Raw genomic sequence first — 57,671 nt, forward strand, 5'->3', positions numbered from 1 at the left:
CCTCAGGAATGGGATCTGATCCCGGATGAGCTGATTCCGGCGCTGGAAGCAGAAGATGAGCTATACCGCTTGGGCGGACTACGTTGCCTCTATTTCCCTGCGTTGCCGGATCACTGTTTCGTGAACGGTGAACAACTGCAGATCCCGGAAGGTGGCCAGGAGTTGGCTCATCTGATGTGTAACAGCACCACGCTGACACTCAATGAGTTGCAACCGTATATTGATAACCCGGTACTGGTTGACTGGATCTGTTACTGGTTTAACCAGGGTTACTGGTATCTGGCTTCCGATGCCGAGGAGTAATACCACGCTCCCCGTCGGCATCTGAAAACCGCCACCATACATATTTTCTTTGAACAAATTCTAATTCAGTAAATAACGAACAGCGGTGCGCATATTGGATGCGCGCCCTTTTACACCGCCTAAACAATCGCAGGCAAGAAATTCACTACCTGCCGCATCAATTCTGACTTCGCCTACCCGGCATGGCCAGCCATTCACATCCTGCTGACGAATCATCCATTGCTGTCCGACGCGCTCCTCCGCAAATACTCCCGGATACACTTCATGACCCACATAAAATCCATTAACAAAAACACTCATAGTGCGCTCCTGTTGATTGATGCTTGCTTCATGCACTGCTGTATATATGAACAAAACAGCGTATGGAAATAATCTACTGTATTTATATACAGTATAGCAAGTTTATTTTCTCAACTTTGTATTTAGTTGTGAGTGCACCAAACAAAAGCAATTCATGTATCTCATGGTCAACCCGCGCATGCTTTTGTTTTAATTTGTTCGGATAAAAACCAGTTTTGCAGGATAAAAGCACAAAAAAGGACGACCGCCTTATGATGTGTGCTTGTTATTCCCCTCGCATCTGCGATTTTATGGTGCACCAGTGATCCAAAAAGATCGGGTGAATACATCTCTTCAGACTTCACGCTAAAACACTAACTAACTGATTTTATTTAAATAAATAATAAAAATAATGAGTTGGCATGTCCTTTGTAATACGTATGTGTCGTGATAAAGATCACATAACAATACAGAGGAACTATCATGCAAAAGGACAATGCAGCACCGGGATTGAAACGGACACTCGGTAAATTTCATCTATGGGGTATCGCAGTTGGTCTGGTTATCTCCGGTGAATACTTTGGCTGGAGTTATGGCTGGGCTCAGGCCGGCACATTAGGATTTATGGTTACCGCACTGCTGATCGCTGCGATGTATACCGCGTTCATTTTCAGTTTCACCGAATTAACCACCTCCATTCCTCATGCAGGCGGCCCGTTTGCCTATGCTTATCGCGCCTTTGGTCCGGTCGGTGGTTATATCGCCGGTTTTGCAACGCTGGTCGAATTCGTGTTTGCACCGCCAGCCATTGCCATGGCGATTGGCGCCTACCTGAATGTACAGTTTCCGGCTCTGGATCCTAAACTGATCGCCGTCGGTGCTTATCTGGTATTCATGGCACTGAATATGGTGGGTGTCAGTATCGCAGCCACTTTCGAGTTATGTGTCACCATTCTGGCTATTGTTGAATTGCTGGTGTTTATGGGCGTTGTGTCGCCGGGTTTCTCAATCACCAACTTCGTTGCCAATGGCTGGGCCGGCAGCAATGAATTCTCGGCCACTGCTGTTTCCGGTATCTTCGCTGCGATTCCGTTCGCGATCTGGTTCTTCCTGGCGATTGAAGGTGCCGCAATGGCAGCCGAAGAAGCCAAAGATCCCAAGAAAACCATACCGGTTGCCTTTATTGCCGGCATTCTGACCTTGGTTATTCTGGCTATCGGCGTGATGATTTTTGCTGGTGGCGCTGGTGACTGGAGCAAACTGGCTAATATCAACGACCCTCTGCCTCAGGCGATGAAAATGATTGTGGGTGATTCCAGTGGCTGGTTACATATGCTGGTATGGCTGGGTCTGTTTGGTCTGATTGCCTCCTTCCACGGCATCATCATGGGTTATTCCCGTCAGATCTTTGCACTTGCCCGTGCCGGCTTCCTGCCTAAATCACTGTCAGCTGTTAATAGCCGTTTCCAGACACCGCACCGGGCTATTCTGGCGGGTGGTATCGTGGGTATCGCTGCCATTTTCTCGGACAATCTGATCGTTATCGGTGGCCTGCCACTAACCGCAAATATCGTGACCATGTCTGTGTTCGGCGCTATCGTGATGTACATTATCTCGATGGCAGCCCTGTTTAAACTGCGTCGTACTGAGCCAAATCTGGAACGTCCGTTTTCCGCCCCACTCTATCCATTTGCGCCTGCCCTGGCACTTGGCCTGGCAGGGTTGTGCCTCGTTGCCATGATTTATTACAACACACTGTTGTCCTTGATCTTTGCAGGTCTGTTTGTTGCCGGTTTCATTTATTTCAAAGCCACTCACAGCAATGAAGAGATGCAGGAAGGTAATGAATTGCTACAAGCGCAGGGTTAGAGGAATCAGTATGTACCGTACGACCATAGGTCAGCGCACTTATCAGTTCCCTGATTTGAAAAGCCTGATGGCCAAAGCCAGCCCTGCCCGTTCGGGGGATTATCTGGCGGGGGTGGCGGCAGCTACTGCTGAAGAGCGCATGGCGGCAAAGATCTGTCTGGCAGATCTGCCTTTGAAAACATTTTTAAATAACGTTCTTATCCCCTATGAAGAAGATGAGATTACCCGTCTGATTGTTGATGAGCATGATGTGCAGGCATTCTCGCTGATCAACCACCTGACTGTCGGCGATTTCCGCGACTGGTTACTCAGTGAACAGGCCGACACCATTACGTTGTCCCGCCTGGCTCCTGGGCTGACACCGGAAATGGTTGCTGCAGTCAGTAAATTAATGCGCAATCAGGATTTGATCCTGGTTGCGAAGAAATGTCAGGTCATCACAAAATTCAGAAATACCATCGGATTACCGGGTCGCTTGAGTGTGCGTCTGCAACCCAATCATCCGACGGATGCCTTACCAGGTATTGCGGCAGCCATGCTGGATGGTTTGTTATATGGCAGTGGTGATGCTGTGGTGGGAATTAATCCGGCAACGGACAGTCTGCCGGGGCTGGCGAAACTGAACCACATGCTGGATGAAGTCATTCACCGGTTTGAAATTCCGACGCAGTCCTGTGTGCTGACACATGTCACGAATACCATTGAACTGATTAACCGGGGCGTTCCTGTCGACCTGGTTTTCCAGTCTATCGCCGGAACAGAAAAGGCCAATGCCGGTTTCGGTGTGAATTTGGCCATTCTGGCCGAAGCCGAAGCCGCAGCGCAGAGTCTGCAACGTGGCACGATTGGCAATAATGTCATGTATTTTGAAACTGGCCAGGGCAGCTGTCTTTCAGCAAATGCGCACGCCGGTATAGATCAACAGACCTGTGAGGCCCGAGCCTATGCCGTCGCCCGCAAATTCAAACCGTTGCTAACCAATACGGTAGTGGGCTTTATCGGGCCCGAATATCTCTATGATGGTAAACAAATCATTCGCGCCGGACTGGAAGATCACTTCTGTGGAAAATTACTGGGGGTTCCTCTTGGCTGTGACGTCTGCTACACCAACCATGCCGAGGCCGATCAGGATGACATGGACACATTACTGACCCTGCTGGCCGCAGCCGGGCTCACGTTCCTGATCGGTGTTCCGGGTGCCGATGACATCATGCTGAACTATCAGAGCACCTCCTTTCATGATGCGCTCTATATCCGGGAATTACTGGGCCTTAAACGTGCTCCGGAATTTGACGAATGGCTGGAAAAAATGCGGCTGATCGACACGCAGGGCCATCTGCTGGATCCATCGAAACAACATCCGTTACTGACACAATTACCTTGTTTGGGGAGTGCAGCATGAGCCACACTTTAATTCATCAGAACCCATGGGATGAACTGCGTCAGTTCACCGCCGCCCGCATCGCACTTGGGCGTACCGGAAACAGCTTGCCGACAAAAGAACTGCTGAAATTTGGTCTTGCGCATGCTCAGGCCCGGGATGCCGTCCATCTGCCATTCGCCGCAGAAACATTAGCCGAAGAATTACATCAGCAGGGATTCACCACGCTACAGGCACACAGTGCCGCACCTGATCGGGAAACCTACCTGCGCCGCCCCGACCTGGGACGTCAGCTGGCAACAGAATCCCGTGAATGGTTGCAGCACCAGGCTGAACCGGTTGATTTAATCATTGTGGTTGGTGATGGTCTGTCATCGACGGCCATCCATCGCAATACGGTTCCTTTTTTACTGGAATTACGACCCCGACTGGAAGCGCTGGGCATTAAAACAGGTCCTGTTGTTTTAACCCGGCAAGCCCGTGTGGCGGTGGGTGACGATATTGGCGAACACTTAAAAGCAAAGGCCGTCGCGGTTCTGATCGGTGAACGGCCAGGCCTCTCCTCCCCGGACAGCCTCGGGATTTATCTGACCTGGTCGCCTAAAGTCGGTTTACTGGACTCGGAACGGAATTGTATTTCGAACATCAGACCGGAAGGTCTCAATTACCCGGAAGCGGCCCATAAACTCAGCTGGCTGCTGAATGAAGCGTTTCGTCGCCATATCAGCGGCATAAATCTGAAAGATGAGAGCGATGACGCACCGGATATTCTCTTGCAACAAAAAACATCAACTACACTGAATATAGTGTCCTAATTCGTCCACCCTTCCTGTTGTTTGTTGTGAATCCTCGTTGTCCGATGTTTTTTTAAGGAGCCCAAGGCTCCTTTCTTTTTGTTATTTCAGATCAAAATGACCGTTTTTGGCATATTTTTTTGATATGCATCATAATATATTGACGATACCGCAAATAATGATGTAATTTTACTACATCTTTTAGGTGGAGACGTACCTATGAAAATCGCATTATTCAGTGCCAAAGCATACGACCGTGATTATTTTGAACAGGCTAACCAGCAGTTCGATTATGAACTGGACTATTTCGACGTCAGGTTAGATCAAAAAACGTCCCGGCTGGCACATGGTTATCCTGTTGTCTGTGCTTTCGTTAACGATGATCTGTCACGCCCGGTTCTGACGGATCTGGTCAACAACGGCACCCGTCTGTTAGCAATGCGTTGCGCCGGTTACAACAACGTCGATCTGGCCGCAGCCAAAGAGCTGGGACTGACTGTAGTCCGCGTTCCTGCCTACTCGCCAGAAGCCGTTGCGGAACATAGTGTGGGCCTGATGATGACGCTGAACCGCCGCATCCATAAAGCTTATCAGCGCACCCGCGACGCCAACTTCGCACTGGATGGTCTGGTTGGTTTCAATATGTTTGGCAAAACAGCCGGCATTATCGGTACGGGTAAAATCGGTATCGCAACCTTAAGAATTCTAAAAGGTTTTGGTATGCGTTTATTAGTAAACGATCCATTCCAGAATCAGGCAGCCGTTGAACTGGGCGCCGAGTATGTGGATCTGGACACCTTGTTCCGTGAGTCCGATGTCATCAGCCTGCACTGCCCGCTCTTTAAAGAAAACTATCATCTGCTGAATGCCGAATCTTTCGCAAAAATGAAAAAAGGCGTGATGATTATCAACACCAGTCGCGGCGCCTTGCTGAATGCACAGGATGCTATTGAAGCACTGAAACAAGGCAAGATTGGTGCACTCGGTCTGGACGTTTATGAAGAAGAAAGCGAATTGTTCTTTGAGGATAAATCGAACGAAGTCATCACCGATGACACCTTCCGCCGGTTATCCGCATGCCATAACGTCCTGTTTACCGGACATCAGGCATTCCTGACACGCGAAGCACTGTTATCTATTGCCGGTACAACACTGAATAATGCCAAAGCCTCTGCGGCAAACGAAAAAAGCGGCAACGAAGTGGAGTAATTTTACAACATTTTAACATTTGCCATAGGGAAGCATTTGCTTCCCTTTTGTTTTGGCCGAGTCTGTATATTTACTACATAAAAACTTCTTTGATCTAACTCTCAAATTCACTTGCACATGACGGATCAGCCCTCTAGAATCGCGCGGATTTTTACATAAATCTAACGTTCATCAGGACGATGAACCCTTTGTGTGAGTTATTAACCGGAGAACTTCTCGTGAGCGAAAAATTGGCAAATCCAGCACCATTAGGTCTGATGGGTTTTGGTATGACCACTGTGCTGCTGAACATCCATAATGCAGGCTTCTTCCCTATCAGCGCTATGATTCTGGCAATGGGTCTGGCATATGGCGGTATGGCGCAAGTGATTGCTGGTATCCTGGAATACAAAAAAGGTAATACTTTTGGTGTGACAGCATTTACCTCTTACGGTTTCTTCTGGATCAGCCTGGTATTCCTGATCCTGATGCCAAAATGGGGCTGGGCTGACGCGGCTGACGAGTTCGCAATGGGCTGCTACCTGCTGATGTGGGGTATTTTCACCCTGTTCATGTTCTTCGGTACGCTGAAAGCACCGAAAGCACTGCAAGTGGTTTTCGGTTCACTGGTCATCCTGTTCTTCCTGCTGGCTGCCAAAGACTTTACTGGTAGCGCAGCGTTAGGTACTTTCGCTGGCTTTGAAGGTATCTTCTGTGGCGCTTCCGCTATCTACCTGGCGATGGCTGAAGTGCTGAATGAAAAATTCGGCCGCACTGTTCTGCCTATCGGCGAAGCTCAGGCTCATTAAGATCGAATCAAAAACGTCGCCACCTCGCGGTGTTTTTAACATCTCAGGTAAATAAAAAGCCGGCTGAAAATGCCGGCTTTTTTGTTACTGTAACGGATTAATGCAGTTTCAAGCGTGGACGCAAAATACGGTTCAGCTGACCAACCAGCATGATCAAGCCGGTTTTTACATAACCATATAGCGCGACCTGATGCATACGATACAGCGAAATATACATCATGCGGGCAATGCGACCTTCAATCATCATTGAGCCACGCATCAGGTTACCCATCAGACTACCTACGGTAGAGAAGTTACTCAGAGAAACCAGAGAACCGTAATCAACGTACTGATAAGGTTTCAGCTCGCTACCACTCATCTGGGCCAGAATATTCTTCATGCACTGAGTAGCCATCTGGTGCGCCGATTGGGCCCGTGGCGGAACCAGTTTACCGTCTTCCATCGCACAAGCGGCACAATCGCCGATTGCATAAATACGGTCGTCCAGTGTTGTCTGCAGCGTACCTTTCACAACCAGCTGGTTAGCACGGTTCGTTTCCAGACCACCGATTTCTTTCATGAAATCAGGCGCTTTAACACCAGCAGCCCATACCATCAGGTCCGCTTCGATCAGCTCGCCATCTTTCGTCATCAGGCCTTTGTCAGTGGCTTCACTAACAAAAGTTGCAGTGCGGATATCAACACCCAGCTCGCTCAGCTCATGGTGAGCTGCAGCCGAAATACGTTCCGGCAGTGCAGGCAGAATACGTGGACCCGCTTCAACAACAGTGACATTCAGGCTGCGACGGGACAGATTTTTATAACCATATGCTGTCAGCTCTTCTACTGCATTATACAGTTCAGCTGAAAGTTCGATCCCGGTAGCACCAGCGCCAACGATGGCAATTTTAATATTACCTTCCTGAGGAATATCGGTGTTGCTGGTAGTACGTGAACCCGCAAAACGCAGGAATTTGTCCATCAGGATATTATGGAAGCGGAACGCCTGATCCGGACTATCCAGGAAGATACAGTTGTCACGAACCCCCGGTGTATTGAAATCGTTTGATACCGAGCCCAGCGCGATAACCAGATAATCGTATTCAATCTCACGCTCACCCAGAACCTCTTCATTTTTTTCACCATGGATAGGTGCTAAAACGATACGTTTCTCTTCGCGTTTGATATTGGTTAATGTGCCCAGCTGGAATTCAAATGCATTGTGACGAGCCTGAGATTGATAGCTCAGCGCATCAACCCCCGCATCCAGCGAACCGGCAGCAACTTCGTGCAGTAAAGGTTTCCATAAATGAGTCCGGTTACGATCAACCAGCGTGATCTGTGCTTTGCCCTTTCTACCTAACTTGCGCCCCAGACGTGTGGCCAATTCCAGACCACCTGCTCCACCACCAACAATGACAATTTTGGTCATACCAGAAACACCTTTTTTCATAACTTATGTTAAGGATGCGTTAAACGTCCTCAAAAATCACTTGCTTAAGTCCGCATCTTTGAATGCTTTGATTCGTTGCAAGTGAGCTGACAGATCCTTGAATTTATGGGTTTGTTTCTCATCCCATATTATGTCGTAATAATCTTTCAATGCATCTGCAATACATCTATTATCCATGACTTCATCGTTAACAGAAAGAATACAAATACACTTTCCTGCATTTTTTTTACGGAATTCAGTTACACATTTCAATGCGATATCCGCATACTCTTCCGGTCGTTCGATCCGGCCCTGCATGTTTTCTTCAGGGAACAGGTTGGGATTAATCAACACTTGCCGGATTCCGCATAAAAAACCAATGCGTTCACTCCAGTATCCCCCCAGACCCACACCACAAATCAGCGGCGCCGGATCATCCGATGTCGTGATATGACGATGAACTTCTTTCAATAAATCACTCATATCCTGACGAGGATGGATAGTGCTGTAACTCACCAGACGGACATCGGGATCGATGAAGCGGAGTTGCATTATTTTCTCAAAATTACCAGGGCTGGTAGCGTCAAAACCGTGCAGGTAAATAATCATGATGGATCCCTCAATCAACAACCTTGTCTCAGATCCACCATAGCAGGTCTTGAGCGCTGCAGTCAGTTTCAAGCCTCGAAAGGCTGCTTAAGATCAAAATATGACGTTAATTAACAAACTCTTCGGTGAAAATACGAACCCGGTTCTGAGTATTTTTCCAGCGAGAAGAAGAAGTCAGACGGGACCAGTCACCACTGTTCGTGCTTAGCAGTGAGTCCGCACGGCTTGCTGGTGGATTTTTCAGACCATCAAGAATCGCCACTGCACCGGCTCTGTTATTGCAGGCCAGCAACATATCACAACCGGCATTCAGCGCAGCCAGTGCCCGTTCAGGATAACCACCGGCTACTGCAGCCCCTTCCATCGTTAAATCATCACTAAAAATGACGCCGTTAAAACCATATTTTCCCCGTAATATCTCCTGTAACCAGAAACGGGAAAATCCAGCCGGCTGATCATCCAGCTCGGTGTAAATAACATGAGCAGGCATAATCGCATCCAGCTTGCCGGATGGGATCAGGCATTTGAACGGTTGCAGATCGCTGGCTTCAATTTCTTCCCATGAACGGTTATCACGGGGGCTTTCAAGGTGAGAATCGGCTCTGACGCTGCCATGTCCTGGAAAATGTTTACCTGTCGCCTTCATTCCGGCCTGATGCATACCGTCAATAAAAGCGGATGCCAGCTGGATTACCTGGTCCGGGTCACTGCTGAAACTGCGATCGCCAATGACATTGCTACCCCGTTCCAGATCCAGCACCGGCGCAAAACTTAAATCAATATCATGCGCTAATAATTCGGCAGCCATAAGCCAGCCGCACTCCGTTGCCAGATCAGCCGCCTGATTACCGGCTTTATGCAGTAGCCCCATCGGCGGAATTCGAGAAAAGCCATCCCGAAAACGCTGAACCCGGCCACCTTCATGATCCACGCCGATCAGTAACGGTTTCGCCGCAGCCTGCCGGATTGATTTTACCAATGCGGATAATTGTGATCGGTCATGGTAATTGCGGGCAAATAAAATCACGCCGCCGACGGTCGGATGTTTCAGTATCTCACGTTCTTCAGCGTCCAGTTCACAACCCTGAACATCTAACATCAAAGGACCCATTGCATTCCCGCTTACTAATTAAGAAATGATTTATTGTGACTATTCTATATATACGCGGACAGGAAGTGTTACCATTTGCTGCATCAGAATGATTTACATCTAATGATGTTTTCTTTAGTTTTCATGTGCGTAATGATTATTGAATTTATACAGGGAGAGTAAGCCATGGCTACACTGGATGAGATCCGCCAGTCCATTAATGAGATTGACACCCAGTTGCTCACTCTTTTTGCTAAGCGCCGCGCTATCAGCATTGAAGTAGCAAAAAACAAATTATTGAGCCAGCGTCCAATCCGCGACCAGCACAGAGAGCAGGAACTCCTCGCCTATCTGAGCCAGGTTGGTCGTCCAATGGGGCTTTCTGCCCATTTTATTCAGCGAATTTTTCAGCTGATTATTGAAGATTCGGTATTAACGCAGCAGGATTTTATTCAGCAACAAATAAATCCTGAAGTTCCGAAAAGTAATAATAGTGTGGCTTATTTAGGTCCGTTAGGTTCCTATTCCAGCCTCGCTGCCCGTAAATTCCTGGGACGTGAAGTTTCAGATATCAAGGAAGTAGGCTGCAGCAGTTTTAACCAGGTTTTCCAGGAAGTAGAAAGCGGCAACTGCCGTTATGGTGTCCTGCCAATCGAAAACATGACTTCCGGTTCAATTAATGAAGTATATGACCTGATGCAGCAGACCAGTTTATCGATTGTTGCGGAATTGACCTACCCTATCGATCACTGCCTGCTAACCGCTGTTGAAACAGATATTAACGATATTGAAGTTATTTACGGGCACCCTCAACCCATAACACAATCATCGCATTATCTTGAAAAGCATCCCCATATCCGGAAAGTATTTTGTGACTCCTCTTCAGCTGCAATGCTGAAAGTAAAAGAGTTGGCATCACCCAATGCGGCCGCTATCGGTAGTGCGGAAGGTGGCGAAATTTACGGTTTAATCAAATTAGCCAGCGGATTAGCCAACCAGCCTGATAACTGCACCAGATTCTGGGTTGTAGCCCGGGAGCCGGTTCAGGTTTCCCCATTAGTGCCTGCAAAGACCACCTTTATTATGTCGACAACCCAAAAAACCGGTTCTTTAGTCGAGGCACTGCTGATTCTGCGTAATCACAATATCAATATGACTAAACTGGAATCCCGTCCTATACCGGGAAATCCATGGGAAGAAATGTTCTATGTCGATGTGGCTGCCAATCTTGAGAATGAGGAAATGCAGGCAGCGATCAATGAACTGAAATCTGCTATCCGATATATCAAGATTCTCGGTTGTTATCCTAGCGAAGATGTACATCCTGTCACCAGCCCAACGGCTGAATAATAAAAAAGCCCGGAAATATTCCGGGCTTTTTGTTTTCGTTCGGATACTTTAAATCAAGCCATTTTTGAAAGATATTGGACTGCAGCCTGATAAGGTAAGAGTTTATTGTTCATCATTTTGCAAATTGCCGACTGTCTGAGATTCTTTTCTTCATCCAGCTGAATAGCATGACTGATTACAATACAAAGTGATGCATTGCTACCCGGAGATATCACCATCACATCCCCGTAGGTGTAATCTGTTACAACAGAAAAAACCTCTCCCAGTTCCGGTTCTTCGGACACCATATCAACGTCCTGATAGTACCAGCTATGACTGATCAACGGCTTTGTATATCTTACAGCAGCAATCGCATTCAAAACGATCTGCACTTTTTCCGGGTCTGTAAAAGGAAATTCCCCCAGACACTCCAGGAAATGATAATAGAGTGAAGAATCATCCAGCGAAAAAGCTTCGGCGAATGCAGTTTTTTGTGCCAGCTGTTTTGGGGGGATAGCAACAGCAAACTGCATGTCATCTGTCAAATCCAACAAAAGAGTTTGACGCTGCTCATCATATAACCAGCGCCAATTTTCATCAGGAAGTAATATCATCCGGCTGCTCTCTTTTTCCCATTTTTTTTATTTATAAAGCAAACCGGAACGATTTTCAAACTGACAATGATAATTTGTGTAAATATCAGATGTTATTTACGATATTTTTTACCAAATCAGGGCCGTGATAAATAAAACCTGAATAAATCTGCACCAGCTTAGCACCCGCCTGCATTTTTTCTCGCGCAGCAATCGCCGAATCAATACCACCTACTCCAATAATCGGGATTTGCCCTTTCAGGTGCTCATGGAGAGCCCGAATGATTTCAGTGCTCTTGTTCTGTAACGGACGGCCACTCAAACCACCAGTTTCAGCGGCATGCGGCATGTCATGGATCAGTTCACGATCCAGGGTTGTATTCGTCGCAATTACCCCATCAATACCGTAGCGTAATAATGAATCAGCAACCTGTTTCAATTCTTCCGGAGATAAATCCGGCGCAATTTTCACTGCCAGAGGAACATATTTATTATGCTTCGCAGCCAGCTCTTTCTGACGTTCTTTCAGCGCTTTCAATAAATCATCCAATGCTTCGCCGTATTGTAACTGACGCAGGTTAGGCGTATTAGGTGATGAAATATTAACCGCAATATATCCGGCATAGGCATAAACCTTATCCATGCAGATCAGATAATCGTCTTTGCCATTTTCAATCGGCGTATCTTTGTTCTTGCCGATATTAATACCAAGAATTCCTTTGTAATGGCTCTTTTTGACATTCTCGATCAGATTGTCTACGCCTTTATTATTGAACCCCATCCGGTTAATGATTCCCTGCGCCGGGATAACTCGGAAGATCCGGGGCTTATCATTTCCCGGTTGTGGACGCGGAGTAACCGTGCCAACTTCAATAAAACCAAAGCCCATAGCACCAAATGCATCAATGGCATCACCGTCTTTGTCTAAACCGGCAGCCAGACCGACCGGGTTATCAAATTTAAGCCCCATAACCTCAACCGGACGAGAAGGCAGCTTGTTGCGAAAGAACAGCTCAAAAGGCGTTCCACCCATCCATGCCAACTGATGAATACTCAATTCATGAGCAACTTCAGGATCTAGTTTAAACAGGAAATGACGGGCTAACGGATAATAAAACATCAAGGTCCTCTCTCGAATGCGGTGGTGTTCAGACAAATTTTTTCCGCGCTATTTTAGCCCGAAAAGCAAACCGGCGCACCCTTATGCATTCCCGATACACTGGAATAAATAGAAGAAATCAGAACAAACGTGTTAACAGGCGTGATTATTCACGCCTGTGTTATTTTCTTGTTACTGAGCCAATGCCTTAGACACTTTTTCAAACAAATCGCGGGATAAATCCGGGCGGGCCGATAAACGTTTCAGCTCTTGTTTCATCAAAGATTGACGGGTCGGATCAAACCGTTTGAATTGAAGTAAAGGTGTAATTAAACGTGATGCTACCTGAGGGTTACTATGATTTAGTTCGTCCAGCATTTCCCGCAGGAAGGTATATCCGGAACCATCAATGGCATGGAAACGGTATGGATTCGCTGCACTGAATGTTCCAATCAAGGCCCGCAAGCGGTTCGGATTCTGCATACTGAATGAAGGATGCTTCAGCAGTGATTTCACCACATCCAGACAATCAGCCGCCGGCGATGTGGCTTGTAAACGGAACCAGTTATCCATGACCAGTCCATCATGTTGCCATTTAGCTTCAAAAGCGTGCATCATCTCCTGCAGAACAGGTAATTGTCCTTGTTTTGCGGCTTGCATGGCAGCCAGAACGTCGGTCATGTTATCTGCAGAATGGAAATGTGCAGAGACAATCTGCTGATCCGCCTCATTACCATTTAATGCAATATACGCCAGGCAAACGGAAACCAGATCCCGTTTAGCAATATCCGTCTGTGTCAGCTGATATTGTATGGTCTTGTTTTGCTGATATACCTCAACAAAAACATCATGCAGCTGAGTCGCAATTGACTGCTCAATAAAACATCTGACCTCATGAATAGCATCAACATCTATTTCGTCAAATAACTCAGCCATACTGGTTTCAGACGGAATTCGCATCATCTCTGCGATCAGCGATTTGTCCAAAGTCTGATCACGCAGGATCTCGGCAAAGACATCAACTAATGCTGCCGGCAGCTCTGGTTTCTGCAGGTTACGTACGCGCTCCACATTCATGCGGATATATTTATTCAATAATGTCTGAGCAGCATCCCAGCGGGTGAACGCACTTCTGGAGTGTTGCATTAACACCAGAAGATCCTGATCAGCGTAGTCAAATTCCAGTTTCACCGGCGCTGAAAAATCCTGCAGTAACGCCACCACCGGTTTTTCTGTCATGCCGTTAAATTCAATTGATTGCTGATCCTGACAGATATTAATCACCTGATCATATTGATCACCAAGATAACCACCCTTCTGATCATACAAAGCAAGACTCAGTGGGATATGCAGAACAGACTTCTCTTTTTGATCAGCTGTTGGTGGGGTATGTTGCTTAACGTGCAGAATATATTTCTGGTTAGCAGCATCAAATTCATCTGTAACATTCAGTACGGGCGTACCTGATTGTGCATACCACTGCCGGAACCGGGTCAGATCAATACCCGACGCATCCTGCATTGCCTGCACAAAATCATCACAGGTGACGGCCTGCCCATCATGACGGGAAACATACAACCGCATCCCTGCCTGGAATCGTTCTTCACCCAGAATGGTATGTAACATCCGGATCACTTCCGATCCCTTCTCATACACTGTCAGGGTATAAAAGTTATTCATTTCCATGACGACATCCGGACGAATCGGATGTGACATCGGACCAGCATCTTCCGCAAATTGAGGACCGCGAATAATTTTGACATTCCGGATGCGGTTAATCGCTCTGGAACCCAAATCAGAGGAAAACTCCTGATCCCGAAATACCGTCAATCCCTCTTTCAGACTAAGCTGAAACCAGTCGCGACAAGTAATCCGGTTACCTGTCCAATTATGGAAGTATTCATGACCGATCACTCTTTCAATATCAAAGTAGTCGGTGTCAGTTGCAGATTCAGAGTTTGCGAGAACAAATTTGGCATTAAAAATATTCAGCCCTTTGTTTTCCATCGCGCCCATGTTGAAAAAATCAACCGCCACGATCATGTAAATATCCAGGTCGTATTCAAGTCCGAACCGTTGTTCATCCCAGGCCATGGATTTTTTCAGGCTGCTCATCGCATGATAACTACGGTTCAGGTTTCCCTTATCGACAAACAGTTCTAACTGTACAGTACGGCCGCTCTTCGTGGTGAACGTGTCTTTCAGGACATCAAAATCACCCGCGACCAGCGCAAAAAGGTAACAAGGTTTCGGGAAAGGATCGCGCCACTGAACCCAATGGGTTCCATCCGTATTATCACCTGCCGCTATACGGTTACCATTCGAAAGTAAAATGGGATAAGCCGCTTTATCCGCTGTTATTCTGGTAGTAAACCGTGCCAATACATCCGGACGATCCAGATAATAAGTAATTCGTCTGAAGCCTTCCGCTTCACATTGTGTGCAGAATGCATTTCCTGATTTATACAACCCTTCCAGCGCGCTATTGGCAGCCGGATTAATTTGGGTTTCAATCTTAAGCTCAAAGGAATCAGGAACATTATCGATGCATAACTGATTATTTTCGATTCGGTAGCTGACCGCGTTTTTATCCACTAAAACAGAAATCAGAGTTAACTCTTCGCCATCAAGAACTAGGGAATTCTTATGATCACCCTGCCGTTTGACCAGACTCGTCGCAGTAACCTGAGTACAGGTTTCATTCAGTGATATATCAAGATCAATCTGTTCAATCACAAAATCGGGTGTTTTATAAGCTAAACGATATTTTTCTTTCGCTATGCCAGTCATAGCGCACCTCCGGCAGAAATCGATTTCATGTCATGAAATCATTATTTACTTCAATAGCAAAGCAATTCCTCTTCACTTTTTTAATTTCAGCCAGCATACTGAAGACGGCAGGAAGCATGTTTTATATACATATGTAGGTGTGTAACCGGTGTTTACTATAATTTGTTAAACATCCTTCTTAGTCATAAGCGGAGCAACTCGATTGATTAGTGTATTTCTGGTGGATGATCATGAGCTGGTACGCACAGGTATTCGCCGCATACTGGAAGATGTTCGTGGTCTTCGGGTAGTCGGAGAAGCTGTAAGTGGCGAACAGGCAGTCCAGTGGTTCAGAGAAAACCAGGCCGATGTCATCCTCATGGATATGAACATGCCTGGTATCGGTGGACTGGAAGCAACAAAAAAAATACTTCGTTTTAAACCTGATATCAAAATCATAGTATTAACTGTTCATACTGAAACACCGTTCCCGTTGAAAGTAATGCAGGCCGGTGCTGCAGGCTATCTGACCAAATGTTCTGCACCGGACGAAATGATCCACGCTATTCGTGCAGTTAATTCAGGTCAGCGCTACATCTCCCCTGAGATTGCTCAGCAAATCGCATTGAGCCAGGTTTGTACTCCGGTAACGGATAATCCCTTTAAAGCGTTGTCTGATCGTGAAATGCAAATCACCATGATGATCACCAAGGGTGATAAAGTTCAAGATATTGCAGAAAGCCTTAATCTAAGTCCGAAAACAGTCAACAGCTACCGGTACCGTCTTTTTGAGAAATTGAATATCAACGGTGATGTTGAGTTGACAAGAATGGCTATCCGTTACGGTATTTTGGACGCAGAAACGTTATAGAGCATCCAAAGGATCGGCATTGAACGCGACGACTTCATCCGGATTTGATTATCAGCGATTTCTCAAGGTAGTAACTGAACAGCCCGGCGTTTATCGAATGACCGATAGCGCAGGCTGTATCATTTATGTCGGGAAAGCCAAGAATCTTAAGAAGCGATTATCCTCCTATTTCCGGACTAATGTTGATAGTGCAAAAACCCGTGCACTGGTCAGCAATATTGCTGATATTCAAGTCACTGTCACCCTGACGGAAACAGAAGCGCTAATACTTGAACATAATCTGATCAAGCAACACCGACCTAAATACAATATTTTATTGCGCGATGATAAATCCTATCCCTATATATTTTTATCATCACATCAGCACCCCCGCCTCAGCCTGCATCGCGGTGTCAGAAAGCAGAAAGGCGAATATTTCGGGCCCTACCCCAGTGGTTATGCGGTTAAAGAAAGCCTGCATGTCATACAAAAGATCTTTCCGATACGCCAATGCGAAGACTCGGTTTATGCCAACCGTTCCCGCCCTTGTCTGCTTTATCAACTGAAGCGTTGCAGCGGGCCGTGTGTTACCGGATTAATCAGTGATGAGCAGTATATGGAGCAGGTTAATCTGGTTCGGATGTTTTTACAGGGGAAAAACCAGCAGGTTATTGCTCTGCTGGTTAGCAAAATGGAAAAAGCCAGCAGTGCGTTACGTTTCGAAGAAGCGGCCAGCCTGCGGGATCAGATCCAGAATCTGCGTAAAATTCAGGAACAGCAATCTGTCAGCGGCAATATATTTGATGATCTGGATATTATAGGTACAGCCATCAAAAATGGTATTGCCAGTGTGCATGTACTTTTTATACGGCAAGGAAAGGTGCTTGGCAGCAGAAATTATTTCCCATCACTACCTGCAGATAGTGATGTTTCTGAGTTGCTATATGCATTCATTCAACAATTTTATCTTTCTGACGTATCCGGACGGCAACTGCCAAAAGAGATCATCCTTGATCATAAAATGGAGGACGAAGATGATCTTTCTGAAATGCTCAGTCAGATTGCCGGACTTAAAATAAGGATTACCAGCAGGACGCGCAGCGAGCGCGCCCGCTATTGTCAACTAGCCACAACCAACGCTGAAGCCGCACTGAATAGTAAACTTGCACATAAAACAACGATTGAGCAACGATTCCGGCAGTTACAGGAAATACTCCGATTCAGCACCCCCATCAAACGAATGGAATGCTTTGATATCTCGCATACCCAGGGTGAAGCCACGGTTGCGTCTTGTGTCGTATTCGACCGGGAAGGCCCCAGAACCAGTGAATATCGCCTGTATAATATTGAGGATATCACTCCGGGGGATGACTATGCCGCAATGAAACAGGCGTTATTCCGCAGGTTTAATAAACAGCAAGATGCGGAGAAAATTCCCGATATCTTGTTTATTGATGGTGGTTTAGGGCAACTAAAACAGGCTGAATCAGTACTATCCGGCTTGTCTCATCAACTGCAGAAACAGCCATTTCTTATCGGTATCGCTAAAGGTGAATCCAGAAAGCCAGGATTAGAAACCCTGATTTTCGGAAATACCCATGAAGAAACTCATTTGCCAGCCGATATGCCAGCTCTGCACCTGATACAGCATATCCGCGATGAGTCACATCGCTTCGCCATTACCGGGCATCGACACCGCAGAAATAAAAAGCGGACCGAAAGTCTTCTGGAAACAGTCCCGGGTATCGGTGCCAAGCGTCGGCAGGCTTTATTAAAATATTTGGGAGGTATACAGGAAATAATTCGTGCTACGCCCGACGAATTAGCAAAAGTTCCGGGTATAAGCCCTGCCTTAGCACAGGTCATTTATGATACCTTACATTAAAAATCGTCTGGATCGTTGATCATGCTGAATATTCCTAATCTTTTGACACTGTTTCGTCTCGCTCTGATTCCTGTTTTTGTTGTGGTTTTCTACTTCCCTGTTGCGTGGAGTTACTTTGCAGCCGCAATTTTCTTTGTGCTGGCAGCCATTACCGACTGGTTCGATGGCTATTTGGCCAGACGTTTGAATCAAAGCACAGCCTTCGGCGCCTTCCTTGATCCGGTTGCGGATAAAGTGATGGTCGCTACAGCGCTTGTTCTTATTGTTGAACATTACAGCTCCGTATTTATCACTATTCCTGCTGTTATTATGATTGGTCGTGAAATTCTGATCTCGGCACTACGGGAATGGATGGCCGAACTGGGAAAACGGGCATCGGTTGCCGTTGGTCTGGCTGGTAAATGGAAAACCACTATACAGATGGTTTCTCTGACTGGGTTGATCTGGCAATACAACATCTGGATGATCTGGTTGTCTTATGCTTTGCTGTATGTTGCTGTTATTTTGACCTTTTATTCAATGATGCAGTATCTTAAAGCAGCAAAACCTGAGTTACTTAATACAACCAAATAAGGTTTTGCATAAAAAAGCGTCGAACGAACGCATGAATATGAAATGATGTTGACTCTGCGTCAGATATATATAGAATTCAACAACATTGAAAGCGGGAATAGCTCAGTTGGTAGAGCATAACCTTGCCAAGGTTAGGGTCGCGAGTTCGAGTCTCGTTTCCCGCTCCAAAATAAGGCGCGTTAACAAAGCGGTTATGTAGCGGATTGCAAATCCGTCTAGCCCGGTTCGACTCCGGGACGCGCCTCCAAATATGTGCCGCCGTGGTGAAATTGGTAGACACAAGGGATTTAAAATCCCTCGCTGGTTACAGCGTGCCGGTTCGACTCCGGCCGGCGGCACCATCACACTGAAGTCAATCTGACTCTTTTGCACCCTTATTCCACACAACCAATTTCTTGATATTTTTTTATTTTTCGTGTCATTCCTCACCTTTTGTGCCCGTTATAACCCTCTAGTGTAGTGCTTTAGTTTTTTTCAATTAGTCGCCCCTTGTTCTCTAAGCAATATATGACTTATACCTAAAAATGACATATGACGGCTTGAGACACGGACTAAATCAGCACTAATTAAAGTCATTTTTAGTTCTTATTTAAAAAATAATCATCTCTTTGATTGACTATTTTATTTATCATTTATAAATTATAAATGTAACCCAATTATTTCTATAAGGTCATTTCCATGTCTGATTTTCTGAGAGTGTTTTTAAATGTTCGCAGTCTGCGAGCTGTTACCCGCGAATTGACTTTGGAACAGCTAAATGAAGGTTTTGAAAAGTTAGCAGCGATTGTTGAAGAACGTCGTGAATCTGAAGAAAGTATGCGTAAACAACAGGAAGAACGTACTCGTAAAATTTCAGAGTATAAAGAATTACTGCGCGCTGAAGGTATCGACATTGCTGAATTACTGCAAGGTCAACCAGAAGCTGAAAAAACCAGTAAACGCGCTCCTCGTCCTGCTAAATATCGTTATACTGATGCTGATGGTCAGGAACAAACCTGGACTGGTCAGGGCCGTCAGCCTGTACCAATTCGTGAAGCCATCGCACAAGGTAAATCACTGGATGATTTCCTGATCGAAAGACAATAATAATTGTGGCCGCACATAATTCCATAACCAGTTATGTGCGGCATGTCTTTCTCCGCTCCAATATTATTTTCTTCCTGCTCGCTTCCCTTTTTCTGTTTATACTGCAATTCATTCAGACATTTATCACAAACCTGGCTTTTGAGCGGACGCTGATCGAACACCAGGAGTACTGGCGATTAGTAACAGGTGGACTGGTGCATGCCAATACGCCCCACCTAATACTCAATCTCATCGGCTTGTTTTTACTGTTAACTCTATACGAGAACCAGATAGCATTGCGGGTATGGTCTGTAATAAGCCTATTACAGGTGTTTTGCGTCAATCTGGCAATATATCTGATGTTACCCTCAACAGAATTCTATCTGGGCTTCTCAGGCGCGTTACATGGGTTATACAGCTGGTATTCAGTCACCGAATGGCGGCGGAGACATTCCTGGTTTCCTGTATGTGTGCTTTTGATTCTATTTATTAAACTTGGTGTAGACGCCATATCTGCAAACAGCATCAGTACCCAGATAATAGGCATGAACGTTCACTGGCAGTCTCATTGGATTGGATCGATAACAGGTATAGTTCTGGCTTTGCTCTATAAAAGAAAAGCCGCATAAATGCGGCTCTTAGGCTTTATCTGTTAATCTCAAACTAAAGACTGGTTTATTGCACGTAAAACATCGCGTGGAGATGCTGCCTGTGTCACAGGACGACCAATAACCAGATAATCCGCACCCGCTCTAATGGCATCTACCGGGGTCATCACACGGCTCTGGTCATCGACTTTAGCAGACACATCCAACCGGATACCCGGGGTAATCAATTTAAAATCACTGCCCAGTTTTGATTTCAGTACAGAGGCTTCCTGCGCTGAACAAACCACACCATCCAGACCAGCTTGCTGTGTCAATGTGGCCAGACGTAATACCTGTTCGAAAGGTGGGATATCAAGCCCTATATCAGCCAGGTCGCTCTGTTCCATACTGGTTAACACAGTAACAGCGATCAGCATTGGTGCTTTATCGCCATAAGGTAATAACGCACTACGAGCGGCTTCCATCATTTTCCGGCCACCTGATGCATGAACGTTCACCATCCAAACGCCCATCTCAGCACTCGCTTTAACAGCTTTAGCCACTGTTGTCGGGATATCGTGAAATTTCAAATCCAGAAATACATCGAATCCTTTCTTGACCAGCAATTCAACAAACTGTGGACCATAATAAGTGAACATCTCTTTGCCGATTTTTAAGCGACAATCTGAAGGCGTAACCTGATCAACAAAAGATAAAGCTTCTTCTTTTTTTGCAAAATCAAGCGCAACGATAACTTTAGGTTCTGTCATATTTCCTGCCGATATTAATTAGTCACCATCCAGACCTTGGATCGGTGAAATACTTCCCCACTGCTTACATGATGGACAATGCCAAAATATGACCTTGCTGGAAAAACCACAATGTGCACAACGGTAGATTGGCTTAATAGCCATTTGCTTCTCAACTAACGAGCGTAATAAAGCAATGCTCTCTGTCGCTTTATCATCATGCATAGCCTCTAATTGATACGTCATTAAGCGATGAAATCCCTTCATTGTCGGATTCCTTTTGATATGACGTAATATAAATGCTTCTGCATCACGAATGCCCTGCCGAGCCTGAATGGTCTCAGCTAATGCAAGCGCAACAGTAGTATTCTGTGTTTTCTCAAGCCATCGGATTAATATCGATGTAAAACTATTCTCATCCATATGAGGCTTGCATTGTAGTAATAGCTTCCATGCCTCACTGGCAAATGCCGGAGATAAATCAGGAATTTGATCAATATGTTTAATCGCCAGCTCGTACTGTTGGTGTTTTATATATAGTTGAGACAGCAACATCTGAGCCCGAACACATTGAGGATCTGCCTTTAATGCTCTTTTTAATCTGGAAGCTATTATTTTGAAATCTGCCAGGGAGAAATCAATTTCTGCCAGTTGGCAGTAATAATGCGCAACAATTCTGTGATGATTTTTACTGGATAGCTTTTCCGCTATATCAATAGCTTTCTGCCATTCATTCAGTTGCTCATAAATTTGCAGCAACATCTTTCTGGCATCATCCGCCAATTCATCATCATCTAATAATTTAATAAGCACACTTTCTGCTCTATCTAACAAGCCAGCAGCAACAAAATCTCGAGCTAATTCAAGCATCGAGAGATTTTGTTGTTCTGTAGAATCAAGACAGCGGGCAACCAGATTCTGATGAATTCGAATAGCGCGATCGACCTCACCTCTCTGACGGAATAAATTCCCCAGCGCGAGATGAGTATCAATGGTGTCTGTATCAACCTGTAATAAATCTATAAATAGATCTACAGCTTTGTCTGGCTGTTCAGAGAGCAGGAAGTTAATACCTGCAGCGTAACTTCTTGAACGCTGAGAGGTTTTACGATCTTCATCAATACGGACACTTCGTCTTCCCATGTACCAGCCATAAGCCACTGCCACTGGCAAAAGCAGGAAGAGTAACTCCAGCATTAATTCTATTATTCCTTAACTGGTGTATTGATCTGAGAAGATAGCCGAGCGATATGATTCTGTAATTTGCGTAATTTTAATCTGGTGACAATATAGCTGAATCCCAGCGCACATAACGCAACTAGGAATCCTGAAAAGAAAGCACCGACAAGCAGAGCCGCAAGACTGAAATCATCTTGAGCAATCAGAAAATTAATATGAATTTGTTGACCGTTAACCGAACCCAAAGTCACCAAGAACATGGCTAACGACAAAACAGCCATGAAATACAATATGGATTTCAAAAATTTCATGTCAACACCAAACAGAGTTGAATTACAAAGAGTTTACGCGTTCTCTTAACTCTTTGCCGGGTTTGAAATGGGGGACGCTCTTGGCCAGAAGTTCCACTTTCTCCCCTGTTTTAGGGTTGCGACCAACTCTTGGCGCTCTGTAGTGAAGGGAAAAACTACCAAAACCGCGAATTTCGATACGGTTTCCGCTTTCAAGGGTGCCAGCCATGCACTCGAGGATTTCCCGAACTGCAGCCTCAACATCCTTAGCGGCAAGATGTTGCTGACTAGAAGAAAGACGTTCAATGAGATCAGATTTCGTCATAAGTATTCTCCCCAGCATGAGATCAAATTAAATGGAGCGGCTTTCACCGCTCCATTTTAAGAGCGATTATTCGCCTTTAGCAGCTTTGAAAGCTTCAGCCATTGCATTACCGAAACCAGCTTCTTCTTGCTGATTCAGAGAATCCATAGCTGTTTTTTCTTCAGCTTCGTCTTTAGCACGAACTGACAGGCTCACTGTACGGTTTTTACGGTCAACGCCCATGAATTTGGCTTCAACTTCATCACCAACAGACAGAACCAGAGATGCGTCTTCTACACGATCACGCGATGCATCAGCAGCACGGATGTAGCCTTCAACACCTTCTTCCAGCTCAATGGTAGCGCCTTTGCTGTCAACGGCAGTTACCTTACCTTTAACGATAGCACCTTTTTTGTTATCTGACAGGTACTTGTTGAACGGATCTTCTTCGATCTGTTTAACACCCAGAGAGATACGCTCACGCTCTGGATCTACCTGCAGCACAACTGCTTCGATTTCGTCGCCTTTCTTGAACTCACGAACAGCGTCTTCGCCAGTTACGTTCCAGGAGATGTCAGACAGGTGAACCAGACCATCGATACCACCGTCCAGACCAATGAAGATACCGAAATCAGTGATAGATTTGATCTTACCGCTTACGCGATCGCCTTTCGCATGAGTTTCTGCGAATTGCTGCCATGGGTTAGCTTTGCACTGCTTCAGACCCAGGGAGATACGGCGACGTTCTTCGTCGATGTCCAGAACCATAACTTCAACAGTGTCACCCACGTTAACAACTTTAGATGGGTGAATGTTTTTGTTAGTCCAGTCCATTTCAGAAACGTGAACCAGACCTTCAACGCCTTCTTCGATTTCTACGAAGCAGCCGTAATCAGTCAGGTTAGTCACACGACCAGTCAGACGTGCACCTTCTGGGTAACGTTTAGCGATAGCTACCCACGGATCTTCGCCAAGCTGTTTCAGGCCCAGAGACACACGAGTGCGCTCACGGTCGAATTTCAGAACTTTAACGGTGATTTCATCACCAACGTTCACGATTTCGGATGGGTGTTTAACACGTTTCCATGCCATGTCAGTGATGTGCAGCAGACCGTCAACACCACCCAGATCTACGAATGCACCGTAGTCAGTCAGGTTCTTAACGATACCTTTAACTTCATGGCCTTCTTGCAGAGTAGACAGCAGGCTGTCACGCTCAGAAGAGTTTTCAGTTTCGATAACAGCACGACGAGAAACAACAACGTTGTTGCGTTTCTGATCCAGCTTGATAACTTTGAACTCAAGCTCTTTGCCTTCCAGGTGAGCAGTGTCACGTACTGGACGCACGTCAACCAGAGAGCCTGGCAGGAATGCACGGATACCGTTCAGTTCTACGGTGAAACCGCCTTTCACTTTGCCATTGATCAGACCAACAACAGTAGCCTGTTCTTCGTATGCTTTTTCCAGCTGCAACCATGCTTCGTGACGTTTAGCTTTCTCACGAGACAGCAGAGTCTCACCGAAACCGTCTTCTACAGAGTCCAGAGCTACGTCAACTACGTCACCCAGTGCAATTTCCAGCTCGCCCAGTGCATTTTTGAACTGTTCAGCAGGGATTGCAGATTCTGATTTCAGACCAGCGTCAACCAGTACGATGCCGTTTTCGATGGCAACTACAGTACCTTTAACGATGGCACCAGGACGGGTTTCCAGTTGTTTCAGAGACTCTTCAAAGAGTTGAGCAAAAGATTCAGTCATGTTTAAAAACACTTAAAAGTTAATAACGTCCACAGGGCAATCCGGCCGCTATGGGGTTGTGGTTATTTAGCCATCCCTATCCTTGGTCTGACCGATTCAGGCTGATTACTCAGCCCGAATAATCCGTTGATTTACAAGCGCCAACACCTGATTGAAAACGGCATCAATTGACATGCTGGTTGAATCTATAACGATAGCATCATCCGCAGGTTTTAACGGCGCAACAGGGCGGTTCCGATCCCGGAAATCACGTTCCTGAATTTCTTGTAAAAGATTATCAAAATTAACATTTATTCCTTTTTGCTGCAACTGCAATTGTCTGCGCTTTGCTCGCTCTTCGGCGCTTGCATCAAGGAATATTTTCAGTGACGCGGAAGGAAAAACGACCGTTCCCATATCCCTGCCGTCTGCAATTAATCCTGGTGATTGGGCAAAATTCTGTTGCCGGACCAGTAACGCGGCTCTGACTTCAGGATAAGCGGCCACTTTACTGGCAAGATTACCTGTTTGTTCAGTTCTGATTTCGTCAGTCACATTAACGCCATCAAGCACAATCAGAACCTGATTATTCTCAATCGGGAAAGAAACATTCAAGTTGCTGGCGAGTTCCGTCAACCGTGCGATATCATCAAGTTCAACACTTTGTTTCATTGCGGCAACGGCCAGTACCCGGTAAATGGCACCGGAATCAAGCAGGTGCCAGCCCAGCCGGGTAGCCAACAACATGCACAGAGTACCTTTTCCTGCGCCACCCGGACCATCAATGGTTACAACCGGGAAAAGAATATGATTAGTCATTGTTATTATCCTGAATTTAAAGAATTAGAAGCCAATAAAGATCAGAGTTTCCAGACAACGATATGCTCTTCCCACTCCCCCCGGTTGCGCTCATGAACAACCTTGCCTTTTACTGACTTGCCATACCGGTACATCTTTCTTTTATCCCCTGTCAGCAGAGGGTGCCAAAATGGTAATGGTTTTTTTTCTGCTACCCGCCGGTATGCGCAGGTAGATGGTAACCATGGCAATGTTCTGGCGAGATGCGCATCCAGCTTAATGCAATCTGGTTCAAACTTATGGCGATTCAGGTAGTTAGAGCAACTACAACTTTCCAGATCAAGTAGATTACAGGCGACATTGGTATAGACCAGCTCATCTGTGTCTTCGTCTATCAGTTTTGTCAGGCAACAATGTCCGCAACCGTCACAAAGCATCTCCCACTCTTCATCTGTCAGCTCTTCGAGCTCTTTATGTTCCCAGTAGCGGCTTTTGATCAGTTCTTCTTTATTCATGAACATCTTCCCGGGATAAGGAGGCAAGATGTTGTACCAGCAAATTATCTTCTTCCTGCTTAATCCATAACCAATAGCGGTTGGTTGTTAATTCCTGCAGAAGTTTTTCTTTGGAGACCCCGGCGATTTTGCCCAGCTTATCTTCCGGCAATACCATCGTCAGTTCCGGTTTGCCGAAAATCTTCAACAATTCATCAGGAATGACTGAAAAATCATCTTTTTTAGCCAAAAAAAGATAGGTATTGGGTCGCTTTCTACTCCGATAAACAGCACAGATCATGATTCTGATTAATTTCCCTGGGGTTTGTTGCTATGAATTGTCCGGAAATATAACATGTGATGCCATTAATACTCATTGTATTGTTGTATGGAGTGGACGAATGTCCGAACGCAGTTACGAGTTGAAAGGAAGTGTTTTTACAATGACCGTATTGCATCTTGAGGATGCAGTACCTGCACAGATCCAACAGCTTCTTGAACAAAAAGCAAGCCAGGCTCCAAAATTCTTTGATTCTGCGCCTCTGGTTATCAATGTTGAACTGCTTGATGAAGTACCTGATTTTTCTCAAATCATGTCTGCGATTCTGAGCGCTAATTTTATTCCTGTCGGTGTGACCGGCGTTAAAAGTAACGAAATGCGCGAAGCGGCAAAGCAGGCCGGACTGGCAATCCTGACTGCAGGAAAGGAAACAAGTTCTGATTCTGTTGCTTTACACACCCCGAAAGAAACCATTTATAAGACACCATCAGAATTAAGAGAAGAACAGCAGGCATCACGGAGCAATATAGCAAGCGAAGCCGAAAGTTTAGTTCCGACCCGGGTTGTGCAAGGTAATGTGCGCTCTGGACAGCAAATTTACTCTCCTGGCCCTGTCGTTATTCTGGGTTCTGTGAGTAACGGCGCTGAAATTATTTCCAATGATAGTATTCATGTATATGGTACGTTAAGAGGCCGAGCGCTTGCCGGAGCAAGAGGCAATCAAGATGCACAGATTTTCTGTGGCCACCTTGAAGCCGAATTAATTTCAATAGCAGGACACTATCTGCTGAGTGATAGCCTCCCCGAACAACATATTGGCCGGGAAGTCCAGATCCGTCTGGAAAATGAAAAGATTATTTTTGACAAATTAACTAGCTAACGGTTTACAAGGGTAATATTCATGGCACGAATTATTGTCGTTACATCCGGTAAGGGTGGTGTTGGTAAGACCACAAGTAGTGCTGCTATCAGTACCGGTCTGGCACAACGGGGAAAGAAAACCGTTGTCATTGATTTCGATATCGGACTACGAAATCTGGACCTGATCATGGGCTGTGAACGCCGGGTCGTTTATGACTTTGTCAATGTCATAAATGGCGAAGCCACACTGAATCAGGCTCTGATAAAAGACAAACGCGTCGAAAACCTTTTTATTCTTCCTGCGTCACAGACTCGTGATAAAGACGCCTTAACCAAAGAAGGTGTTGAGAAGATCATTAATAAACTGCAGGAGATGGATTTTGACTATATTATCTGTGATTCTCCTGCCGGTATTGAAACCGGTGCATTAATGGCTTTGTATTTTGCTGATGAAGCAATTGTAACCACTAACCCGGAAGTTTCTTCTGTTCGCGATTCTGACCGTATTCTTGGAATTCTGGCATCAAAATCACGTCGGGCAGAGCAAAGCCTTGAACCTGTAAAAGAACATCTGTTACTGACTCGCTATGCTCCTGGACGAGTAAACAGAGGCGATATGCTGAGCGTAGAAGATGTTCAGGAAATACTGGCAATTCCATTAGTGGGCGTGATTCCTGAATCACAGGCTGTTTTACGTGCATCAAACTCAGGTGAGCCGGTAATATTGGATCAGAACTCAGATGCCGGCCAGGCATATCTTGATACTGTTGCCCGTTTACTGGGAGAGAAACGTGATTTTCGTTTCTTGCAGGAAGAGAAAAAAGGCTTTTTTAACCGCCTGTTCGGAGGATAACACCTGATGTCATTGCTTGATTTTTTTCTGAAATCCAGAAAAGAGAACACGGCGAAACTGGCTAAAGAACGGTTGCAGATTATTGTTGCGCATGAAAGAACCAGCCGCAGTGGTCCTGACTATTTACCCCAGTTAAAACAGGATATTCTGGACGTGATCAGAAAATATGTGCAGATTGATCCTGAACAGGTATCTGTGCAACTGGACAAAAAAGGCGAGCAACTTTCTGTTCTTGAGCTGAATATTATGCTGTCCGATGAAAAACAGCAGAATGCTGAAAACAGCGAAGAAACAAAAAGCTAAAAAACTTTCAGTAGCGTACTACCCCGATATTGGTTTTTATCAATTATCGGGGTGGTACATTCCTTGTTATTACAAGGCCAGTAACGAATTCCGCCAACCTGACATTAGCTTGGGTTTTTCTGCATCAGTGTTCTTCCCTTCGTACAACCAAAGCAGATATTGGTTGATTAACTTTCTCGAACCCAATAATTCAGCAGGCAAATGATTAGCTTTTGCCGCAGTATCAACCCGTTGCTTTATTTGCTTAAAATCATGTTTGTAGTGTGGGAAATCGATCATGCGTTTCAGTCTTTCCGGCTGTGATTCTGCAGGACAGCTCATTCCCTTCTGAATACATTCCAGAATTGCAGTCGCATAACGATTTTTTTGTTGTGGCGCAATTTCGGTTTGCCCAAGTTCCCGCGGAGTTTGGGGCCGTTTCCGGCTTAACTCAATCAGAACTTCTTCCCTCAGAACAAAGTTTTGCGGTCTATCTTCCGAGATTGCCGTCTGGTAACGCCATTTAGCCAGTTCACGCAATACCGCGAGCTCTGACGGATATAATTGCCAGGCGCCGCTGATTTCACGAAATAAATCATCAGAGATGATCGTCTGTTGTTTGGCATCCAGTAATGAAACCATCTCTTCATTAAACCATGCTGTTTTTCCTGTTCTGTCAAGATCCTGACTCAGATGTTCATATAAGGATTCAAGGTAAGAAACATCTTTGGCCGCATAAAACTTTTGCGCGTCCGTCAGTGGTCTGGCCAGCCAGTCCGTCAAGGTTTGATCCTTGGCTACGGGAACAGAACAGACCTGTTCGACCAGGCCCGCATACCCTAAGGATGCGCCATAACCAAGAAATGCCGCTGCGACTTGTGTATCGAATATTCTGCCAGGCAATTTTTTCGTACAAACCTGCAAGACATCCAGGTCTTCTTTGCATGAATGAAAAACAAAAAGTTTGTTATCAGAAAAAATTGCATCCCATAACAACTGGGTTGAGCTAATAGCCAAGGGGTCGATAAGATAATCAACAGAATTAATATGGATCTGCAATAACCCTAGTTTAGGAAAATACGTTGAAACACGAATAAATTCGGTATCCAGCAGCAAGATTGGGGTGGAACTGATTTCAGCCAGCAATGGCTGTAATAAAATATCTGAATCTATATAGCTATATGACATGTTAGTCCGACTATCCGGTTATGCAGGATTATCAATATCGATAAAATGCACTTCCAGTTCACTGAATTGTTGCTGTAACCACTCCCCTAATGCCTTAATGCCATAACGCTCGGTGGCGTGATGACCTGCGGCATAGAAAACCACATCGTTTTCCCGGGCAGTATGGATCGTATGCTCTGAAACTTCGCCACTGATATATGCATCAACACCATAGTCTATGGCTTGCTGAATATAGTTTTGCGCACCGCCGCTACACCAGGCTATATGACTAAGCTTATTTTCCGGATGATGGCTGATTAATGGTTCTCTTTTCAAAGCAGAGGTGATATAGCCTGTCATCTGCAATGCAGACATTGACTCCGGCAAATATCCATGGAAAACAAGACATTGAGGATCTTCAGGGTTGATTGGTTCTATACCAATTAAACCTAATTTTTCTCCTAATTTCGCGTTATTACCCAAGTGGATATGTGCATCGAGCGGAAGATGATACGCCAGAAGGTTAATTTCATTTCTGATTAAACTACGGATCCGCTGCCCTTTCATACCTCTTATTGCCTGGGGTTCACCTGGCCAGAAGTAACCGTGATGAACCAGTAACGCATCCGCCTGAAGCCGGATAGCTTCATCAACTAATGCCTGAGATGCCGTTACCCCGGTAATAATTTTTTTGATTTCCCTTTTTCCCTCGACCTGCAACCCATTAGGCGCATAGTCTTTGAATAGAGAAACTGCCAGTAAACTATTGAGGTATGATTCCAGATCCGTATTTTTCATATTCGGCTTACTCAATTGATCGATGAATATGAAATAATTCTGGCTGACGTGCCGCCAACGCGGTTAATGCCACTCAGCATTGATTGTAATTTATCCTTTGACACGTCAGGACCAACGACAACACGAGTTAACTGCCCGGAACGCTGGGCTGACGCGCTATAACCTGCGCTACGTAATTTTGCGGCCAACGCTTTGGCATTCTCCGCATTAGAGAAAACACCAACCTGAATCATCCAGGAACCACCCGCAGCCGGTTTTGATGCAGGCTTATAAGTTGTTGTCGCTGATACCGATGAACCTGATTTCAGAGCCGCTCTTTCAGCTTCAACCTGTGCCGGTGTTTTTATTGTGATACCACTTTCATCACGTCTTACAGTGGTTTGTACGTCAGTAACTGGTTTTTCTGTCATTGTGACAGTATCCGATTTTGACAAGGCCAACTGCTCAGCTTTTCTTTTTGCTTCCAGGGCAGCAGCTTTAGCTTTGGCAGCTGCGAGCAGTTCTTGTTTCCGGAGTTCTTCTTGTTCGCGCGCCTTCTTCCTGGCAACGTCGGTCATGCTATCTTGCGGTTCATTATTAACAGCAACCACTTCTTTATCACTTACTGCACCGTTTTCCGTGATAGTCACCGGAGCAGCAACTTCTTCAATTTGCCAGTTTTCCTTATTGGCAACAACCGCAGATGATGCAGCCGAAACGGGTGCATTATTAGCAGCAACAGAGACGGTGTCGGATACAACAACAGGATTACCACTGACGGTTCCTGATGATGCTGGAGTAGCGGTTGCGACACTTGAACTGGTAGTTGTATTTTGAGTGCCTGTTGCAACACCCGCTAACGATTGTTCTGGCCGTAAAGGAATGCTGCCAGTTGGCGCTGAAATATCATTTTTCTTGCCCATTAATAAATCAGGAAGAAAAACAACTCCTAAAGACACTAATATAACGGTACCGATCAACCGGTTCTGAAATTGCGTAGCCAAGATAGTTAACCTCTGAATTATCTCTGCTTAAATTTAATGTTGTACCGTGCCGGCCAGGACATCCGCAACAGTGAAAAACGAACCAAACACAATAATGAGATCATGCGCAGTCGCTTCAGTCAGCGCGGCCTTATAGGCATCAGTAACATTTACATGACATGTATAAATACTTTTTGATGGCAGAACAGCAGCCAAGTCTTTCGCCATGGCGGCTCTTGCCCCGGATAAATCAGCCAGGTACCAGATATCAACATAAGGAACAACATGCTGAAGCGTATGTTCTATATCTTTATCTTTAAGCATACCCACGACTGCCAGAATTCTATCCGCTTTTTGCTTATTCAACTGCTCAGCCAGGTAACGTGCTGCATGAGGATTATGAGCAACATCAATAATTACCGTCGGATTGTGCTGTAATGTCTGAAAACGCCCCGTAAGTTGCACCTGACTTAATCCATTACAGATCGCATCTTGTGATATGGATAAAGGTACATGTTCTAATGTGGCCAACACAGTTGCTGCATTTTGTAATGGTAACACCGGGACAGGCAAATCCTTCAGTTGCCAATGCTGCCCCTGAAATGCCCATTTATCACCCGTCACCTGATAATCAAATTGTTCCCCGACCGCATACAACCTGGCATTTATCTGTTCAACTGCGGTATATAATGTTTGCGGAGGATTAGGTTCTCCACAGATTGCCGGTTTTCCGGAGCGGTAAATTCCGGCTTTTTCTACTGCAATTGCCTCTTTGGTGTCGCCAAGCCAGTCACAATGATCTAGGTCAATGCTGGTAATAACGGATATATCAGCATCGATAATATTTGTCGCATCGAGCCTGCCACCCAGCCCTACTTCCAGGATAATGACATCGGGCTGATATTTTTTAAATACAGCAAAAGCGGCCAGTGTTCCGAATTCAAAAAACGTCAGGCTGATTTCAGCCCTTTTTTGCTCAATCTCGCCGAACGCCGAACACAGGTCTTCATCGCTGATTTCACAACCATTAATTTTTACCCGTTCGTTATAACGTAACAAATGCGGAGAGGCATAGACTCCTGTCGAATAGCCGGCAGCCTGTAATATACTGGCCAGCATTGCACAGGTAGATCCTTTACCATTGGTACCACCTACAGTGATAACAATGCCTGGTAACCGGGTTAAATCCATTCTTTCTGCAACCGTTCTGACACGTTGCAAACCCAGTTCAATCTGCTGAGGATGTATCTGCTCTAAATAAGAAAGCCAGTCGGATAAAGACTGGCTTTGGGTCATGACTGGTAATGTCATGCGTGATGTTCCTCAATAACACTCAGATTCATGTATTTACCCAGAATCGAGGCTAATTTATCGCGCATATCACGACGATCGATAATCATATCGATGGCGCCTTTTTCCAGCAGGAATTCTGACCGTTGGAATCCTTCAGGTAATTTCTCACGTACAGTCTGCTCGATAACACGAGGACCCGCGAAGCCAATCAATGCCTTAGGTTCACCAACGTTGATATCGCCGAGCATCGCAAAACTGGCTGAAACACCACCCATAGTCGGATCGGTCAGGACAGAGATATAAGGCAAACCTTCTTCACTCAAGTGCTCAAGCGCAGCACTGGTTTTAGCCATTTGCATCAGGGAGAACAGGGCTTCCTGCATACGGGCACCACCAGATGCAGAGAAACAGATCAAACCACGGCGCTCTTTAATACATTCTTCAACAGCACGTACAAAACGGGCACCGACAACGGAACCCATTGAGCCCCCCATGAATGCGAATTCGAATGCACAAGCTACAACAGGAACACCTTTTACGGTTCCCTTCATGACTACCAACGCATCTTTCTCATTGGTGTCTTTCTGGGCTGACGTCAGGCGATCTTTGTATTTTTTAGAATCTTTAAATTTCAGAATATCCTGAGGTTCAAGTTCAGCGCCCAATTCACTGCGGTTATTGGCATCAAGGAAACGCTCTAAACGCGCTCTGGCGCCAATACGCATGTGATGACCACATTTTGGACAAACAGATAAACTGCGTTCTACTTCGGCTTTATATAATACCTGCTCACACCCATCGCATTTCGTCCAGATACCTTCAGGTATGTTATGACGACGAGTGTTATCGCTTTTTGGAAGAATCTTTTCAAGCCAGCTCATGGGATTCCTTACTTTAGTCTTAACCCGATCAAAACCTACTGATTAATCTCGTTTTGATCGATAGATATCAACCGTGCATTAAAGCACAAAAGTCACAGTTTGTTTACTTATCGTTATAATTTATGTGTTAAACCATAACGGGCCTAATGGTGGTTTTGGTAATCCATAATTCAGTGGGTATGTGACATCGACCAGATATAAACCCTCGGCCTTTGCTGTGGCGCCGGATATCGTTCTGTCTTTTGCCTCTAATACCTCGCTAATCCATTCAACTGGTTTTTCACTGGTACCTACGAGCAATAATGAACCCGTAATGTTTCTGACCATGTGATGCAGAAATGCATTCGCCTGAATATCAAGAATGACATAACTTCCGGCCCGATGCACAGACAGGGACATAATATTCCGGAACGGTGTATTTGATTGGCATTGGGCCGCACGAAATGATGTGAAGTCCCGTTCACCTAACAGAAACTGACCAGCTTCATTCATTTTATCTGCATCCAGTGGATGGTAATAATGACTGACGCCTTTTGCCAGAATTCCCGGACGAAGAGGCTCATTATAGATGATGTAGCGATAACGACGCGCAGTTGCTGAAAAGCGCGCATGAAAAGTATCGTCCACCACATGTGCCCAGCGCACGGCGATATCATCTGGTAACTGTGCATTTATACCCAGCGTCCAGGCAGACATTTGCCGGGTAGCCGTTGTGTCAAAATGGATGACCTGCCCTGTTGCATTGACTCCTGCATCAGTCCGTCCTGCACACTGTATTTCCACGGGATGGTTAGCAACTCGTGATAATGCAGTTTCCAGTTCCTGCTGGATACTGTTTACTTCCCGTTGTCTTTGCCAACCGTAATAGTTAGCACCGAAATATTCTATTCCTAGCGCAATACGCATATCTGTCTCCGGACTGAATCGCGCGGGATTATACGTCAGCAGAAGATAAAAAAAAGTGGTGATCTCTGTCACCACTTTTTACATCCGTCTATACCATTCGTGAAAGTAACCTTTCCGCCTCTTTTATTTGCTCGTCACTTCCTGCCGCTTTGACTTCCAGTAATAGCGTTTTCGCACTGGCTTTATCATCTATCTCCAGATAGGCCCGAGCCAGATCCAGTTTGGCCCCGACACCGCCGTCATCGTCGATATCAATTCCATCATGCTTTGGCAGCATGTCCGGAAATGAATCCAGCCCCACATCCAGGTTAGGCTGCATCATATCAGGATTCACTGATGCCCCTAATTCCTGTTGCTCCGCCCGGGATAACAATTCTTCAATAGTAAGATACTCTTCAGATGATCTATCTTTTAACGGTTCAGGCTCAAACTGCTGTAACCAGGATCTGCCGGAATCATTATGAACCTCTTTCAGATTAACACCCGGTGCAATAGTCGCCGTTAAAACGGTCGGATTGCCATCGTCGATCGAAAGTTCCCAGCCTTCCGGTTCTGAAACAACCTGATCTGACATTTGCAGACCAGGCTCAGCCATAATTTTATTCAGGTTCAACCGGGAGGCTAATACAGCATCATTGACTTCGGCTTCGGTCACAATTTCTGTTGCAGGCACAACATCCGCAACCACATTAACCTCTGGCGCAGGAATAAAGTCTCTTGCTTCAGGTTCTAACTCTGTTTCAAGCTCTGGCTCTGGCTCTGGCTCTGGCTCTGGCTCTGGCTCTGCAGTAAAGGCTAAAACAGGAACCGGCGTCTCTGTGGTCTCATTTACAGGAATATGTTCGTCTATTGCCGTAAACAGCGGTTCGGTTTTATCAACTTCAACTTTTTCCACAACAGGAACGATATTGGCAATATTCAGTTCTTCCGGATGGTCAGTGACAGGAATTGTTGCCACATCCGGCATTACCTGAGTTTCAGACACGACTTCTTCCTGATTACGAACCACAGGCTCATGCTTTGTCCGGTTCCGTAGCCAGATGCTCAGTACAACTAAAAATGCCAGCACAGGCAGAGACATTAAAAATTGCACATGTAATGGCAAAGCCAAAACATCGTGCCATAAACCTGATCCGGCAGTAGCCGAGGCCTGAGGCGCAGATTCGGTTTTCTTTTCCTGAACGAGCCTAATGGATTGCTCCTGTTCATTTAATCGTTTCTGCAGCTCTTTTTGCGCTTTTTCCTGTTCTTGAACACTGCTCCGCAGCGTACTGATTTCTGTATTCAGGCGGTCAATCTGTTCTTTCAGTTCTTTATTTTCAGTCTGGTATTTCAGACCGTCTTCTGTTTGTGGCCTGGTTGTAGATTCAGCTGCGGATACAGGGGTTGTGGCTCTTGCTTCAGATACAGTTCCATTCACCAGCTCGGACACCTTGCTATCAACCAGTGGTTGCTCGGCAGAGGTGACTGCCGTAATCGTGGTTTGTGCAGGTGCAGGTGCAGGTGCAGGTGCAGGTGCAGGTAAAATTGTAGCCGGAGCAGAAGATGTTGCTACTTCATTTGTTGTCAGTGCAGCTCCTGCAGGCTTAGCATTTCTAACTTGTGGTTTTGTTGACTGTTTTGATGAAACACTGATGCCTGTCTTAATTTCATCCAGCGAAGGTAGCGTCAGGTAAGAGCCTGCCAATAAAGAGTCTAATTGCCCCCCCGCATAAGCCCCCCGGTTCTTCCGGTATAAAATACGCATTATCTGACGGGTGGTGATACCCTGCCCCGGATACAATTTTCTGATCTTGTTGGCAATAGACCAGGATGTATCCGTTTTTGTCACCGGACCATATATTTTATTATCCGCGGTAATAACCGAGTTATCTATGCGCTCAGGAATATATGGGCGGGCTACACGTTCTCCGGGAGCCTGTTGTATTACCGATGACGAAACGGGCGCCACTGATGGTTGCTGCTGAATGCCGTTTTCAGATGCCTGTATTCCGGTATCTGCCGCTATAGCCGGTGACGAACATAACGCTGCTACTATTATTGCTTGCGCCAACCGAGATAGCTCAAATCTCATATGTAATGTCCTTTTTATTTTTATCCCGCCTTTCACACCCAATTACAGGCAATCCGGGTAGCGTCCGCTTAAATTATGATTGTGCAATCATAGAGACAAACTAATTGATTTAACAAGCTTTATGATAATGGCGGCTATAGTATGCCGCCATTATCACATTCACCTTTTAATGCATTACGGGGTTCACTAACTGTTCAGCCAACGAAACGGCATTCCGGATGCGGCCTGAGCGCAAGAGATCGGTAACTATGTACAAACGGAATGTCTGAATCTCGGCCTGTTCATCTGATATGAATTGCAGATAAATTTTGCTCTGATTGGAACCATGCGTCACCGGTGTCAGCAGTTCATCCGATAATTCGATATCGTTCAGGGATACTAACATCTTGGTTATTACCTCTTTCGGTAAGGCATCTTCCAGAACAATATCGGCTATTACCGTCGTGCCGTAAAAAACCGGAGCCTGCAACAAGGTTACCGTTGTATTGATTTTTTCTTCGGGGAACAATTGCTGTAATTCCGGAGCTAAACAGGATTTATGCTGCTCTGGCACAATGTTGAATGCCAACTGCGCCGGGAATACTGTATTTTCCAGTGGACGACCATTCATCAGATGCGCTATTTCTCTGGCCAACGCTTCCGTTCCCTTTTTGCCATAAGCAGAAACAGGCTTCAGTGCGACAACATTTAACTGCGAGATAGCCGTTTCTTCAAAGAAAGGCTGGATGATCTGCGCCATCAGTACAGTTAAATCGCTTGGTGATACATAAACCGCAGATTCCAACTCTTCTTTTTTCGCAAACAGGCTCAGTCCATACGATGAGGCTTTAAATGCGGCAGAACGTAGATCAATAATCTTGCATCCGCTATGTAATGCACGATCAAAAGCCGCGGCATATTCATCTGAATTGCCAACCAGAAAAACCAGTTCAGCCTGCGACCAGTCAAAACTTTCAAGATCCTGAACGTAAACGGTCTGATTATTAAACCGGACTGATTCCTGATCTTCCGCATCCTGCGCTGTCAGCAAAAATAATTTCCCGACAGAGAGTTCTCTTTCCTGCAGTAATTCAAGCAGGTTTTCGCTGATTAATTCTTCACTGCCAGCAACAGCAATATTCATTGGCATTGTGTCTTTCTCCTGAAGATGTTTAATTATCTGAAACGGAAAAACCGAGTTTCATAAGCACGCTATGATTCAATTCGGTTGAAACAGAAACAGAGCTCCATTCACGCCGTTCGGGGTATCTCTTACGCATTTCATCAAACTGGCCCGGTAATCCAATCCGGTGCCGGAATCGGGCGTCATCACGCCGGACGTCATAGACCAGATGGATGAGTTTTTTCAGTACAGCTTCTTCCAGGCTGGCAGTTAATGTCAGTCTGTTGATGTCCGCCACAGGTAAAAGCTGTGACAGTTGTTTCGTTACCGTGTATCCAAATTGCTGGCAAAATGCTTCATACAGCATGTAAGTCCCACGATACTTTCCTTCCAGACTGTATCCTGCAATATGGGGAGTTGCGATATCGGTGTAAGGAACCAGCTCCTGCTGAATATCCGGCTCGTTTTCCCAAACATCCATGACAAGCCGCAATGGTTCTGCCGATTGCTGCCGCAGCAGCATGGCCTGGTTATCCCAGACTTCGCCTCGGGAGGCATTCAGCAATATCTGTTCTGAACGCAGAGACTGGATACGTTTCTTATCCAGCAAATGATAGGTGGCGTGTTCTCCATCCCGGGATAACGGCACATGGAAACTGATTAAATCACATTCCAGCGCTTCATCATAAGAGACAAAAGACCGGGGATCGCCTTCCTGTTCCTTGGGTGGATCACAGAGTTTTACAGTGATTCCGAATTCAGCGGCCTTTTCAGCAACGGAAGAACCCGTATTACCTGCACCAATGATCCCTAATGATAATCCTGCCAGCGATAACTGGTATTTCTCAGCCATAACCAGTAATGCGCTGATAATATACTCACCGACGGAGATCTTGTTGCAGCCCGGTGCGCTGGCAAAACGGATCCCTTTTCCCGCCAGATAATTTTTATCTATGTGATCCGTGCCGATCGTGGCAGTACCCACGAATTTCAATTTTTCAGCCTTGGCTAACAACCCGGCATTAACTTTGGTAACAGAACGAACCAGCAGAATATCTGCATCAGCCAACTGCTCCGCGGTCATTGTTCTACCCGGTAACGGCACAATCTCACCGAATTCCGAAAACAGGGTTTCGGTCAGTGGCATATTTTCATCAACCACAATCTTCATATTTGTTGCCTGAACCTGAAAAAGAAAAAGGGGCTATACGCCCCTTATTATGCCATTCGGCTTGATGAAATCATTAGCCTTTGTATTTGCTGAATACCAGAGTGGCGTTAGTACCACCGAAACCAAAGCTGTTTGACATTACAGTGTTCAGCTCTGCATCCTGGCACTCGGTCACGATTGGCAGACCTTCTGCTTTCGGATCCAGATGTTCAATGTTGATGCTTGGTGCAATGAAATTGTTTTCCATCATCAACAGGCTGTAGATTGCCTCATGAACGCCTGCAGCACCCAGCGCATGACCGCTCATAGCTTTGGTTGCAGAGATTTTCGGCGCATTGTCACCAAATACAGTATGAATCGCTTCCAGTTCTTTCACGTCACCAACTGGTGTAGAAGTACCGTGGGTGTTCAGGTAATCGATTGGTGCTGCAACAGTAGACATTGCTTGTTGCATGCAACGAACAGCGCCTTCACCTGATGGTGCAACCATGTCATAACCATCTGAAGTCGCACCGTAACCGGTGATTTCAGCATAGATGTGAGCGCCACGAGCCAGCGCGTGTTCCAGTTCTTCAACAACGACAATACCGCCACCGCCAGAGATAACGAAACCATCACGGTCTGCATCGTAAGTACGGGATGCTTTTTCTGGTGTGTCGTTATATTTGCTGGACAGTGCGCCCATCGCATCAAACTGCAGTGCCAGAGTCCAATCCACCTCTTCACCACCACCGGCGAAAACGATGTCCTGTTTGCCTAACTGAATCTGTTCCAGCGCATGGCCGATACAATGTGAAGATGTAGCGCAGGCAGAACTGATGGAGTAGTTAATGCCTTTGATTTTGAATGGTGTCGCCAGACATGCCGAAGTCGTAGAAGACATGGTGCGTGGCACCATATACGGACCAACACGACGTACGCCTTTTTCACGTAATGTGTCACAAGCTTCGATCTGGTTTTTAGAAGACGCGCCACCTGAACCGGCAACCAGGCCAGTACGTGGATTAGAAACCATTTCTTCGGTCAGTTTGGCATCAGCAATCGCCTGTTGCATGGACAGATAAGCATAGGCTGCAGCATCACCCATGAAACGCAAAACTTTGCGATCGATCAGTTCAGCGACATCCAGCTTGATATTGCCCCAGACACGGCTACGCAGGTTGTGTTGTTCAAATTGCTCTGAATAAGAAATACCTGATTTGCCCGCTTTCAGCGAAGCCAGCACTTCAGCCGCGTTGTTGCCCAGACTAGAAACAATACCGATACCAGTGATAACAGCTCTTCTCATTAACTTAAGTTCCAATATGACTTATAAGACCTAGGTATAGTTTACCTGTTTTATCTCAACAACTGGTCTGCTTTCCCGTAAAATCCGCCGAACTTTTGTGAATTAGTCGAGGTTTTTTCATGCAGAACTCGTTGCAAAACGCCAAATTAAGCTGGAATGAGGCCGGAACCCCCGTTTCAGACTCTTTTGGGGATGTTTATTTTTCCAACGATAATGGTCTGCAGGAAACCCGCTATGTGTTCCTGAACCAGAATAAATTACCCGACCGCTGGTTAAATCATGACCGGGATTTATTCGTTATTGCAGAAACCGGCTTCGGTACCGGTCTTAATTTTCTGGCTACCTGGCAAGCATTCCGGCATTACAAAGAAAACGAGCCAGAAGGAAAAGTCTCTCGTCTGCATTTTATTAGTTTTGAAAAATTCCCGCTTACGCGGCAAGACCTGCAACAGGCATTAATGGCCTGGCCTGAATTAATGCCGTTAAGTGAGCAATTAATCACTGCCTACCCTGCCGCAGTTCCCGGCTGTCAGCGGTTACGTTTTGAGAATGGCGCTATTATCCTGGATCTCTGGCTGGGGGATGTGAACGATTTACTTCCTCAGGTTTATTCACCTGCTGGTGGACTGGTTGATGCCTGGTATCTTGATGGCTTCGCGCCCAGCAAAAATCCGGATATGTGGACAGAAAACCTGTTCACGAATTTATATCGGCTGATCCGGCCGGAAGGAACGCTGGCCACATTCACTGCTGCCGGATTTGTTCGCCGGGGATTAGCGGATGCCGAGTTTGAGATGGCAAAAATACCCGGATATGGCAAGAAACGTGAAATGCTGGCAGGCCGTAGTCAGAAAATGGCAACACCTGCTTATTCACCTGTCAGTTCAATAGCTATTGTCGGCGGCGGAATCGCCTCTGCCTATCTGAGTTATTTATTAACGCAGCGGGGATATCAGGTTGAATTATTCTGTGCCGATAATCATGTCGCTCAAGCCGCTTCGGGTAATCCGCAGGGAGCGATCTATCCGTTATTACATAAACCAACTGATTCACTCTCCCAGTTTTTTGCTGCCACCTTTCATTTTGGTCAGCAGTTAATTAATGAGGTGAATCAGCAAGCCCCGCTCACCTTCAGCCAATGCGGTGTATTACTGAAAGCAATTGATGAAAAATCTTCACGTAAAATCAGGGCATTGCTGGAAGCTGGTTTTCCAGAGGAATTGATACATGGTGTCGAAGATGATGCGCTATTCCCTCAGGGCGGCTGGGTTGTTCCCTCTGAACTGACAGAAGTGTTATTCCGGCTAGCAGCCGCTACCGGTTTGCTGAAGCAACATTTTAATTGCGAAATCACGGCCATTACAAAACAACAGGAACAGTGGTCACTGATTACAAAGTCCGGAGAAATCAGGTCCGCATCCCAGGTAGTCTTGGCGAATGGTGCTGATATTGGTAACTTCGAACAAACCTGCGGGTTACCTGTTACGCCGGTCAGAGGACAAATCTCGTTGCTCGATGCCACTGCGTATTCTGAAATAAGCTCCTATGTCGTATGCGGCGATGGCTACATTGTTCCAGCACGGAATGGTCAGCAAGTGATTGGCGCTACTTATGTGCGCCATGATAAAAACCGGGATGTTCGTGCCGCAGAACATCTGGAAAATAAAGCTAAAATGCAAAGAACGCTTTCGGCTGACATGTCTCAATGCTCCGTCATTGATGGACGGGCTGCTATCCGGGGTGTGACCCGGGATCATTTACCGCTGGCTGGTGGTTTACGTACGGAAAACGAACTTCAGGATACAGTGAATAATATGCCGGAATCGGGCTGGTTGCCGCATTCAGATTCCGGATTTTTTGTTCTCGCCGGGCTCGGTTCACGCGGTTTATGTTCAGCGCCTTTGGCTGCAGAATTAATTACAGCGTTATTACTGAAAGAACCTCTTCCCTGTTCCTTGACCATATTGCGGGATCTTGATCCACAGCGTCGCTGGTTAAAACCACAATGGCGGAAAAAACAAACTGGATAATAGCCTGAAATTATGGATGTAATTTCAGCAAACGGAGCTAAATGACCTGACTTTGTAATAAAGGGCAGGTATAGTGCCTCGCAGAAAACCAGACCCCAAATTAGTTCCTTTCGAGGGGGATCCCATGATTACTGCCTACATGATGCGTAATAAGGTTCTGGAGGTTGTTCAACTGACAACTCAGGACGTATTACCGGCAAACACTATCTGGCTGGATGCCTATAAGCCTGACGATGAAGAGCGTGAATGGCTGAGTAGTCTGTTTCTGGAAGAAGTTCCGGAAGAAGAAGAGCTGGATGAAATTGAGGCATCTGCGCGTTTCTACTGGGACACAGATGGTCTGCATATTTTATCTCTGTTCCCGCAACGGATCGGCGGGGAAACCCGCGGTGTAAACATGTCGTTTACCCTGCGCAATAATCTTCTGATCAGTTTCCGCGAAGAAGACATCGGTATTGTTCGTCTGCTACGCCATTACATGCGTCATGACCGTGTTGAAATCGAAGACGCAATGGATATTCTGCTTGAGCTGATGGATCTGAAAGTTGAGTATCTGTCCGATCTGATCGAGGACGGTTATACCACACTGGAAGAAACGTCCGAGCAGGTACTCAGTGACGAACAGATTTATGAAATGCTGAAAGAGCTGATGGCTCAGGAAGAAACAAACAGCCAGATCCGTCTTGCGCTTCACGATACCCGTCGCGCATTGCGTTTCCTGCGCCGTACTGTGCGCCAGCAATTGTTATCAGAACAGAAGAAAACCATCGACGAAGTGCTGCACGATATCGAATCGCTGTTGCCACATACTCAGTTCTTGTTCGATAAAATCAACTTCCAGCTGGAAGCAGCGATGGGCTTTACCAATCTGCAACAGAACAAGGTCATCAAGATCTTCTCGGTTGCCGCAGTGGTATTCCTGCCACCGACATTGATCGCCAGTATCTATGGTATGAACTTTAACATCATGCCTGAATTAACCTGGCAATATGGCTATCTCGTTTCTATCGGAATGATGCTGGCTTCGGCCTTCGGCACCTACTTCTTCTTCCGCAAGAAAGGCTGGCTGTAAAAGCAGAACACTAAGCTGTGGCACCGGATAATGCCGGTGTCACAGCTTTCCCTTCAGAACAGTATCACTTCGAAGATGCGGCCAGTAATGTGGCCAAGGTATCTACCGCTTCCGCCCATTCTGCATCATCAGTAAACGCCTGTTGTAGCATTTCAACCTGTGCCGCTGTCCAGAACGGCGCGTCGCCAATCGTCATTCCGGCAGAAAGCGGATGAGATTCAATAAATCTACAAATACTCTGCTCATCATTTGCCAGCCCCAGCTGGCTGAATAATGCCGCCAGATCATGTGTTCCAATGTCCATTTTAGGCAACCCCCGCAGATAGGAACTAATATCATTATAGAAGAGTTCTCCCCTCCCCGGAGATTCTCTGCCAAGTATTGCTATAGGAATATTGCTATGACCAGACTACGTTATGAAACTGATTCCATGGGAAGCATCCCGGTTCCGGCAGATAAATACTGGGGAGCGCAAACACAGCGTTCGATAGAGCATTTTCCGATTGGTGTTGATCGTTTCCGCTGGCAGCGACCGGTAATCCGAGCGTTGGGAATATTAAAACTGGCGGCAGCAAAAGCAAATGCTGAATTAGGCGCATTACCTAAAGCTATTACTGATCCTATAGAACAGGCAGCGCAGGAAGTGATCGACGGAAAACTGGATGATAATTTTCCGTTGGTCGTTTTTCAGACCGGATCTGGCACGCAATCAAACATGAACGCCAATGAAGTGATCGCAAACCGAGCCATCGAAATATGTGGTGGTGAAATTGGTAGTAAAGTGCCTATTCATCCGAATGATCATGTGAATTATGGTCAGTCATCAAATGATACGTTCCCCACTGCCATGCATATTGCAGTGGTTGAAGAACTGGAGCAGCAATTGATTCCGGTGATCGAGCACCTGAAACAGACATTCGTAACGAAAGCCGAGGCCTTTTCTCATATTGTCAAAACAGGCAGGACCCATCTTCAGGACGCTACCCCTATAACTCTCGGCCAAGAAATCAGTGCCTGGGTTGCACAACTGGAGTTTGCTCTGACAGGCATTCAGGCAAGTAAACCTGGATTACTGGAACTTGCCATCGGAGGAACAGCTGTAGGAACAGGACTGAACGCACATCCTCAGTTTGGTGACCTGACTGCCTCTTATATAGCCCGTATTACCGGTCATCCATTTCGCTCGGCAGAAAACAAGTTCTTTGCTCTTTCTGCACATGATGCACTCGTTCAGACTTCGGCTACCTTGCGCACACTGGCCGGCGCCCTGATGAAGATTGCCAATGATGTCCGCTGGTTATCCAGTGGTCCTCGCTGCGGTATTGGTGAATTGGTCATACCCGAAAATGAACCAGGTTCATCCATTATGCCGGGCAAGGTTAATCCTACCCAAAGCGAAGCCCTGACTATGGTATGTGTGCAGGTATTTGGTAATGATGCCACAGTGGCTTTTGCTGGCAGTCAGGGAAACTTTCAATTGAATGTTTACAAACCGGTCATGCTACATAATGTACTCGAAAGTATTCATTTGTTAACAGACGCTTGCCGGGCGTTTGATATGCATTGTGCTCGTGGCATTGAACCCAACCTATCCCGGATCGAGAAAAATCTGGCTGATAACCTGATGCTGGTAACGGCCCTGAATAAACATATCGGGTACGACAAAGCAGCGGCTATTGCCAAAACAGCACACAATGAAGGATTGAGATTACGGGATGCCGCTATTGCTTCCGGATACCTTACAGCAGAAGAGTTTGATAGCTGGATTTCACCAAGAGGGATGGCTGAACCACATAAACACAAACAGGAAGAATAGTTCCCCGGAGATATTTCTCCGGGGAATCAAAATAGTGGATTACTTCAGCGAACCGGACAGAAACTGTTTCAGACGTTCACTTTTCGGATTGGCGAGCACGTCATCCGGGTGACCTTCTTCTTCAATTTTGCCCTGGTGCAGGAAAATGACATGGTTGGATACGTTGCGCGCGAATCCCATTTCGTGAGTGACCACGACCATGGTTTTCCCTTCTTCCGCCAGCTTCTGCATGATTTTCAGCACTTCGCCGACAAGCTCCGGATCCAGTGCCGATGTTGGTTCATCGAATAACAAGACCTCCGGTTCCATAGCAAGCGCCCGGGCAATCGAAACACGCTGCTGCTGTCCGCCGGACAAGTGAGCCGGGTATTTGGCTCTGGCTCTTTCATCAATACCGACTTTTTCCAGATACTGGATTGCTTTGGCTTTCGCCTCTTCTTTATCCATACCTAATACTTTGATCGGCGCAGCCATGACATTTTCCAGTACCGTCATGTGACTCCACAGATTGAAGTGCTGGAACACCATCGTCAGCTTGGTGCGAAGTAGCTGCAACTCTTTCTGGTCGGTGACTTTTAATTGTCCGTCCGTATCCATCGTCATATGGATTTCTTTACCATTAACAAAGATGGAACCGGCGCTCGGTTTTTCCAGGAAATTCAGGCAACGTAAAAAAGTACTTTTGCCAGAACCGGATGATCCAATGATACTGATCACATCACCGGCTTTTGCGCATAAAGAAACACCTTTAATAACTTCATGCTGGCCATATTTTTTATGCAGATCTTTTACAGCCAATTTGTAATTGTGCATGTCATAACCTTTCTAAAATAAATCTTTACCCTTCGTACTTGAAGCAGCAACATCGTTGACGGCGTTCACTCACCCCAATCACATAGCATATCTATGCTCATGGGGATTCGAACACTTGTCGCCTTGCTGCAACTCCAATTACTTTGGGTATTAATGCGCAGATTGCGGTTTCAAATGTTTCAGCCAGCGTTTTTCAGCCAGACGGAATAAGCCGACCAGCAAAAAAGAGATAATCAGATAGATCGCAGCCGCAAGACCAAATGCATGGAATGACTTATATGTCGCTGCATTGACATCACGCGCAATTTTCAGAATATCTGGCACCGTCGCTGTGAATGCCAGCGAGGTGGCGTGCAGCATCAGAATGACTTCATTGCTGTAGGCCGGCAGAGCACGGCGCAAAGCTGAAGGAATAATGATGCTGCGATACAACGTAAAGCCGGAAAAGCCATACGCGCGGGCAGCCTCAATTTCACCATGCGGTATCGCCCTGATGGCGCCAGCCAGCATTTCTGTCGTATAGGCACAAGTATTTAACGCCAGTGCCAGCACGGTACAGTTAAATCCGCTACGGAAGAATAAATTCAGAAAATCGACTTCACGCACCACGCTTAATGTATAGACACCGGAATAGAACACCAGTAACTGCACATACAGCGGAGTACCACGGAAGATATAGGTATAGAGCCATACCGGCATCCAGAGCGCTTTTTTCTTCGAGACGCGGGCAATAGACATTGGCAGTGCCAGCATAAAACCGAACGCCAGCGAGAGCACAAGCAGCCACATCGTGACCGCCACACCGGTGAAGCGGTAGCCATCACTCCACAGAAAAGCCTTTCCGTATTGCATCAGGATATCAATCATAGTTCAGCACTCCGGACACCCATTGAATAGCGACGTTCCAGCCAAAGCAGAACCAGATTCGACACCGTTGTAAAAATCAGATAGACCACAGCCGCCACGATGGTGAAATAGAAAAACTGATATGTTCCCTTTCCGGCATTCTGCGTTGCTTTTACAACATCAGACAGACCGATGATCGAGACCAGGGCTGTCGCTTTTAACGTGACCTGCCAGTTGTTGGTTATTCCGGGTAATGCAAAGCGCATCAACTGAGGGAACAGGATGTAACGGAATGTCTGCCAGGGGGAAAATCCATAGGCGACACCGGCTTCAAGCTGTCCTTTGGGGACCATCAGATACGCGCCACGGAACGTCTCGGTGAAATAGGCACCATAAATAAAACCAATAGTGAGCACCCCTGCCGTGAAGGGATCGATATTGATTTGGGCAATTCCCACTGATTCAGTCACAGTATTGACGGCAATCTGCAGACCATAAAATATCAGCAGCATCAAAACCAGATCAGGCACACCGCGGATCAACGTGGTATAAGTGCCCGCCACTAATTTCGCCAATTTACTCTGCGATGACTTTGCGGCTGCGCCTATTAATCCCAGCAGAAAAGAGAGGACAACTGAAAGCAGCGCCTGCTCTATCGTCACCAGCGCTCCGTCTAAAATGACAGAGCCGTACCCATACAGCATACCGATATACCTGATTTTATTTTGATACTGAAAAACAACGAGGCTCCTCATCTGAAGAGCCTCGCCATCAAATTACAGTCAACGGGAAGTGTTATTCACCGTAGATGTTGAATTTGAAATATTTTTTAGCCAGCGTGTCGTAAGTGCCATCCTTACGCATTTCTGCCAGTGTCTTGTTCAGCGCATCTTTCAGAGCCGTGTCTTCTTTACGAACACCGATACCCGCGCCAACACCGAAGTATTTTTCATCGTTGATTTCGGTACCCGCATATTCGAACTGCTCACCCTGTGGTTTGTTCAGGAAGCTTTCACCGGCAGTTACAGCATCCTGGAATGCCGCATCAACACGACCAGATACCAGATCCGCATATACCAGGTCCTGATTCTGGTAAGGCACCAGTTCTACGCCTTTACTCTGCCAGTTATCTTTCGCATAGGTTTCAGCGGTTGTACCCTGCATGACACCAACGCGTTTGCCTTGCAGTGCTTCAACAGTTGGCTGAATACCAGAACCTTTGGCTGCAACCAGACGAGCCGGTGTGCCATACAGTTTATTGGTGAAATTAATTTCCTGCTGACGTTGTTCGGTAATGGACATTGCAGAAAGAATGGCATCGATTTTCTTCGCTTTCAGCGCTGGGATCAGACCATCAAAATCGCTTTCAACCCACTCGCATTTGGCTTTCAGACGTTTACACATCTCATTACCCAAATCGATATCAAAACCGGTCAGTGAACCATCCGCTGCTTTCACTTCAAACGGCGCATACCCTGGTTCCACACCAAAACGGATTTCTTTAATTTCAGCGGCATTTGCATTCACAGCAAACGCGATAGCAGCAAGCTGCATTATTCTGCGAAAGTTTTTCATCTTTATTCCCATTCTTAATAATCAATCCCGGAATGCACGCATCATCAGCCCTGAACGTGCCACACAAAAATCTTATCAAAAGAACGACAGAAACAAAATATTCTGCATCTTTTTTATTTTACAGAATATTATATATTTATTCACTATCACTGCTTAAAACTGCATTAGCCGATAAATAGCTCATTAACTATGCATTCCAATCAGCAGAATCATCTACTAATTAGCAGTTACAATCCATATTGATTCCGGTTCGCTGCAATAAAAAGCAACGCCATTATAGTGAGATTATCTGAGATTACCCCCTGATTAATCATTGCCAGCAGATCATCAAAAGTATGCAGTTCGACCTGAATATCTTCTGTATCTTCAAGTTCCTGCTGACCCGCTTTCAGATTACGGGCAATAAACAGTGCTCCGCACTCATTGGTGACCGAGTTAGAAAGATAGAAATTCGTCAGTAATGGCTGAATGTCATCGGAGGTATAACCTGTTTCTTCCTGCAACTCCCTCGCCGCGGTCTGTAACCAGTCTTCTCCCTCCGGCGCCCCACCCTCCGGAATTTCCAACGAGCTGAGATTACCAATCGCATAGCGGGTTTGCCTCACCATCACTATCCGGCCGTCATCCAGAACCGGGACAACTCCTACTGCCCTGTTTTTGAACTCTACAACACCATATTGTGCCGGTGATCCCTTCGGGCTCAGCACCTCATCATGACGCACCTTGATCCATGGCGTTTCAAATACCACTTTTGACGTTAATGTCTTCCAGATACTCATAAATTTTCTGTCATCTCTTCTTGTCTGCCTTCGTGCAGACGTTCATAATTTGCGCAAATTCACCAGGAGGTCACGATGAAAACGAAAACATCCCTTACCGGATATCAGCATCAGCGCGGCGCTATCGCCGATAATCATTTGCAGGCATTAGTTACGGATAAATTATTCCGCAGCCGTGTGGAACAGAATATTAAAGGAAAAGGCAGCTATCGTCGCCATGCGAAACACCGCCGGCAGGACGAGTCCGGTTTAAAAATTGCTGCCTAGTTGTTTTTAAACCGAATTTGTCTTTGCTCACTAAAAGAACAAACGAAACATGATGTGCTGTTTTGCTCTTGCCTGAATGAAATCATCCCGTTATTATGCCCGCACATCGAAGCGATGTGTTGTGCGTCCTTAGCTCAGCTGGTTAGAGCACCACCTTGACATGGTGGGGGTCGGTGGTTCGAGTCCACTAGGACGCACCATTCTTCGATAGCAAAAAATTTCTCAAGTGCGTCCTTAGCTCAGCTGGTTAGAGCACCACCTTGACATGGTGGGGGTCGGTGGTTCGAGTCCACTAGGACGCACCATTTCTCAGTGAATCAATCTGTTATCTCTCTTTTGTTCAATACGCCTTTATCGGTGTCATAAACCCGTTCGGTTTAATCGCAATCAATGAGCAGTTTAAGTTTTGTAGTACATTCTCTGCTGTATTACCGATTACAAAACCAGGAATGCCACTTCGACCAACAGTTCCCATCACCAATATATCAATGTCGTTCTCAGTGATGAATTGAGGAATGACTTCATCCGGACTCCCCCGAACATGGGCGACATCATAATTCTCAGTGAGCGCTGATTCCTGGATTAGTTTATTTAATGCATCATAATGATGTTGGCTTGTTGCATTAACAAACTTGGCGAGATCTTCCGCGTCTACTCTGACGCTCATATTCTTCGACAAATATTCTTCAAATATATAATCCCAGCAAGATATTATTTTAAGTTTTTCATTATATGTGTTGGCAAGTGACCTTGAAATTTCGAGTAAATGTAGCGTTAGAGAATGGCCTTCCGCAGTCGGACTTAATGGGTCAATTGCAACTGCGATATTCTTTTCATGATCCTGTTTATGTGTTGCCTTTGATATCCACGCTGGGCAAGGGCATTTACGCAAAATGTCCATATCGATTGCTTTGAAACCACGTTCATCATCAATTTTTTCTGCATCTTTAATCAATAAGTCATAGCCATTTTTGATGATATGACGAATAACGAATATCGAAGGGATACTGCTATATTCAATCTTGAAGCTCAGAGCAAAATCGGACTCATTCAGAGTGCTTTCACTGCGGATAGCCTTGAGATCATGCTTAAATTTGTCAGCCACGGAAAACTCAAAAACAGGCTTATATTCAGACAATTCTTTGGGGAATTCAGGGCAAACAACCAACACATCAAGTTTTGCCTGGTTCTGATGAGCTAAGCGGACAGCATGTTTTAAGGAGTTTTTTACCTCTAACATGCCATTGCTAACTAATAGAATTTTCTTGAAATTAAGCATGATTTTTTCCTCGGTCAACTCATAAACACAAGCCCTTTTGAGTACTTACCGTGCTTGTCCTGATCCAATGTTACGAATTTGATGTGTAGGTAACAATTGGAGATATCAATATAAATGTATACCAAAATACATGGGGATGTATGGCGCCCGACAAAAAAAGCACGCAGGCTCGTTCATCGAGTCAATGATAAGGACAGAGGCTGGGATCAGGAGTAGTGATGAAGGCACAAAACCTTATCACACCTTACAAATACGCACAAAATTCACGCATAACCCCTTGACAAAACCCAGATCAAAACGGATATTCACTTACGTAAATGTAAGTTTTTACTTATGAAAACTTAATGCTGCATCCTGATGATACCAGTGCGGATAATGTGCGAGGTGAAAATGAATATCCTACTTATTGGTGGCCTGGGGAATATTGGTTCCCCCATCACCTATCAATTGGCAGCGATGGGACACTCGGTCTATGTTCTTGGCAGAAAAAAGATAGAGCAGATTCAGCCGGACATTACATATATCTCTGGTAACACAGAGGATTTCGCTTTATTACAATCATTACAAGAACAGTACGCTATCGATATTGTTATTAATTTTGCAATTCAATCGACTGCGCAAGCAGAAGTGAATATCAATGCATTTGCCAATAAAATTAAACAATTCATCTTTATCAGCACCGTCACTGTTCTGAACCGTGAAAAAAATGTCGTACTTACAGAAGAGTCTGAATGTGGAAACCCGTTCAGTACGTATGCACAGACGAAACTTAAATGTGAACAAATTTTTCTGAATGCTTATTACGAACAACATTTTCCGGTGACTACCGTCCGGCCTTCGCAAACCTACAGCAAAGATAAACTGCCTTTAAGTGTTAAAGGAAAAAGCTATTGGTCAGTGATTGACCGGATTCTGAATGATAAGCCCGTGATTATCCATGGCGACGGGACATCAACCTGGGCTTCAATGCACAGCAACGATTTTTGTCGTGGCTTTATTCCCCTCATCAATCACCCGCAGGCTGTCGGAGAAATTTATCATTTAACCGGCGATGAAATCCTCACCTGGAACATGATCTATCACGAACTAGCCAGACAACTGAATAAAGATATCAATATTGTACATATCCCGACTTATTTGCTGGAAAAAAGTAAACAATACGATTTCAGAATGTCCATCAAGGGGGACAAACAATATTCCGTTATCTTTGATAATCAGAAAATAAAAAGAATATGCCCTGACTTCCAATGTCAGATTTCAATGAAAGACGGTATCCGTATGTATCTGGACTATATGGATAAACACCCCGCCCTGAAGGTCACTGATCCTGAATTCGATCAATGGTGCGATGATGCTATCGGACAAGGAGTGATCCTGTGAGCTTTAAAACTTTTTTAGTGGGATATGGTGATAGTCAGGGCAATGGCCGTGGCCTTTATTCTGTTGAGGTGAATAACGATAGCATTCAGGCAAAACTTGCATATCCTTGCGAAATGAAACCCGGCGCCATTATCGCCACTGAGAACCGGCTTTATATGTCTTATCTGGGGGATAACAAAGAACCGGGTATTCTGTTGTTCTCGCTTGATGAAGAATTAAATCTGACCTTTTTAAATAAACAGACTATTCCATTTTTTCTTACTTCATTTGGTCGTATTCATCATTCAAATCATCTGCTCGGCTCATCATTTTACGATGGCGTCGATGTGATTTTTGAAGCTGCCGATAATATTCATATAAAAAGTGTGGATAAACACCCTTATCGACCGAGAAGCGCTGATATACGTCAGGCAGAAACACACCCTCACCATATATGCGCACTGAGTGATGGACTGCACGCTTACTCCGTGGATATGGGGACTGATTTCGTTAGTTTTTATTCGATCAGGAACAATGGACTTCATCTTCTCAAAGATGCTTTCATCGACTGCCCCCTGGGTTCTGGCCCGAGAATCATGCGGATCAGTCCTGATAACAGGCTCGCCTATTTATTACATGAGATATCAAACAGCGTCGCTGTGTATGCCCTGCATGACGTTGGATTCGATGAAATTCAGAGAATATCCACGCTGGATGACAATACAGTAATAACAAACAGCGCTGCCGGATGTGCAATGACAGCGGATGGCGAATATCTGTTGGTTACCAACCGAGGTGAGAATACGTTAGTACTATTCAGAGCCAATCCGGAAAATGGCCTCCTGACACTATGTGATCGGATTCAGACCGGCTTGATCCCGAGAGATCTGTATATCAGAGACCACCAGATCATTGTCGCAGCACAGGCATCGGATTGCTTACAACTATTCGAAATTGATACCCGACAGCACAGGTTAAAATTATTAAGCGAAGTAACCGGAGTTTATGCCCCGGTTGGTTTTCTCAATTAAGTCAATTTGAAAGCGGCAGACATCCGCTGTCTGCCGATGCTGACTCATCAGCCACAACGATGAGTTCGACTTCATTTTCCTCAATACACTTTAAGATATTCGCCGGCGGACGTTTATCTGTAATAACACAATCAATATCCGACCACTGACATGATTGATGCATAAGCTGAGTATTAAATTTTGAGAATGTAGCGATACAAATAACCCGTTGCGATTGCTGAGCCATCGCTATTTTAAGTAACGCATCCAATTCTGTATCAGTGGTAATACCCGCTTCTGATAAGGCGCTGACGCCGATAAATGTTTTATCCGCCTGATAGTGTTTGATTTGTTCAATGGTAATATTGCCTAAAATCGTATGTGAGAACTCGTCAAACATTCCACCCAATACACATTTTTTTATATTTTCTTTTCCGCTGATCTCATTCAGCACTTCGAGAGAGTTAGTAATGACAGTCGCGGGTGTTTGTAAATGATGCGCCAGTGCGGCCGTGGTAGTGCCCGCATCGAGGAACAGGATGTCATGCTCATTGAGCATCGGCAAAGCACGGCGGGCAAGTACCTCCTTGACCGGGTTAAATTCACTCCGCTGATGAAACGACAGGCTTACCCGTTTCTCGGAAAGAATAGCGCCGCCCCGAATGCGGATAATACCAGGGATCTTGGTCAATTTGACCAAATCCCTGCGGGCTGAATCGTACGAGATCTGGTACTGCTGACAAATATATTCGAGAGTTACTTTCCCCTGACTCCGGACAAGTTCCTCTAATTCAATTAAGCGTTCTTCCTGAGTCATAAATTCATCCCGCAGCTATGCCTGATATGAAAAGTATCAATTAGATTACCTTACGTTAACTTATTTTTGCACTCTATTCACTCAAACTCATCATCTTTTGCCTGATAAAAACATAAATGATTCAGATAAAGCCCGAAAAACACACTAATATGAACTCCAAACAAGCATTAAACGTATAAAAACTTGCCAAAAATTACAAATGCGCACAATATGCGTACAATCGCTTGACAAAAATACGCACAAAACGGATATTTACTTACGTGCTTATAAGTGATTATTTAAGGGAAGTTAATTATGCGTATTGGTGTTGTCGGTGCAGGTAACATTGTCAAATGGTTCCTTGAAGCACTTACTCTGACAGAGAATGTGTACTGTGAAGCAATTTGCGTACTCGAAAGCGACCTGGAACTTGCAAAAAGTTATCAGAGCAAATTCGCCATCAATAAAATTTACACAGACTTCAATTTATTCCTCGCCGATCCGGCCATAGACTTTGTCTATCTGGGTATCCCGAATAAATTGCATTTCCCTTACGCATTGAAAGCACTTCAGGCGAATAAAAATGTTATCAGCGAAAAACCCTTTACATCCAATTATGACGAAGCTTTGCAGCTGACTCATTTAGCCAAAGAGAAAAAACTATTTCTTTTTGAGGCTATCACAACCATTTATGCACCGAACGTTCTTTTGATGAAAGAACACTTATCTAAAGTCGGTCCGATTAAACTGGTTCAAAGTAACTATTCACAATTTTCCAGCCGGTATAACCAGTATCTGGCAGGTCAGGTTCACCCGGCATTTGATCCGGCAATGTCTGGCGGTTCACTGTATGACATTAACATCTACAACATTCACCTTTCATGCTTCTTATTCGGCATACCGGAGAAAATTGAATATTTCTGCAATAAAGGATTTAACGGGATTGATACCTCCGGTGTGGTAATCATGCAATATCCTGATTTTATTTCAGTTTGTACTGGAGCAAAAGACTCTGCGAGCCCAAGCCAGACAATTATTCAGGGAGTTAATGGATATCTTAAATTAGCCAGTTCACCGAATATTGCCCGTTCAGTGGAAATAGTGATTGAGGGTGATACACAAACACTCAATGAAAACGAATTTGATAATCATATGGTTTATGAAATGAAAGCATTCAACGATATGTTTTCAAGACAGGCTTATGATGAGTGTTACAGGAATTTAGACCACTCCCTGTCTGTCATGAAAATTCTTACTGATGCCAGAAGCAAGGCCGGAATCATTTTTAGCTGAACCCAGTAGAGTTTGAATCCCGCTATCGAGAACGGCTGGGAAGTATCTAGATCACCGGTGGAGATTCACATTGCATGGTTTGCAACCACATCAGGTTTGATCGGCAAAGTGATTTCACTGGTTCCATGGACATCGCCGACACCAATCGGTGCAACATGGGGTGCTGGCTGGATGCTGAGTAGCCATCTACAAAGCCCCATCAGAAAAGACTGGGGCTTTAACGAAGATTATGGCTTGATAGCCATGTGCTCGTTATGCGGAACAAAATAAAAATGCACGTCATAATGTGGAACGGTATAACCTTCGTGACCCTTAGGTTCCCAGTCAAAGTCAACATGCTCGACCGGAGGGAACGGAATACTGACTTTAGACTTCAGATCAGTGAATGATGTCCCTTTCGTTAACGTGTCACGATCAATCATGAATTCGAAAAAAATAATCCGCCCTTCTGAAACACCATAGATTGGGCCGAGCGGCAAATCTTTCGGATCAGCCCAATGCTCTCCCATTCCAGGAACCACGGGCGAGATTTTCACAACATTGGCAGGTAAACTTGAGGCTAGCGGAAGCTCCGTCGTCGCAGCCATTGCGGCTGTTGCCATGCCTAATAATAAGGATACTGCCAGAGTACGATAGATCTGGGTCATAATGACCTCCGGAAACGGTGCAATTGAAAATGAGAATAATCCTCAATCCACTTACAATTATAGCATGCTGCTATACACGTACCGTTTTTTTCTTTCAGCGCTCTGAATCAATATGTTAATGCTCTTCTCTTCCCTTTTAGCCTGTTCTGTATTCTAATTTCTGCAGTTTGTAACTCTGGAAGCTGTGAATGATCCAATTTATCCGCAACATCACCCAAGGCCGGATTGCATGGGGTATCTTATTCGGTTCGACGGTTTTTCTTGAGCTTTGTGGTCTTTTTTTCCAGCATGTCATGGGGCTGCAACCATGTGTCATGTGCATATATCAGCGGGTCGCGATTCTGGGGATCATGGCGGGTGCGTTCATTGGTTTTATCAATCCCCGCAACTTCATGTTCCGGTGGGCAGGTATGTTTATCTGGACATATTCGGCCGTAGAAGGTCTGCGCCTTGCGCTACGTCACACAGATATTCAATTAAATCCATCACCATTTAATACTTGCGATTTATTTGTTACATTTCCCCAGTGGCTGCCGTTAGATCGTTGGATTCCTTCAATTTTTAACGCTACCGGCGATTGCTCTGAAATCCAGTGGCAATTTCTGTCGTGGGGTATGCCCCAATGGCTTATTGTCACATTCGGCCTCTACATTCTGACTAGTTTAACAATCATTGCTGGCAACCTAATTAAAGGACGATGCTGTGGATAATATTTATAACGAACAACAGCAAACTATAACGGAAGATGCCTGTCTGGCAGCTATCGCTACCGTTAAAGAATTTCTCAATAAGCGCATCATCGGACAACAACACCTGATCGATGGTTTGCTGATGGCATTACTGGCTGACGGACACATTCTTGTCGAAGGCCCGCCTGGCCTAGCTAAAACCCGCTCCATCAAAATGCTGGCCAGCTGTGTGGAAAGTCATTTCCACAGGATCCAGTTCACCCCGGATCTGTTACCTGCTGACCTGACAGGCACTGAAATCTATCGCCCTCAGAACGGCACATTTGTATTCCAGCCTGGTCCGTTATTTAACGAAATCGTACTGGCAGATGAAATCAACCGCGCTGCAGCCAAAGTTCAGAGTGCGTTGCTGGAAGCGATGGAAGAACGCCAGGTCACGATCGGACGAAAAAGTTACCATTTGCCACCTTTGTTCATGGTAATGGCAACACAGAACCCGCTGGAGCAGGAAGGCACCTATCCTTTGCCGGAGGCGCAGTTGGACCGGTTTATGCTGCACCTGGAACTGGATTACCCGAGCGCGGCAGATGAACTGAATATTCTGCGCTTGAACCATTCTGAAAGCCGGGAAGAAGAAACACCTGACGCGCCTAAAATCACACAGTTGCAAATATTTGCCGCCCGCCAGTATGCGCTGCAGGTGATTGCTTCGGCGCCTATCGAAAATTATATTGTTAATCTTGCCACTGCTACGCGGCATCCTCAGGCATACGACGCAGATCTGGCCCGTTGGCTTTCGTATGGTGTCAGCCCTCGTTCCAGTATCGCCTTGTTACGCTGCGCCCGGGTAAGAGCATGGCTGGCAGGACGTAACTATGTAACGCCGGATGATATCCAGTATTGTATTTATCCGGTCATGCGACACCGTCTGATGCTGACAGTGGAAGCAGAGGCTGATGGCATTACACCGAATGACATCATCTCGATCTTACTGCAGAAGGTTGTCGTTGCATGAAACCAAATGACGGCGTCACACTCACCCTGGATGACTTGCTGACCGTTTCAGCGAGTGGAAGTCGTGTCGCAAACCAACTCTCCGATGGCTGGAGAGTTGGGATACATCAGTCACGTAAAAAAGGACGCGGTATGGAATTCGCCGAAGTCCGTCCTTATATGATTGGTGATGACGTCCGTAATATGGACTGGAAAATTACCGCTAGAACCGGGAAACCACACACTAAATTATACCGTGAAGAACGGGATCACTCAGTCTACATTCTGCTGGATCTCTCTGGTGAAATGTATTTCGGCTCCAAAGGACAGCTTAAATCCCGTATGGCGTCTGTTGTGACTGCAGCTATTACCTGGCACGCGCTGAAAAACGGCGATAAAGTCGGTGGTCTGATTCTGAGTGGTACACAAACTACAATTCAGGCACCGGTGAGCCA

General features: G+C 45.6%; 59 protein-coding genes and 5 tRNA genes (2 of these 64 cut by a window edge). 30 read left to right on the top strand and 34 right to left on the bottom strand.

Features of this window, described 5'->3' with window-relative positions; genetic code table 11:
* Positions 1–303, top strand: partial view of a JmjC domain-containing protein gene (locus HNR75_RS03225; protein WP_188025589.1) — the 3' end only. 843 nt of this gene lie to the left of the window's left edge; the window shows 303 of its 1,146 coding nt (coding positions 844–1,146); the start codon falls outside the window, past its left edge; the stop codon is at positions 301–303.
* Positions 304–363: 60 nt separating this feature from the next.
* On the opposite strand, the gene HNR75_RS03230 is transcribed toward HNR75_RS03225, so the two are convergent.
* The gene (locus HNR75_RS03230; protein ID WP_188025590.1) at positions 364–603 is read right to left on the bottom strand and encodes a hypothetical protein; all 240 of its coding nucleotides are present in this window, start codon (positions 601–603) and stop codon (positions 364–366) included.
* A 462-nt stretch (positions 604–1,065) separates the two neighbouring features.
* Between HNR75_RS03230 and eat the strand changes: the two genes are divergently transcribed.
* From eat to HNR75_RS03255, 5 genes are all read left to right on the top strand, one after another.
* Positions 1,066–2,451 (top strand): ethanolamine permease, encoded by a 1,386-nt coding sequence (eat, locus tag HNR75_RS03235; protein ID WP_188025591.1) that lies wholly within the window; start codon positions 1,066–1,068, stop codon positions 2,449–2,451.
* Positions 2,452–2,461: 10 nt separating this feature from the next.
* Positions 2,462–3,853: an ethanolamine ammonia-lyase subunit EutB gene (locus HNR75_RS03240; protein ID WP_188025592.1), complete on the top strand. Its 1,392-nt coding sequence runs from the start codon at positions 2,462–2,464 to the stop codon at positions 3,851–3,853.
* Complete coding sequence (gene eutC / locus HNR75_RS03245) at positions 3,850–4,647, top strand: ethanolamine ammonia-lyase subunit EutC (protein WP_188025593.1); 798 nt, start codon at positions 3,850–3,852, stop codon at positions 4,645–4,647. Before HNR75_RS03240 ends, eutC begins: the two co-directional genes overlap by 4 nt.
* Positions 4,648–4,845: 198 nt before the next feature.
* Positions 4,846–5,835 (top strand): 2-hydroxyacid dehydrogenase, encoded by a 990-nt coding sequence (locus tag HNR75_RS03250; protein WP_188025594.1) that lies wholly within the window; start codon positions 4,846–4,848, stop codon positions 5,833–5,835.
* A gap of 218 nt (positions 5,836–6,053) precedes the next feature.
* Positions 6,054–6,623: an acetate uptake transporter gene (locus HNR75_RS03255; protein WP_188025595.1), complete on the top strand. Its 570-nt coding sequence runs from the start codon at positions 6,054–6,056 to the stop codon at positions 6,621–6,623.
* 97 nt (positions 6,624–6,720) lie between these two features.
* Here HNR75_RS03255 and HNR75_RS03260 read toward each other — a convergent pair whose 3' ends face one another.
* From HNR75_RS03260 to nagZ, 3 genes are all read right to left on the bottom strand, one after another.
* Positions 6,721–8,034 (bottom strand): NAD(P)/FAD-dependent oxidoreductase, encoded by a 1,314-nt coding sequence (locus HNR75_RS03260; RefSeq protein WP_188025596.1) that lies wholly within the window; start codon positions 8,032–8,034, stop codon positions 6,721–6,723.
* A gap of 57 nt (positions 8,035–8,091) precedes the next feature.
* Positions 8,092–8,643: an alpha/beta hydrolase YcfP gene (gene ycfP, locus HNR75_RS03265; RefSeq protein WP_188025821.1), complete on the bottom strand. Its 552-nt coding sequence runs from the start codon at positions 8,641–8,643 to the stop codon at positions 8,092–8,094.
* 106 nt (positions 8,644–8,749) lie between these two features.
* Complete coding sequence (gene nagZ, locus HNR75_RS03270; protein ID WP_246358718.1) at positions 8,750–9,742, bottom strand: beta-N-acetylhexosaminidase; 993 nt, start codon at positions 9,740–9,742, stop codon at positions 8,750–8,752.
* Between the two features lie 177 nt (positions 9,743–9,919).
* Between nagZ and HNR75_RS03275 the strand changes: the two genes are divergently transcribed.
* Positions 9,920–11,083 (top strand): chorismate mutase, encoded by a 1,164-nt coding sequence (locus HNR75_RS03275; protein WP_188025598.1) that lies wholly within the window; start codon positions 9,920–9,922, stop codon positions 11,081–11,083.
* A gap of 53 nt (positions 11,084–11,136) precedes the next feature.
* On the opposite strand, the gene HNR75_RS03280 is transcribed toward HNR75_RS03275, so the two are convergent.
* The 3 genes from HNR75_RS03280 to pepN all read right to left on the bottom strand — a co-directional run bounded on the left by HNR75_RS03280 (position 11,137) and on the right by pepN (position 15,544).
* Entirely contained in the window at positions 11,137–11,676 is a 540-nt protein-coding gene (locus tag HNR75_RS03280) for a cell division protein ZapC (RefSeq protein ID WP_188025599.1), read from the bottom strand.
* An 85-nt stretch (positions 11,677–11,761) separates the two neighbouring features.
* Positions 11,762–12,775, bottom strand: a complete 1,014-nt coding sequence (gene pyrD, locus HNR75_RS03285; RefSeq protein ID WP_188025600.1) for a quinone-dependent dihydroorotate dehydrogenase — start codon at positions 12,773–12,775, stop codon at positions 11,762–11,764.
* A 171-nt stretch (positions 12,776–12,946) separates the two neighbouring features.
* Positions 12,947–15,544 (bottom strand): aminopeptidase N, encoded by a 2,598-nt coding sequence (pepN, locus tag HNR75_RS03290; RefSeq protein WP_188025601.1) that lies wholly within the window; start codon positions 15,542–15,544, stop codon positions 12,947–12,949.
* A gap of 202 nt (positions 15,545–15,746) precedes the next feature.
* Between pepN and uvrY the strand changes: the two genes are divergently transcribed.
* The 8 genes from uvrY to rrtA all read left to right on the top strand — a co-directional run bounded on the left by uvrY (position 15,747) and on the right by rrtA (position 20,525).
* Positions 15,747–16,394, top strand: coding sequence for a UvrY/SirA/GacA family response regulator transcription factor (gene uvrY, locus HNR75_RS03295; RefSeq protein WP_188025602.1), 648 nt, complete (start codon positions 15,747–15,749; stop codon positions 16,392–16,394).
* Positions 16,395–16,413: 19 nt separating this feature from the next.
* Positions 16,414–18,258, top strand: a complete 1,845-nt coding sequence (uvrC, locus tag HNR75_RS03300) for an excinuclease ABC subunit UvrC (RefSeq protein ID WP_188025603.1) — start codon at positions 16,414–16,416, stop codon at positions 18,256–18,258.
* A gap of 21 nt (positions 18,259–18,279) precedes the next feature.
* Complete coding sequence (gene pgsA, locus HNR75_RS03305; protein WP_188025604.1) at positions 18,280–18,831, top strand: CDP-diacylglycerol--glycerol-3-phosphate 3-phosphatidyltransferase; 552 nt, start codon at positions 18,280–18,282, stop codon at positions 18,829–18,831.
* A 91-nt stretch (positions 18,832–18,922) separates the two neighbouring features.
* Positions 18,923–18,998, top strand: a tRNA-Gly gene (locus HNR75_RS03310).
* Positions 18,999–19,004: 6 nt separating this feature from the next.
* A tRNA-Cys gene (locus tag HNR75_RS03315) sits at positions 19,005–19,078 on the top strand.
* A 7-nt stretch (positions 19,079–19,085) separates the two neighbouring features.
* Positions 19,086–19,172 (top strand) — tRNA-Leu (locus HNR75_RS03320).
* Between the two features lie 337 nt (positions 19,173–19,509).
* On the top strand, positions 19,510–19,917 hold the full coding sequence (locus HNR75_RS03325) for an H-NS family histone-like protein (RefSeq protein WP_188025605.1): 408 nt from the start codon (positions 19,510–19,512) through the stop codon (positions 19,915–19,917).
* Between the two features lie 5 nt (positions 19,918–19,922).
* Complete coding sequence (rrtA, locus tag HNR75_RS03330) at positions 19,923–20,525, top strand: rhombosortase (RefSeq protein ID WP_188025606.1); 603 nt, start codon at positions 19,923–19,925, stop codon at positions 20,523–20,525.
* A 29-nt stretch (positions 20,526–20,554) separates the two neighbouring features.
* Here rrtA and pyrF read toward each other — a convergent pair whose 3' ends face one another.
* The 8 genes from pyrF to HNR75_RS03370 form a co-directional block, all read right to left on the bottom strand.
* The gene (pyrF, locus tag HNR75_RS03335) at positions 20,555–21,253 is read right to left on the bottom strand and encodes an orotidine-5'-phosphate decarboxylase (protein ID WP_188025607.1); all 699 of its coding nucleotides are present in this window, start codon (positions 21,251–21,253) and stop codon (positions 20,555–20,557) included.
* A gap of 18 nt (positions 21,254–21,271) precedes the next feature.
* Positions 21,272–22,429, bottom strand: a complete 1,158-nt coding sequence (gene lapB, locus HNR75_RS03340) for a lipopolysaccharide assembly protein LapB (RefSeq protein WP_188025608.1) — start codon at positions 22,427–22,429, stop codon at positions 21,272–21,274.
* A gap of 8 nt (positions 22,430–22,437) precedes the next feature.
* On the bottom strand, positions 22,438–22,722 hold the full coding sequence (locus tag HNR75_RS03345; protein WP_188025609.1) for a LapA family protein: 285 nt from the start codon (positions 22,720–22,722) through the stop codon (positions 22,438–22,440).
* A gap of 22 nt (positions 22,723–22,744) precedes the next feature.
* The gene (locus HNR75_RS03350) at positions 22,745–23,026 is read right to left on the bottom strand and encodes an integration host factor subunit beta (RefSeq protein WP_188025610.1); all 282 of its coding nucleotides are present in this window, start codon (positions 23,024–23,026) and stop codon (positions 22,745–22,747) included.
* 66 nt (positions 23,027–23,092) lie between these two features.
* Positions 23,093–24,763, bottom strand: coding sequence for a 30S ribosomal protein S1 (rpsA, locus tag HNR75_RS03355; protein WP_188025611.1), 1,671 nt, complete (start codon positions 24,761–24,763; stop codon positions 23,093–23,095).
* Positions 24,764–24,868: 105 nt separating this feature from the next.
* On the bottom strand, positions 24,869–25,561 hold the full coding sequence (gene cmk, locus HNR75_RS03360; protein WP_188025612.1) for a (d)CMP kinase: 693 nt from the start codon (positions 25,559–25,561) through the stop codon (positions 24,869–24,871).
* Between the two features lie 41 nt (positions 25,562–25,602).
* Positions 25,603–26,055, bottom strand: coding sequence for a YcgN family cysteine cluster protein (locus HNR75_RS03365; protein ID WP_188025613.1), 453 nt, complete (start codon positions 26,053–26,055; stop codon positions 25,603–25,605).
* The gene (locus HNR75_RS03370; protein WP_188025614.1) at positions 26,048–26,335 is read right to left on the bottom strand and encodes a YcgL domain-containing protein; all 288 of its coding nucleotides are present in this window, start codon (positions 26,333–26,335) and stop codon (positions 26,048–26,050) included. The genes HNR75_RS03365 and HNR75_RS03370 overlap by 8 nt, the downstream gene beginning before the upstream one ends.
* A gap of 100 nt (positions 26,336–26,435) precedes the next feature.
* Between HNR75_RS03370 and minC the strand changes: the two genes are divergently transcribed.
* Genes minC through minE form a run of 3 tightly spaced genes read left to right on the top strand, consistent with a single transcriptional unit; the run spans position 26,436 to position 28,331 of the window.
* Positions 26,436–27,194, top strand: a complete 759-nt coding sequence (gene minC / locus HNR75_RS03375; protein WP_188025615.1) for a septum site-determining protein MinC — start codon at positions 26,436–26,438, stop codon at positions 27,192–27,194.
* 21 nt (positions 27,195–27,215) lie between these two features.
* Positions 27,216–28,028, top strand: coding sequence for a septum site-determining protein MinD (gene minD, locus HNR75_RS03380; RefSeq protein WP_188025616.1), 813 nt, complete (start codon positions 27,216–27,218; stop codon positions 28,026–28,028).
* 6 nt (positions 28,029–28,034) lie between these two features.
* Complete coding sequence (gene minE / locus HNR75_RS03385; protein WP_188025617.1) at positions 28,035–28,331, top strand: cell division topological specificity factor MinE; 297 nt, start codon at positions 28,035–28,037, stop codon at positions 28,329–28,331.
* Positions 28,332–28,400: 69 nt separating this feature from the next.
* Here the strand turns inward: minE and rnd are convergent, their stop codons facing one another.
* From rnd to fabB, 10 genes are all read right to left on the bottom strand, one after another.
* Positions 28,401–29,498: a ribonuclease D gene (gene rnd, locus HNR75_RS03390; protein ID WP_188025618.1), complete on the bottom strand. Its 1,098-nt coding sequence runs from the start codon at positions 29,496–29,498 to the stop codon at positions 28,401–28,403.
* Positions 29,499–29,516: 18 nt separating this feature from the next.
* Positions 29,517–30,275, bottom strand: coding sequence for a Nif3-like dinuclear metal center hexameric protein (locus tag HNR75_RS03395; RefSeq protein WP_188025619.1), 759 nt, complete (start codon positions 30,273–30,275; stop codon positions 29,517–29,519).
* Positions 30,276–30,286: 11 nt separating this feature from the next.
* Positions 30,287–31,258 carry an SPOR domain-containing protein gene (locus HNR75_RS03400; protein WP_188025620.1) on the bottom strand — a complete coding sequence of 324 codons (972 nt, stop codon included), beginning with the start codon at positions 31,256–31,258 and terminating at the stop codon, positions 30,287–30,289.
* Between the two features lie 33 nt (positions 31,259–31,291).
* Entirely contained in the window at positions 31,292–32,548 is a 1,257-nt protein-coding gene (folC, locus tag HNR75_RS03405) for a bifunctional tetrahydrofolate synthase/dihydrofolate synthase (RefSeq protein WP_188025621.1), read from the bottom strand.
* Positions 32,545–33,411, bottom strand: a complete 867-nt coding sequence (gene accD / locus HNR75_RS03410; RefSeq protein ID WP_188025622.1) for an acetyl-CoA carboxylase, carboxyltransferase subunit beta — start codon at positions 33,409–33,411, stop codon at positions 32,545–32,547. The genes folC and accD overlap by 4 nt, the downstream gene beginning before the upstream one ends.
* A gap of 120 nt (positions 33,412–33,531) precedes the next feature.
* Positions 33,532–34,317, bottom strand: coding sequence for a tRNA pseudouridine(38-40) synthase TruA (truA, locus tag HNR75_RS03415; protein ID WP_188025623.1), 786 nt, complete (start codon positions 34,315–34,317; stop codon positions 33,532–33,534).
* A gap of 88 nt (positions 34,318–34,405) precedes the next feature.
* Entirely contained in the window at positions 34,406–36,427 is a 2,022-nt protein-coding gene (locus HNR75_RS03420) for a motility hub landmark protein FimV (protein WP_343043242.1), read from the bottom strand.
* A 130-nt stretch (positions 36,428–36,557) separates the two neighbouring features.
* Positions 36,558–37,520, bottom strand: coding sequence for an Asd/ArgC dimerization domain-containing protein (locus HNR75_RS03425; RefSeq protein ID WP_188025625.1), 963 nt, complete (start codon positions 37,518–37,520; stop codon positions 36,558–36,560).
* Between the two features lie 22 nt (positions 37,521–37,542).
* Positions 37,543–38,664, bottom strand: coding sequence for a 4-phosphoerythronate dehydrogenase (locus HNR75_RS03430; RefSeq protein ID WP_188025626.1), 1,122 nt, complete (start codon positions 38,662–38,664; stop codon positions 37,543–37,545).
* Between the two features lie 73 nt (positions 38,665–38,737).
* Positions 38,738–39,952 (bottom strand): beta-ketoacyl-ACP synthase I, encoded by a 1,215-nt coding sequence (fabB, locus tag HNR75_RS03435; RefSeq protein WP_188025627.1) that lies wholly within the window; start codon positions 39,950–39,952, stop codon positions 38,738–38,740.
* A 119-nt stretch (positions 39,953–40,071) separates the two neighbouring features.
* On the opposite strand from fabB, the gene mnmC reads away from it, so the two are divergent.
* Both mnmC and corA read left to right on the top strand, forming a co-directional pair.
* On the top strand, positions 40,072–41,982 hold the full coding sequence (gene mnmC, locus HNR75_RS03440; RefSeq protein WP_188025628.1) for a bifunctional tRNA (5-methylaminomethyl-2-thiouridine)(34)-methyltransferase MnmC2/FAD-dependent 5-carboxymethylaminomethyl-2-thiouridine(34) oxidoreductase MnmC1: 1,911 nt from the start codon (positions 40,072–40,074) through the stop codon (positions 41,980–41,982).
* Between the two features lie 124 nt (positions 41,983–42,106).
* Complete coding sequence (gene corA / locus HNR75_RS03445) at positions 42,107–43,054, top strand: magnesium/cobalt transporter CorA (RefSeq protein WP_188025629.1); 948 nt, start codon at positions 42,107–42,109, stop codon at positions 43,052–43,054.
* A 64-nt stretch (positions 43,055–43,118) separates the two neighbouring features.
* Here the strand turns inward: corA and HNR75_RS03450 are convergent, their stop codons facing one another.
* Entirely contained in the window at positions 43,119–43,358 is a 240-nt protein-coding gene (locus HNR75_RS03450; protein ID WP_188025630.1) for a DUF2789 domain-containing protein, read from the bottom strand.
* Positions 43,359–43,454: 96 nt separating this feature from the next.
* Here HNR75_RS03450 and fumC point away from each other — a divergent pair, with 96 nt between their 5' ends.
* The gene (fumC, locus tag HNR75_RS03455; protein WP_188025631.1) at positions 43,455–44,870 is read left to right on the top strand and encodes a class II fumarate hydratase; all 1,416 of its coding nucleotides are present in this window, start codon (positions 43,455–43,457) and stop codon (positions 44,868–44,870) included.
* Between the two features lie 39 nt (positions 44,871–44,909).
* Here fumC and hisP read toward each other — a convergent pair whose 3' ends face one another.
* The 5 genes from hisP to HNR75_RS03480 all read right to left on the bottom strand — a co-directional run bounded on the left by hisP (position 44,910) and on the right by HNR75_RS03480 (position 48,883).
* On the bottom strand, positions 44,910–45,683 hold the full coding sequence (gene hisP / locus HNR75_RS03460) for a histidine ABC transporter ATP-binding protein HisP (protein WP_188025632.1): 774 nt from the start codon (positions 45,681–45,683) through the stop codon (positions 44,910–44,912).
* Between the two features lie 150 nt (positions 45,684–45,833).
* Positions 45,834–46,550, bottom strand: coding sequence for an ABC transporter permease (locus HNR75_RS03465; protein WP_188025633.1), 717 nt, complete (start codon positions 46,548–46,550; stop codon positions 45,834–45,836).
* The gene (locus HNR75_RS03470; protein ID WP_188025634.1) at positions 46,547–47,233 is read right to left on the bottom strand and encodes an ABC transporter permease; all 687 of its coding nucleotides are present in this window, start codon (positions 47,231–47,233) and stop codon (positions 46,547–46,549) included. Before HNR75_RS03470 ends, HNR75_RS03465 begins: the two co-directional genes overlap by 4 nt.
* 91 nt (positions 47,234–47,324) lie before the next feature.
* A complete protein-coding gene (locus tag HNR75_RS03475) occupies positions 47,325–48,104 on the bottom strand; it encodes an ABC transporter substrate-binding protein (protein WP_188025635.1) in 780 nt (259 codons plus the stop codon).
* 227 nt (positions 48,105–48,331) lie between these two features.
* Positions 48,332–48,883 carry an NUDIX domain-containing protein gene (locus tag HNR75_RS03480; RefSeq protein ID WP_188025636.1) on the bottom strand — a complete coding sequence of 184 codons (552 nt, stop codon included), beginning with the start codon at positions 48,881–48,883 and terminating at the stop codon, positions 48,332–48,334.
* Between the two features lie 75 nt (positions 48,884–48,958).
* Between HNR75_RS03480 and HNR75_RS03485 the strand changes: the two genes are divergently transcribed.
* The 3 genes from HNR75_RS03485 to HNR75_RS03495 all read left to right on the top strand — a co-directional run bounded on the left by HNR75_RS03485 (position 48,959) and on the right by HNR75_RS03495 (position 49,455).
* Positions 48,959–49,150: an alternative ribosome-rescue factor A gene (locus HNR75_RS03485; RefSeq protein ID WP_188025637.1), complete on the top strand. Its 192-nt coding sequence runs from the start codon at positions 48,959–48,961 to the stop codon at positions 49,148–49,150.
* A gap of 123 nt (positions 49,151–49,273) precedes the next feature.
* A tRNA-Val gene (locus HNR75_RS03490) sits at positions 49,274–49,350 on the top strand.
* A gap of 28 nt (positions 49,351–49,378) precedes the next feature.
* A tRNA-Val gene (locus HNR75_RS03495) sits at positions 49,379–49,455 on the top strand.
* Positions 49,456–49,490: 35 nt separating this feature from the next.
* On the opposite strand, the gene HNR75_RS03500 is transcribed toward HNR75_RS03495, so the two are convergent.
* Positions 49,491–50,429, bottom strand: coding sequence for a universal stress protein (locus tag HNR75_RS03500; protein WP_188025638.1), 939 nt, complete (start codon positions 50,427–50,429; stop codon positions 49,491–49,493).
* A 390-nt stretch (positions 50,430–50,819) separates the two neighbouring features.
* Here HNR75_RS03500 and HNR75_RS03505 point away from each other — a divergent pair, with 390 nt between their 5' ends.
* Together HNR75_RS03505 and HNR75_RS03510 are read left to right on the top strand one after the other, a co-directional pair.
* Positions 50,820–51,809: an NAD-dependent epimerase/dehydratase family protein gene (locus HNR75_RS03505; protein ID WP_188025639.1), complete on the top strand. Its 990-nt coding sequence runs from the start codon at positions 50,820–50,822 to the stop codon at positions 51,807–51,809.
* A complete protein-coding gene (locus HNR75_RS03510; protein WP_188025640.1) occupies positions 51,806–52,819 on the top strand; it encodes a beta-propeller fold lactonase family protein in 1,014 nt (337 codons plus the stop codon). Before HNR75_RS03505 ends, HNR75_RS03510 begins: the two co-directional genes overlap by 4 nt.
* 1 nt (position 52,820) lies before the next feature.
* Here HNR75_RS03510 and HNR75_RS03515 read toward each other — a convergent pair whose 3' ends face one another.
* Positions 52,821–53,615: a DeoR/GlpR family DNA-binding transcription regulator gene (locus HNR75_RS03515; protein ID WP_188025641.1), complete on the bottom strand. Its 795-nt coding sequence runs from the start codon at positions 53,613–53,615 to the stop codon at positions 52,821–52,823.
* 294 nt (positions 53,616–53,909) lie between these two features.
* Here HNR75_RS03515 and HNR75_RS03520 point away from each other — a divergent pair, with 294 nt between their 5' ends.
* On the top strand, positions 53,910–54,887 hold the full coding sequence (locus HNR75_RS03520; protein WP_188025642.1) for a Gfo/Idh/MocA family protein: 978 nt from the start codon (positions 53,910–53,912) through the stop codon (positions 54,885–54,887).
* Between the two features lie 227 nt (positions 54,888–55,114).
* Here HNR75_RS03520 and HNR75_RS03525 read toward each other — a convergent pair whose 3' ends face one another.
* A complete protein-coding gene (locus tag HNR75_RS03525; RefSeq protein ID WP_188025643.1) occupies positions 55,115–55,534 on the bottom strand; it encodes a DUF5602 domain-containing protein in 420 nt (139 codons plus the stop codon).
* 188 nt (positions 55,535–55,722) lie between these two features.
* On the opposite strand from HNR75_RS03525, the gene dsbB reads away from it, so the two are divergent.
* The 3 genes in view from dsbB to HNR75_RS03540 are tightly spaced (each overlapping or abutting the next) and all read left to right on the top strand, a layout consistent with a single transcriptional unit that may run on beyond the window.
* Positions 55,723–56,244, top strand: coding sequence for a disulfide bond formation protein DsbB (gene dsbB, locus HNR75_RS03530; RefSeq protein ID WP_188025644.1), 522 nt, complete (start codon positions 55,723–55,725; stop codon positions 56,242–56,244).
* The gene (locus tag HNR75_RS03535; protein ID WP_425506757.1) at positions 56,237–57,238 is read left to right on the top strand and encodes an AAA family ATPase; all 1,002 of its coding nucleotides are present in this window, start codon (positions 56,237–56,239) and stop codon (positions 57,236–57,238) included. Before dsbB ends, HNR75_RS03535 begins: the two co-directional genes overlap by 8 nt.
* On the top strand, positions 57,235–57,671 hold the beginning of the coding sequence (locus tag HNR75_RS03540; RefSeq protein WP_188025645.1) for a DUF58 domain-containing protein. It continues 442 nt past the right edge of the window; only the first 437 of its 879 coding nucleotides appear in the window; its start codon is at positions 57,235–57,237; the stop codon falls past the right edge of the window. Before HNR75_RS03535 ends, HNR75_RS03540 begins: the two co-directional genes overlap by 4 nt.

Source organism: Tolumonas osonensis (genome assembly GCF_014202415.1).
In the GTDB taxonomy this organism is placed as follows: domain Bacteria; phylum Pseudomonadota; class Gammaproteobacteria; order Enterobacterales; family Aeromonadaceae; genus Tolumonas; species Tolumonas osonensis.

Excerpts from the sequence above, each read along its gene's own strand:
- HNR75_RS03230 (WP_188025590.1), bottom strand. The coding sequence starts at position 603 with ATGAGTGTTTTTGTTAATGGATTTTATGTGGGTCATGAAGTGTATCCG.
- eat (WP_188025591.1), top strand. The coding sequence starts at position 1,066 with ATGCAAAAGGACAATGCAGCACCGGGATTGAAACGGACACTCGGTAAA.
- HNR75_RS03240 (WP_188025592.1), top strand. The coding sequence starts at position 2,462 with ATGTACCGTACGACCATAGGTCAGCGCACTTATCAGTTCCCTGATTTG.
- eutC (WP_188025593.1), top strand. The coding sequence starts at position 3,850 with ATGAGCCACACTTTAATTCATCAGAACCCATGGGATGAACTGCGTCAG.
- HNR75_RS03250 (WP_188025594.1), top strand. The coding sequence starts at position 4,846 with ATGAAAATCGCATTATTCAGTGCCAAAGCATACGACCGTGATTATTTT.
- HNR75_RS03260 (WP_188025596.1), bottom strand. The coding sequence starts at position 8,034 with ATGACCAAAATTGTCATTGTTGGTGGTGGAGCAGGTGGTCTGGAATTG.
- ycfP (WP_188025821.1), bottom strand. The coding sequence starts at position 8,643 with ATGATTATTTACCTGCACGGTTTTGACGCTACCAGCCCTGGTAATTTT.
- nagZ (WP_246358718.1), bottom strand. The coding sequence starts at position 9,742 with ATGTTAGATGTTCAGGGTTGTGAACTGGACGCTGAAGAACGTGAGATA.
- HNR75_RS03275 (WP_188025598.1), top strand. The coding sequence starts at position 9,920 with ATGGCTACACTGGATGAGATCCGCCAGTCCATTAATGAGATTGACACC.
- HNR75_RS03280 (WP_188025599.1), bottom strand. The coding sequence starts at position 11,676 with ATGATATTACTTCCTGATGAAAATTGGCGCTGGTTATATGATGAGCAG.
- pyrD (WP_188025600.1), bottom strand. The coding sequence starts at position 12,775 with ATGTTTTATTATCCGTTAGCCCGTCATTTCCTGTTTAAACTAGATCCT.
- pepN (WP_188025601.1), bottom strand. The coding sequence starts at position 15,544 with ATGACTGGCATAGCGAAAGAAAAATATCGTTTAGCTTATAAAACACCC.
- pgsA (WP_188025604.1), top strand. The coding sequence starts at position 18,280 with ATGCTGAATATTCCTAATCTTTTGACACTGTTTCGTCTCGCTCTGATT.
- HNR75_RS03325 (WP_188025605.1), top strand. The coding sequence starts at position 19,510 with ATGTCTGATTTTCTGAGAGTGTTTTTAAATGTTCGCAGTCTGCGAGCT.
- pyrF (WP_188025607.1), bottom strand. The coding sequence starts at position 21,253 with ATGACAGAACCTAAAGTTATCGTTGCGCTTGATTTTGCAAAAAAAGAA.
- lapB (WP_188025608.1), bottom strand. The coding sequence starts at position 22,429 with ATGCTGGAGTTACTCTTCCTGCTTTTGCCAGTGGCAGTGGCTTATGGC.
- HNR75_RS03345 (WP_188025609.1), bottom strand. The coding sequence starts at position 22,722 with ATGAAATTTTTGAAATCCATATTGTATTTCATGGCTGTTTTGTCGTTA.
- HNR75_RS03350 (WP_188025610.1), bottom strand. The coding sequence starts at position 23,026 with ATGACGAAATCTGATCTCATTGAACGTCTTTCTTCTAGTCAGCAACAT.
- rpsA (WP_188025611.1), bottom strand. The coding sequence starts at position 24,763 with ATGACTGAATCTTTTGCTCAACTCTTTGAAGAGTCTCTGAAACAACTG.
- cmk (WP_188025612.1), bottom strand. The coding sequence starts at position 25,561 with ATGACTAATCATATTCTTTTCCCGGTTGTAACCATTGATGGTCCGGGT.
- HNR75_RS03365 (WP_188025613.1), bottom strand. The coding sequence starts at position 26,055 with ATGAATAAAGAAGAACTGATCAAAAGCCGCTACTGGGAACATAAAGAG.
- HNR75_RS03370 (WP_188025614.1), bottom strand. The coding sequence starts at position 26,335 with ATGATCTGTGCTGTTTATCGGAGTAGAAAGCGACCCAATACCTATCTT.
- minC (WP_188025615.1), top strand. The coding sequence starts at position 26,436 with ATGTCCGAACGCAGTTACGAGTTGAAAGGAAGTGTTTTTACAATGACC.
- minD (WP_188025616.1), top strand. The coding sequence starts at position 27,216 with ATGGCACGAATTATTGTCGTTACATCCGGTAAGGGTGGTGTTGGTAAG.
- minE (WP_188025617.1), top strand. The coding sequence starts at position 28,035 with ATGTCATTGCTTGATTTTTTTCTGAAATCCAGAAAAGAGAACACGGCG.
- rnd (WP_188025618.1), bottom strand. The coding sequence starts at position 29,498 with ATGTCATATAGCTATATAGATTCAGATATTTTATTACAGCCATTGCTG.
- HNR75_RS03395 (WP_188025619.1), bottom strand. The coding sequence starts at position 30,275 with ATGAAAAATACGGATCTGGAATCATACCTCAATAGTTTACTGGCAGTT.
- folC (WP_188025621.1), bottom strand. The coding sequence starts at position 32,548 with ATGACATTACCAGTCATGACCCAAAGCCAGTCTTTATCCGACTGGCTT.
- accD (WP_188025622.1), bottom strand. The coding sequence starts at position 33,411 with ATGAGCTGGCTTGAAAAGATTCTTCCAAAAAGCGATAACACTCGTCGT.
- truA (WP_188025623.1), bottom strand. The coding sequence starts at position 34,317 with ATGCGTATTGCGCTAGGAATAGAATATTTCGGTGCTAACTATTACGGT.
- HNR75_RS03425 (WP_188025625.1), bottom strand. The coding sequence starts at position 37,520 with ATGCCAATGAATATTGCTGTTGCTGGCAGTGAAGAATTAATCAGCGAA.
- HNR75_RS03430 (WP_188025626.1), bottom strand. The coding sequence starts at position 38,664 with ATGAAGATTGTGGTTGATGAAAATATGCCACTGACCGAAACCCTGTTT.
- fabB (WP_188025627.1), bottom strand. The coding sequence starts at position 39,952 with ATGAGAAGAGCTGTTATCACTGGTATCGGTATTGTTTCTAGTCTGGGC.
- mnmC (WP_188025628.1), top strand. The coding sequence starts at position 40,072 with ATGCAGAACTCGTTGCAAAACGCCAAATTAAGCTGGAATGAGGCCGGA.
- corA (WP_188025629.1), top strand. The coding sequence starts at position 42,107 with ATGATTACTGCCTACATGATGCGTAATAAGGTTCTGGAGGTTGTTCAA.
- HNR75_RS03450 (WP_188025630.1), bottom strand. The coding sequence starts at position 43,358 with ATGGACATTGGAACACATGATCTGGCGGCATTATTCAGCCAGCTGGGG.
- fumC (WP_188025631.1), top strand. The coding sequence starts at position 43,455 with ATGACCAGACTACGTTATGAAACTGATTCCATGGGAAGCATCCCGGTT.
- hisP (WP_188025632.1), bottom strand. The coding sequence starts at position 45,683 with ATGCACAATTACAAATTGGCTGTAAAAGATCTGCATAAAAAATATGGC.
- HNR75_RS03465 (WP_188025633.1), bottom strand. The coding sequence starts at position 46,550 with ATGATTGATATCCTGATGCAATACGGAAAGGCTTTTCTGTGGAGTGAT.
- HNR75_RS03470 (WP_188025634.1), bottom strand. The coding sequence starts at position 47,233 with ATGCTGTATGGGTACGGCTCTGTCATTTTAGACGGAGCGCTGGTGACG.
- HNR75_RS03475 (WP_188025635.1), bottom strand. The coding sequence starts at position 48,104 with ATGAAAAACTTTCGCAGAATAATGCAGCTTGCTGCTATCGCGTTTGCT.
- HNR75_RS03480 (WP_188025636.1), bottom strand. The coding sequence starts at position 48,883 with ATGAGTATCTGGAAGACATTAACGTCAAAAGTGGTATTTGAAACGCCA.
- HNR75_RS03485 (WP_188025637.1), top strand. The coding sequence starts at position 48,959 with ATGAAAACGAAAACATCCCTTACCGGATATCAGCATCAGCGCGGCGCT.
- HNR75_RS03500 (WP_188025638.1), bottom strand. The coding sequence starts at position 50,429 with ATGCTTAATTTCAAGAAAATTCTATTAGTTAGCAATGGCATGTTAGAG.
- HNR75_RS03505 (WP_188025639.1), top strand. The coding sequence starts at position 50,820 with ATGAATATCCTACTTATTGGTGGCCTGGGGAATATTGGTTCCCCCATC.
- HNR75_RS03515 (WP_188025641.1), bottom strand. The coding sequence starts at position 53,615 with ATGACTCAGGAAGAACGCTTAATTGAATTAGAGGAACTTGTCCGGAGT.
- HNR75_RS03520 (WP_188025642.1), top strand. The coding sequence starts at position 53,910 with ATGCGTATTGGTGTTGTCGGTGCAGGTAACATTGTCAAATGGTTCCTT.
- HNR75_RS03525 (WP_188025643.1), bottom strand. The coding sequence starts at position 55,534 with ATGACCCAGATCTATCGTACTCTGGCAGTATCCTTATTATTAGGCATG.
- dsbB (WP_188025644.1), top strand. The coding sequence starts at position 55,723 with ATGATCCAATTTATCCGCAACATCACCCAAGGCCGGATTGCATGGGGT.